General features: G+C 44.1%; 41 protein-coding genes and 3 pseudogenes (2 of these 44 cut by a window edge). 20 read left to right on the top strand and 24 right to left on the bottom strand.

The features are described from left to right. A protein-coding gene (gene gap / locus KT99_RS02695) for a type I glyceraldehyde-3-phosphate dehydrogenase (RefSeq protein WP_005496741.1) crosses the window boundary here: on the top strand, positions 1-983 show its 3' portion. The gene continues 28 nt to the left of window position 1, outside the view; the window shows 983 of its 1011 coding nt (coding positions 29-1011); its start codon lies off the left edge, out of view; it ends in the stop codon at positions 981-983. Positions 984-1441: 458 nt separating this feature from the next. Here the strand turns inward: gap and KT99_RS20010 are convergent, their stop codons facing one another. Together KT99_RS20010 and KT99_RS20005 are read right to left on the bottom strand one after the other, a co-directional pair. Next, the gene (locus KT99_RS20010; protein ID WP_005496738.1) at positions 1442-2110 is read right to left on the bottom strand and encodes a GGDEF domain-containing protein; all 669 of its coding nucleotides are present in this window, start codon (positions 2108-2110) and stop codon (positions 1442-1444) included. A gap of 82 nt (positions 2111-2192) precedes the next feature. Beyond that, positions 2193-2798 (bottom strand): transporter substrate-binding domain-containing protein, encoded by a 606-nt coding sequence (locus KT99_RS20005; protein ID WP_005496737.1) that lies wholly within the window; start codon positions 2796-2798, stop codon positions 2193-2195. A gap of 423 nt (positions 2799-3221) precedes the next feature. Between KT99_RS20005 and KT99_RS02680 the strand changes: the two genes are divergently transcribed. From KT99_RS02680 to bfr (KT99_RS02670), 3 genes are all read left to right on the top strand, one after another. After that, positions 3222-3911 (top strand): tRNA/rRNA methyltransferase, encoded by a 690-nt coding sequence (locus tag KT99_RS02680; protein ID WP_005496735.1) that lies wholly within the window; start codon positions 3222-3224, stop codon positions 3909-3911. Positions 3912-4276: 365 nt separating this feature from the next. Further along, positions 4277-4747, top strand: a complete 471-nt coding sequence (gene bfr, locus KT99_RS02675; RefSeq protein WP_040571521.1) for a bacterioferritin — start codon at positions 4277-4279, stop codon at positions 4745-4747. A 1-nt stretch (position 4748) separates the two neighbouring features. After that, positions 4749-5231 (top strand): bacterioferritin, encoded by a 483-nt coding sequence (gene bfr, locus KT99_RS02670; RefSeq protein WP_005496731.1) that lies wholly within the window; start codon positions 4749-4751, stop codon positions 5229-5231. A 340-nt stretch (positions 5232-5571) separates the two neighbouring features. On the opposite strand, the gene KT99_RS02665 is transcribed toward bfr (KT99_RS02670), so the two are convergent. Together KT99_RS02665 and KT99_RS02660 are read right to left on the bottom strand one after the other, a co-directional pair. Further along, positions 5572-5862 (bottom strand): hypothetical protein, encoded by a 291-nt coding sequence (locus KT99_RS02665; RefSeq protein WP_005496727.1) that lies wholly within the window; start codon positions 5860-5862, stop codon positions 5572-5574. A gap of 239 nt (positions 5863-6101) precedes the next feature. Continuing rightward, entirely contained in the window at positions 6102-6377 is a 276-nt protein-coding gene (locus KT99_RS02660) for a hypothetical protein (RefSeq protein WP_040571520.1), read from the bottom strand. Between the two features lie 346 nt (positions 6378-6723). Here KT99_RS02660 and KT99_RS02655 point away from each other — a divergent pair, with 346 nt between their 5' ends. Further along, positions 6724-6915 carry a hypothetical protein gene (locus tag KT99_RS02655; protein ID WP_005496723.1) on the top strand — a complete coding sequence of 64 codons (192 nt, stop codon included), beginning with the start codon at positions 6724-6726 and terminating at the stop codon, positions 6913-6915. 88 nt (positions 6916-7003) lie between these two features. Here KT99_RS02655 and KT99_RS02650 read toward each other — a convergent pair whose 3' ends face one another. After that, positions 7004-7939 carry an NAD(P)/FAD-dependent oxidoreductase gene (locus KT99_RS02650; RefSeq protein ID WP_005496721.1) on the bottom strand — a complete coding sequence of 312 codons (936 nt, stop codon included), beginning with the start codon at positions 7937-7939 and terminating at the stop codon, positions 7004-7006. Positions 7940-8027: 88 nt separating this feature from the next. Further along, a pseudogene (locus KT99_RS02645) lies at positions 8028-8545 on the bottom strand (GNAT family N-acetyltransferase). Between the two features lie 241 nt (positions 8546-8786). On the opposite strand from KT99_RS02645, the gene KT99_RS02640 reads away from it, so the two are divergent. Beyond that, positions 8787-10490 (top strand): dipeptidyl-peptidase 3 family protein, encoded by a 1704-nt coding sequence (locus KT99_RS02640; protein ID WP_005496718.1) that lies wholly within the window; start codon positions 8787-8789, stop codon positions 10488-10490. A gap of 279 nt (positions 10491-10769) precedes the next feature. Continuing rightward, positions 10770-11831, top strand: coding sequence for a hypothetical protein (locus tag KT99_RS02635; protein ID WP_005496717.1), 1062 nt, complete (start codon positions 10770-10772; stop codon positions 11829-11831). A 102-nt stretch (positions 11832-11933) separates the two neighbouring features. On the opposite strand, the gene KT99_RS02630 is transcribed toward KT99_RS02635, so the two are convergent. The 3 genes from KT99_RS02630 to KT99_RS02615 form a co-directional block, all read right to left on the bottom strand. After that, positions 11934-12629, bottom strand: coding sequence for an SDR family oxidoreductase (locus KT99_RS02630; protein WP_005496715.1), 696 nt, complete (start codon positions 12627-12629; stop codon positions 11934-11936). A 277-nt stretch (positions 12630-12906) separates the two neighbouring features. Beyond that, positions 12907-13254 carry a hypothetical protein gene (locus KT99_RS02625; protein ID WP_005496713.1) on the bottom strand — a complete coding sequence of 116 codons (348 nt, stop codon included), beginning with the start codon at positions 13252-13254 and terminating at the stop codon, positions 12907-12909. 1106 nt (positions 13255-14360) lie between these two features. After that, a complete protein-coding gene (locus KT99_RS02615; protein WP_005496712.1) occupies positions 14361-14873 on the bottom strand; it encodes a hypothetical protein in 513 nt (170 codons plus the stop codon). Between the two features lie 658 nt (positions 14874-15531). On the opposite strand from KT99_RS02615, the gene KT99_RS02610 reads away from it, so the two are divergent. Next, complete coding sequence (locus KT99_RS02610; RefSeq protein ID WP_005496711.1) at positions 15532-16599, top strand: tyrosine-type recombinase/integrase; 1068 nt, start codon at positions 15532-15534, stop codon at positions 16597-16599. A gap of 340 nt (positions 16600-16939) precedes the next feature. Here the strand turns inward: KT99_RS02610 and KT99_RS02605 are convergent, their stop codons facing one another. Both KT99_RS02605 and KT99_RS02600 read right to left on the bottom strand, forming a co-directional pair. Continuing rightward, positions 16940-19519 (bottom strand): M1 family metallopeptidase, encoded by a 2580-nt coding sequence (locus tag KT99_RS02605; RefSeq protein ID WP_050774300.1) that lies wholly within the window; start codon positions 19517-19519, stop codon positions 16940-16942. Between the two features lie 290 nt (positions 19520-19809). Next, a complete protein-coding gene (locus tag KT99_RS02600) occupies positions 19810-20526 on the bottom strand; it encodes an RluA family pseudouridine synthase (RefSeq protein WP_005496707.1) in 717 nt (238 codons plus the stop codon). A gap of 162 nt (positions 20527-20688) precedes the next feature. On the opposite strand from KT99_RS02600, the gene KT99_RS02595 reads away from it, so the two are divergent. After that, positions 20689-21006, top strand: coding sequence for a hypothetical protein (locus tag KT99_RS02595; RefSeq protein ID WP_005496706.1), 318 nt, complete (start codon positions 20689-20691; stop codon positions 21004-21006). Between the two features lie 390 nt (positions 21007-21396). Here KT99_RS02595 and KT99_RS02590 read toward each other — a convergent pair whose 3' ends face one another. After that, the gene (locus KT99_RS02590; RefSeq protein WP_005496705.1) at positions 21397-21948 is read right to left on the bottom strand and encodes a GNAT family N-acetyltransferase; all 552 of its coding nucleotides are present in this window, start codon (positions 21946-21948) and stop codon (positions 21397-21399) included. Positions 21949-22348: 400 nt separating this feature from the next. Between KT99_RS02590 and KT99_RS02585 the strand changes: the two genes are divergently transcribed. Then, positions 22349-23263, top strand: coding sequence for a sensor domain-containing diguanylate cyclase (locus KT99_RS02585; protein WP_232504231.1), 915 nt, complete (start codon positions 22349-22351; stop codon positions 23261-23263). A 119-nt stretch (positions 23264-23382) separates the two neighbouring features. Here KT99_RS02585 and KT99_RS02580 read toward each other — a convergent pair. After that, a pseudogene (locus tag KT99_RS02580) lies at positions 23383-23841 on the bottom strand (AMP-binding protein); the annotation flags it as partial. 620 nt (positions 23842-24461) lie between these two features. Between KT99_RS02580 and KT99_RS02575 the strand changes: the two are divergent. Further along, positions 24462-26072, top strand: a complete 1611-nt coding sequence (locus tag KT99_RS02575; RefSeq protein WP_040571517.1) for an ABC-F family ATPase — start codon at positions 24462-24464, stop codon at positions 26070-26072. Positions 26073-26454: 382 nt separating this feature from the next. Here KT99_RS02575 and KT99_RS02570 read toward each other — a convergent pair whose 3' ends face one another. Continuing rightward, on the bottom strand, positions 26455-27348 hold the full coding sequence (locus KT99_RS02570; RefSeq protein ID WP_005496701.1) for a LysR family transcriptional regulator: 894 nt from the start codon (positions 27346-27348) through the stop codon (positions 26455-26457). 135 nt (positions 27349-27483) lie between these two features. On the opposite strand from KT99_RS02570, the gene KT99_RS02565 reads away from it, so the two are divergent. The 3 genes from KT99_RS02565 to KT99_RS02560 all read left to right on the top strand — a co-directional run bounded on the left by KT99_RS02565 (position 27484) and on the right by KT99_RS02560 (position 30269). Further along, the gene (locus tag KT99_RS02565) at positions 27484-28740 is read left to right on the top strand and encodes an adenylosuccinate synthetase (RefSeq protein ID WP_005496700.1); all 1257 of its coding nucleotides are present in this window, start codon (positions 27484-27486) and stop codon (positions 28738-28740) included. A 430-nt stretch (positions 28741-29170) separates the two neighbouring features. Further along, positions 29171-29455, top strand: a complete 285-nt coding sequence (locus tag KT99_RS23180) for a PQQ-dependent sugar dehydrogenase (RefSeq protein WP_005496699.1) — start codon at positions 29171-29173, stop codon at positions 29453-29455. Then, complete coding sequence (locus KT99_RS02560; protein ID WP_005496698.1) at positions 29442-30269, top strand: PQQ-dependent sugar dehydrogenase; 828 nt, start codon at positions 29442-29444, stop codon at positions 30267-30269. The genes KT99_RS23180 and KT99_RS02560 overlap by 14 nt, the downstream gene beginning before the upstream one ends. A 365-nt stretch (positions 30270-30634) precedes the next feature. Here KT99_RS02560 and KT99_RS22530 read toward each other — a convergent pair whose 3' ends face one another. The 3 genes from KT99_RS22530 to KT99_RS02550 all read right to left on the bottom strand — a co-directional run bounded on the left by KT99_RS22530 (position 30635) and on the right by KT99_RS02550 (position 34994). Next, positions 30635-32119, bottom strand: coding sequence for a UvrD-helicase domain-containing protein (locus tag KT99_RS22530; RefSeq protein ID WP_005496697.1), 1485 nt, complete (start codon positions 32117-32119; stop codon positions 30635-30637). Positions 32120-32154: 35 nt separating this feature from the next. Next, positions 32155-33651, bottom strand: a complete 1497-nt coding sequence (locus tag KT99_RS22525) for a UvrD-helicase domain-containing protein (RefSeq protein WP_005496696.1) — start codon at positions 33649-33651, stop codon at positions 32155-32157. Positions 33652-34049: 398 nt separating this feature from the next. After that, positions 34050-34994: a DNA replication terminus site-binding protein gene (locus tag KT99_RS02550; RefSeq protein ID WP_005496694.1), complete on the bottom strand. Its 945-nt coding sequence runs from the start codon at positions 34992-34994 to the stop codon at positions 34050-34052. A gap of 608 nt (positions 34995-35602) precedes the next feature. Between KT99_RS02550 and KT99_RS02540 the strand changes: the two genes are divergently transcribed. From KT99_RS02540 to KT99_RS02520, 5 genes are all read left to right on the top strand, one after another. Then, a complete protein-coding gene (locus KT99_RS02540; protein WP_005496690.1) occupies positions 35603-37213 on the top strand; it encodes an NAD(P)/FAD-dependent oxidoreductase in 1611 nt (536 codons plus the stop codon). 546 nt (positions 37214-37759) lie between these two features. Continuing rightward, a complete protein-coding gene (locus KT99_RS02535; protein ID WP_040571516.1) occupies positions 37760-38851 on the top strand; it encodes a PfkB family carbohydrate kinase in 1092 nt (363 codons plus the stop codon). Beyond that, on the top strand, positions 38845-39759 hold the full coding sequence (locus tag KT99_RS02530; protein ID WP_005496686.1) for a pseudouridine-5'-phosphate glycosidase: 915 nt from the start codon (positions 38845-38847) through the stop codon (positions 39757-39759). The genes KT99_RS02535 and KT99_RS02530 overlap by 7 nt, the downstream gene beginning before the upstream one ends. 624 nt (positions 39760-40383) lie before the next feature. Beyond that, positions 40384-41019 carry a hypothetical protein gene (locus KT99_RS02525; protein WP_005496685.1) on the top strand — a complete coding sequence of 212 codons (636 nt, stop codon included), beginning with the start codon at positions 40384-40386 and terminating at the stop codon, positions 41017-41019. Positions 41020-41674: 655 nt separating this feature from the next. Beyond that, a complete protein-coding gene (locus KT99_RS02520) occupies positions 41675-42496 on the top strand; it encodes an FRG domain-containing protein (protein WP_005496683.1) in 822 nt (273 codons plus the stop codon). A gap of 342 nt (positions 42497-42838) precedes the next feature. Here the strand turns inward: KT99_RS02520 and KT99_RS02515 are convergent. Further along, positions 42839-43249 (bottom strand): annotated as a pseudogene (locus KT99_RS02515) (transposase); the annotation flags it as partial. An 86-nt stretch (positions 43250-43335) separates the two neighbouring features. Here KT99_RS02515 and KT99_RS02505 point away from each other — a divergent pair. Further along, positions 43336-44771 (top strand): IS66-like element ISSbe3 family transposase gene (locus KT99_RS02505; protein WP_086017577.1). Its coding sequence is split into 2 segments (ribosomal slippage): positions 43336-43528 and positions 43528-44771, totalling 1437 coding nucleotides; the frame shifts between segments, so codons are not numbered across the junction. A 188-nt stretch (positions 44772-44959) separates the two neighbouring features. Here the strand turns inward: KT99_RS02505 and KT99_RS02500 are convergent. The 6 genes from KT99_RS02500 to KT99_RS02475 all read right to left on the bottom strand — a co-directional run. After that, the gene (locus tag KT99_RS02500; RefSeq protein ID WP_005496676.1) at positions 44960-48637 is read right to left on the bottom strand and encodes an RNA-directed DNA polymerase; all 3678 of its coding nucleotides are present in this window, start codon (positions 48635-48637) and stop codon (positions 44960-44962) included. A gap of 52 nt (positions 48638-48689) precedes the next feature. Continuing rightward, entirely contained in the window at positions 48690-50495 is a 1806-nt protein-coding gene (locus KT99_RS02495; RefSeq protein WP_005496674.1) for a restriction endonuclease subunit S, read from the bottom strand. Positions 50496-50497: 2 nt separating this feature from the next. Then, positions 50498-51985 carry an N-6 DNA methylase gene (locus tag KT99_RS02490; protein WP_005496673.1) on the bottom strand — a complete coding sequence of 496 codons (1488 nt, stop codon included), beginning with the start codon at positions 51983-51985 and terminating at the stop codon, positions 50498-50500. A gap of 84 nt (positions 51986-52069) precedes the next feature. Next, positions 52070-54523 (bottom strand): EcoAI/FtnUII family type I restriction enzme subunit R, encoded by a 2454-nt coding sequence (hsdR, locus tag KT99_RS02485; protein WP_005496671.1) that lies wholly within the window; start codon positions 54521-54523, stop codon positions 52070-52072. Between the two features lie 257 nt (positions 54524-54780). Then, the gene (locus tag KT99_RS20000) at positions 54781-55923 is read right to left on the bottom strand and encodes a nuclease-related domain-containing protein (RefSeq protein WP_050774299.1); all 1143 of its coding nucleotides are present in this window, start codon (positions 55921-55923) and stop codon (positions 54781-54783) included. Between the two features lie 7 nt (positions 55924-55930). Beyond that, positions 55931-57671, bottom strand: the 3' portion of a protein-coding gene (locus KT99_RS02475) for a class I SAM-dependent methyltransferase (protein WP_005496667.1). 98 nt of this gene lie beyond the right edge of the window; the window shows 1741 of its 1839 coding nt (coding positions 99-1839); its start codon lies off the right edge, out of view; its stop codon occupies positions 55931-55933.

Here is a 57671-nt window from a genome sequence, read left to right as displayed (position 1 = left end):
ATGGCCGTATCGGACGAAATATTTTACGTGCACTTTATGAAAGCGACAAGGATTTTGACATCCAGATCGTTGCACTCAACGATCTTGGCGATTCATCTATCAATGCTCACCTGACCAAGTATGACTCTGTTCATGGGCGTTTTAACGCTAAAGTCGATCATGACGATGAAGCTATCTATGTTAACCAAGATAAAATACTGACTTTTTCGGAAAGAGATCCGTCTAAACTGCCTTGGGCCGAATTAAACATCGATGTGGTATTTGAATGTACCGGCATCTTCACTTCTAAAGAAGCAGTACAAGCGCATCTTGATGCAGGAGCTAAGAAAGTTCTTATCTCTGCACCGGGTAAAAACGTGGACGCAACGGTTGTTTACGGTGTAAACGACCATGTCATTACCTCTGACATGACAGTGATCTCTAACGCTTCTTGTACCACAAACTGTTTAGCACCTATGGTTAAGCCGTTAAATGATGAGATTGGTATCGAGTCTGGCCTGATGACAACGATTCACGCCTACACCAACGACCAACGTCTGTCTGATGTTTACCACACAGATCTACGTCGTGCTCGTGCTGCTGCAATGTCAATGATCCCGACTCAGACAGGTGCTGCTGCAGCCGTTGGACTCGTGCTTCCTGAGCTTGCCGGCAAGTTCGATGGATTAGCAGTACGTGTTCCGGTTGTTAACGTGTCTTTGGTCGACTTAACATTCATCTCGACTCGTGATACTACGGTAGAAGAGATCAATGCCATTATCGAAAGTGCCGCATCGCTATCTCCTATGAGTGAAGTGTTAGCCGTCAACAAGGAGCCTTTGGTTTCTATTGACTTCAACCACAACCCATTCTCATGTAACTTCGATGCTACTCAAACTCGCGTCAACGGCCGTCTGGTGAAAGTCATGGCCTGGTATGACAACGAGTGGGGCTTCAGTAACCGTATGCTAGATAATGCCGTCGCCTTGATGACTGCCAAATAATCTAAGCAGGTTTTAGAAAAAGCCAACCTTCAAGGTTGGCTTTTTTATGAGTAAAATAAACAGCTTACTGCCCTCTTCTTCTCCAGCCCATAAACTGTCCAAGCATCAGGAACAGACCGCCGGATAAACCTAAGACTGGCCAGACTGAGATTTCCCTCACCATTCATTCCTCTGGAAGGGATCACCCGGCCGACTCCCCTATTGAGATTGACATCATCTATCGCGGCTTGTTCTCCATAGGCAGCGTGAAGCCTGGACATGGCGAACAAAGATAGACAAATAAGGCCAAGAACGATAAGACAACGCTCTATTACTATCAGTTTCGCACTCATTCCTGTTATTACTCACTTCATCCTTGGTTAGTCGAAATTAACACTTTATTACAAATGTGCAACAGAGGTTGCTGGGATATGTGATTTAACCGTCCAGTATCACTCGTTTACCTTAGGCTTTTACGTCTAGAGCTTATTGAACTGGTAGCAATCCCGCCCCATAGATTTTGCTGTGTACATGAGGTGATCGGCTCGATTAATCAGAAACTGGTGATCGATGTAAACATCTTCACTGTAAACGACGCCCAGGCTGATACTGATGGCATGATTGATATTATCATGACAGTAGTGGCTGTTAGTCACCGATGATTGAACTCGTTTGGCTAATTTTTGAGACTGTTCAGCTGTGATTCCCTGAATTAAGACACAAAACTCCTCGCCCCCTATCCTAGCGAATACGGCTTCTGGAGGGAGTTGCCGTTTAATCGTCTTGACCATCTCACAGATAATGAAATCACCGACGCTGTGACCAAAGTTATCATTGATCAACTTAAACCTGTCTATATCAAACAGCAATAGAGAAAGCCCAGTCTGGTTGTCATCACAAGCCTGTTGTAATAGCTCGATAAAATAACGCCGATTATAGATGTCAGTCATTGCATCTATGGAGGCTAATCTTTGTAATTCTATGTTTAATTGATTCAGATCATGGGTTCTCTGTGCAACGGCTCTGCGTAGGTGAAATATATAAGCCGCCGTCAACAGTAGGATTAATGCGATAAACATGGGTAACAAGTATTTGGGATAAACCGTTTCTACATGGATCCATTTACGCTGTATGCGCTCAAGATCCACGGCTGAGATCCGTTTAAAACCATTTTGGAGTTCCAGCCTTAATCGGTTGTGACCTTCAGGAAGCGCAGGCCTAATTAATCCGCTATAAAGGTGTTTCACCTGAAAAGGCACTCTTGAGCATGAGTTCATTATTACCGAAAGCGATGAGCTTAACCTTAGGGTAGTGTTGCATCATATATGTCTCTTCATACCCAGCGGAGACGACACCTACCCTACCTGACTCTAGATAGCTGTCTACATCTGTGCCCCATAGCTTAGATGAAAAGAATAGTTGGGTATCGATTTCGACTATACCTGGGAGGAAATCCAGGTAAGTTTCTCTGTGTTCGGACCAAAGTAGGCCGGCATGTATATCGGCCTCTTTGGACTTAACTGCTTGCAATGATTCATTCCAATCTGTTAAGACGAATGACACTTCCACATTATTGACTCTGGCATATTCCTTCCAGATATCGATGAGTAAACCTTGAGGCTCACCATTAGCATCTATATAGGAAAATGGTTTCCATGCCTTAGAGTTCGCTATGGTTAGTTGCTTTTTATGCTTGGTACTTTTAATGTCCTGACCATTTTCACTGGCGCTGGCGCTTGTTGCAAGCAGGTAGGAAAATAGGGCAAAGAAAAAAAGTGATTTTTTAACTAAGCAGATGTGTCGTAATCGACGATACCCAGGCAGGTTAAGGTTCATTGGTTACATCCAGTTGTAAGCGCAAAAATAAAAGTCAGATCGCAAGGCAACTCCTGCCAAATATCACAAACAATAACATTAATGAGGGACTTAGGTCACCCTTATGTTTGGCATATTCAAGTAGATAAACTTATCGAAACTCTGAGTCTGTTTGCTTGTATTTTTAAAAGAGCCAAGGTCGTGATTGCCTCTAGATGTAGGCATATTAGAGGGAGGCCGATCACAATGAGATGGTGCAAGCTGGTATATTGTGCACCACTGTCCTCGCGCTTCTGCTCCAGATCAACATCAGCATCCAACCTCATGTGTAATCGTCCAAAGAATGATCCACTCCGGACAGTAAAATAACTCGCGGATCCATTTACTTTGGTCTAAGTTCAGGTAAAAATATGTCACCGTTTACCCTCTTCAGTCTGCCTTTATATGTCTCTTGTTTTCGTGCTCGTAGAACCTAGTCGTCCAGCCAATGTCGGCGCCGCCGCCAGGGCAATAAAAACCATGGGCTTTGAACAGCTTATTTTAGTCAATTCAAATCTACATCTCGACAAAGAGGCTCATTGGCTGGCCCATGGTGCCACAGATATATTGGCACAAACCTTAGTCGTTGACTCAGTTGCAGACATTCGAGCGCAATATGATCACTTGATCGCAACCACAGCGAGAGAGAGAGGAACTCCCAGGCAGTACTTGACGCCTGACGAGCTTAAAGACACAGTATTACAGCAATTAGGCTCAGTAAAAAAGATAGCCCTGCTCTTCGGTCGAGAGTCCAGTGGCTTGTCCAACAGTGAGCTGGAGTTATGTGATCTTTTCTCCTATGTGCCCTTGATAAACGACTACCCTTCCCTCAATCTGGCTCAGGCAGTCATGGTATACAGCTACGCCCTTAGCGAGGTCAATAACCGTCTTAAACATAAGCGAGTCGATGCACAAGAGGGGCAACTACAGGCCCTGAAGAAGAGAACCAAGACATTGTTACAGCAGCTAGACACCCAAGATGATGTAAAACTGTCCCGTTGGTTACTCGATGGCATGAGTTTACTCGGTGACAGGGACTGTAAGATGGCGCACCAACTGCTCAATGATATTAGCAGGAAGCTAAATATCGACTAGGAACAAGGCTGACTCAACTCATATCCATCTCCCTGTTTTTATAGGTGAAACAAAATAATATTCAGTCCCTTGCTAGTAATCTATACCTCATTAATCGATGAGGTATTTTCTTGTCTTTTATAGACTCGCGATGATCTGAATGATAATCACTCTCCTTACTCTTACAAATTGCTTATCTTTCACCTACCTATAATATTTCCAAGCATAATAATTTGGTCTAGCACACGGGCTTACATTACCTATTATTTAAGTGGTAGGGACCAGATTTCACTATGGCGGTGGCTGCTTGTTTAAATGACATCGAGCCCATTGCTAACCGTTGGCCGACAGGGCCAACAAGATTAACTCGCTTTTGGAGAGTGCTGATGAAAGGCAAGAGTAAAGTCACCCAAGTACTGAATCAGATGTTGCTGTTAGAACTCACTTCAATCAACCAATACTTCTTACATGCCCGCATTTATAAAAACTGGGGATTAGAAGAATTGAACGAGAAAGAATATCAAAAATCAATTCTAGACATGAAACAAGCCGATGATCTGATTGAACGTATTTTGTTTCTAGAGGCCCTGCCTAACCTGCAGCAACTGAATAAACTGCGGATAGGTGAGCATACAGAAGAGATGATTCAGTGCGATAAAGATCTGCAAGAAGAACAAATTGCGGCATTGCGTGCTGCCATCGCCTTGTGTGAAACCGAAGAGGATTACGTCAGTCGAGAGTTACTCGAAGAGATCTTAGAGGGTGAAGAAGACCATCTGGATTGGATCGAGTCGCAACAGTTCCTCATCGTTGCCACAGGCATTGAAAATTACCAGCAAACCATGATGGAGGATTAACATGAAAGGTGTTCAGAGCGTCATCAACCACTTAAACAAACAACTTACCCTTGAGTTAACCTCAATGGATCAGTATCTGGCTCATTCTAAGATGTATGAAGATTGGGGGATCAATAAACTCCATGAGAAGCTGGCTCACGAATATGAAGATGAGTTGGAGCATGCAAAGCGCCTGACTCAACGCATATTGTTCCTGGAAGGCAACCCTGATACAGCTTCCAGGCAACCGATTAATGTTGGCGATAACGTCAAACAGATGTTGGAAAACGATCTAACAGCAGAAAGAATCGTGGCGGAGAGCCTCAGAGAAATCATAGGACTCTGTGAAAAAGAGCAAGATTATATCAGCCGTGAAATACTCGAAGATCTGCTTGATGATACCGAAATGGATCATATCTATTGGCTAGAACAACACCTGGGCCTGATAGATAAGATGGGGATTCACAACTATGTGCAATCCCAGATGGGCAGCCAAGACAGCTAATTAGCTTCGAGTAAGTAGCGGTATAACAAGGATAATTCTGAGGCTATCATGTAAAAAGCGAGCTGAACCTTTGCTTTACAGTACGCTGCATCAGACTTTAGAATGAGGTCCTCACTCACTAACTCGCTTAGCCCATAAGAAATCTATGGCATAAAAAAGCTCGCAACAAAGCGGGCTTTTTTATGCCGTTGGAGTATTTTTTTATTGAGTACCTTGATTGAGTACCTAGTCTGAATTTATATCTTGCCTGAATCAGTTGAGTACCGTGTAACCTCGGTTAATCATGCAGTTTTTAACCATCATCTGTTTCTCGGCTTCATGGCTGGCTTCATTTTGTCTCTTAGCGCGGTTTCTTCCCAGAGCACCACACCACACCGATGGCCATCCCGGTTTTAGCACCATCAGTACCTGAGCCTCCGGAAGTCGCGCCAGCCGCCGCCCCTAGAGCCGCCCCCGATACCAAACCACCTGCTGTTTGTTTCTTCTGCGCCTGCTGTGATAATTCTGTACACTCATGCATATCGAAAATGTAATCTTTTTCATCGACACCCATTTTATCGATGATAATATTCGCAGCAGAGGCAGTGGTGTGAAACAGAAACAAACCCGCCATTAGTAGTACTTTATTCATCAGGACACCTTAATTGTAATCACAATGTTAATAGGCTGCTACGTTCTGTATTAGCCGTAAACAGGAAGATAGTAAGGTGAAATTACTGAATGTAGACTTAATGAAGTATGAGTTTCTTAAGTTACAGCACCTGAATTGTCGACACTGGATCACTGAGTTTTCAGCGAAAGTGAGTCATATTACTTTTGCAGGATTTCAACTGAGTTCAGTTTTTAGTTAACCAAAATGAGATATAAGTGTTAAAATCGTTTAATTCGGACTACCTTCATCACCTCAATTTCGAATCCCGCCACTTTTTCAGTTTCTGGATAATAGGTCATATTGACGCGGTTTCCCTTAAGACATTTGAACTTCTTAGGCCGTCTAAACTTAAATGGCGCATCACAGCCCTCTATCATCACAGTGTGTTGTACCCACTCTTCAACATCTCTTTGAGTATGAGAAATAATCTTTACTCCTTCAGAGTGTACTAGCTTGTCGTGTGTAGTGAGCATCTTATCTAATTGTGATTTCATTTTGTTCCCCTGTTGAGCCGTCATTAATAATAGCAAGTACGGCGCCAATTCGCACTAAAGAGATCCAATATCAAACAGATAAATGCTCAACTAAACTTAATGGGTAAACCTGACCCTTGATCTAAAATCAGCTAATCTATGACATCTATCAAAATTATGACCTTTCCCGGCATTATCATTCTCGTGTTAACCCTGATTTCTACACTTTTTTTGCCAAAGATACTCAAGCAGATCATTGGCTAAGAGTACTAACCTGGGAAGGATATGTGACTCAAGTGGATATAGATAAGGTCAATACACTGCCAAAGGAGCCGATTGGCAGTTAATCGACTTCAAAGAAGGGCACATGGCCTGGCTAGATACGATCAATTTCGTTAAGGGATTAGAAGGCAGAAAACTCGAAGCGGCGCAGATCTTCGCTAATTATTTTATCGGCAAACAAGTTCAAACTCGTGTATCACAAGAACTCTCTATGGTGCCTGTATCCAAAGACGCCAATCAGGATGCCAGTCAAGTGTCATCCTTTCCCTTTCATTAATAGCCATTGGTTTATAAGCAGGCTTAGCCATATCTGTCTCTTAGCCAACCGTAATGGTCGTAATTGCCCCATTGGTTTATAAGCAGGCTTAGCCATATCTGTCCCTTAGCCAGCCGTAATGGTAATAAGCCCATTGTCCTAAGCGCCTCAGACCCGTCAGAGGCTCGGTGACGATAATATTACTCAATATGGGTAAGAATTTCCCATCGACTCGTGGACTAAATCGTTTAGGCGTATAGGCATTGTCCGCGCTCACTACGCGTTTGGCCAGCAGCTCACCTTGCTCTGTGATCAATCTATGCTTACCCTGCTCCTCGATCCAATGCTCGACACAAGAGTTTTCATAGATCTTAATCCCTCGCGCTTCTACTCGCTGTTTGTATCCCAATACTAACTTGAGTGGATTTACCCCAAAACCATCTTCCAACCTAAGTGCCCCATAAGCCTGATTGTGGGCCATGTACTCATTGGTGAGTTGCTTTAAGGGGATCAACTCAGCCTGACCACCTAGCTCTCGGGTAATAAATTTTGCGGCTTGTTCGAGCTGCTTGAAGGCCTTGGCATTATGGGCGATTTTGAGATAGCCAGGCTGTTGGGGTTCGCACAATATCTTATTATCCTTGATAAGATCACTGACGCGCTCGACGGCCTGACTAAATTCGCTATAAATACCTTTCGCCGTATCCAGTCCCCAGCGGTTGGCCATCTGCCCATAACCGAGTCGCCCGGATCCCTTGAGTACGAATCCCGCATTACGGCCACTGGCACCGAATCCTATCTGATTCGCTTCTAATACAGTGGCATGAATATTAAATTCAGTCGCCAAATAATAGGCCGTCAGTAGTCCTGTGTAGCCTCCACCTATGATGCCGACATCGGTTTGACTGGTGCCTGTGAGTGCAGGATTTATTTGAGGCGGCGACGCTATGGTACTTGCCCAGTAGGAGTCCGGGCAGCTAAGGCCTCCGGGACCCGAGGCTAGAAGTGGGTCGAAATGCACGGAGTTAATTGGGTTCTGGGCCATATTTTTCTTATTTTAGGTCTGTTACTGAGGATAGAAGAAGTGATAGAGGCCGTTAATCTGAGACAGATCTGACTCAGGCCTGAAGCTGTTATTTGAAAATGAGCAACATTTCACAGGCGGTGCAGTGGCAATCGGCGCCACATATTACACAAATATAATCAGGGTGTTCCTTTATTAGCATTGCGCCAGCCTTGGTAAAGTATTTCACCGCCGAGTTATTCGGGCTCTGCTTCCATAGATGGCTTATTCCGGCTGTTGCCGTTTGGTGGCTGCGATAGAGGCGCTCAGCAGCTTACCCCCTATACCCACGCCGCGATATGGCTCGGCAACGGTATTACACTTGAAGTAACAGACTCTTTGCGGTTCGATTCCCCACGCATGGGGTGTACACCATTTATCGGTTTGCCAATTTCCCGGTGCGTAAGTGAGACGAAATCCAATCAGTTTTCCATCTTGGTGAGCGATAAAATTTGCGTTTATCTCATCCTTGATCCCTTTTTGATATAGAGCAGTTAACGATGCCTCATCCAGATAGCCGTCACCATGAACCTGATTACCCAGTGAGATAACATCGGTAAAATGTTTCTGGCTTAACGTTTGAATCATAGTGTTCTCCTGCGAACCCGTCGGTTTCGGTGAATATGTGAGGATAAGCTAAACAAAAATGTGTGATAAGTACATAGTGAGTCAGATTTCGCTGTGTTTTTTTCTTTTTACTCATCGAATCCCCTAAGACTATATGATGTGTAAAAATTTTAATACGCTGATTCCTTGTTCAGGGTTTATCAAACCGGGATTTACCTGTAACGTTAGCGCCAATAAAAGCAAAAGATGGGGAACTCTTTAAATGAAAAAATCTTTATTATCGTTAGCCTTGCTAACCGCGTTGTCGGCTTGCTCGGGGGATGTTGAGATGAGCCACAATAAACCACAAGCCAGTCAAGAGACTAAGACACTTGCAGTAACTGAAGTCGTCGCGGCTACAGATCACTATCAAGCCATGCTCGACAAATTTATTACTGTGGATATGCAAGCCGATCTGTCCAGCTTAAGTGATATCGATAAACGGGTCCTGCGTAAACTCATCTCAGTTGCCGATGTGCTGGATAAGGTGTATCTGGAGCAGACCTATGAGAATAATGCCGAGATAAGAAAGCAGATCCAAGACTCGAACTTAGCAAATACTGCACAACTACTCTCTCTCTATGATCTTCACTACGGTCCCTGGGATACACTGGAAGGTGATAAAATCTTCTTCGGTGACATCCCCCGCCCAAAGGGCGCCGGGGTATACCCCACCGACATGACTAAGGCTGAGTTTAATCAATGGATCCAAGACCATCCTCAAGATGAAGTCGCATTCAAGAGTGGTTATACCGTGATTAAGCGCCAAGGCGATAAACTGGTCGCTATCCCCTACAGTCAGGCTTATGCCACGCAGATGCAGCAGGCGGCGACATTGATGCGCGAGGCCGCCGCCTTAACACAAGATGCTAGCCTAAAGACCTTCTTGACTAAGCGAGCCGATGCCTTCCTCAATGATGAATACCGTGATTCTGAGATGGCCTGGATGGATCTCGATGGCACACTGGAAGTGGCCATTGGCCCCTATGAGACATATACCGACAAGCTGTTTGGCTATAAGACCTTTTTTGAAGCCTTTATTACCGTGCGTAACCCAGAAGACAGTGCCAAGCTCGACGTATACAAGCAGTACCTCAAGGGGATGGAGCTAAACTTGCCTATTCCCGATGAACATAAGAATTTTCAGCGTGGTTCTGAGTCACCGATTTCTGTGGTGGATCAAGTCGCTGGCGGCGGAGATAACAAGCCAGCGGTGCAAACCACGGCCTTTAACTTACCCAACGATGAATATGTGCGTGAGGTGAAAGGCAGTAAAAAAGTCATGCTCAAGAACGTACTGAATGCTAAATACAAGGCGGTGATGCAACCGATATCGGCCTTGATCATCGCCAAGCCACAGCAGTCACTGCTTATGGAGCGTTACTTCTTCAACGAGACCCTGTTTCATGAATTATCCCATGGCTTAGGTCCGGGAACTATCATCAAGGATGGTAAAACCACCACGGTTTCCGAGCAGCTACAGGAGACTTACTCTAAGATTGAAGAGGGTAAAGCCGATGTGATGGGTGCATACAACATGTTGTTCTTGATGGATAAAGATGTACTGCCTAAATCTGAGAAAAACAATATGTTAGTCACCTATTTCGCCGGTTTGTTCCGTTCCATGCGTTTCGGGGTGCATGAAGCCCACGGCGCCGGTGCGGCGTTTCAATACAACTATTTCAAAGAGAAGCAGGCATTCAGTTTCGATTCCAGTACACAAAGGTATACCGTTAACTTTGATAAGATGACCCAAGCCATCACAGATCTTGTCCGCGATATTTGTATGATCCAAGCCTTAGGCGATTATCAACAATCTAAGGACTTCTTAGCTAAATATGCCGTTATGGCCGACGAAGTTGCCGCTTTGAACCAGAAGATGGCGCAGATCCCGACCGATATCAGGCCTAACTACCCTAAGATTTAATTTGTAGGCTTCATGCTATCCAGTACCAACGCCCCATGGTTTTTGATGACCATGGGGCGTTTTGTTGTGTGAAAACAAGTGGAGCATTTGTTAATCAAAGGTTATCATCTGCTCCATATGCAAGGAGGAAATATCTTATTTTGTATGGAACAAAATAGACCATGCAGTCGTATATCGAGAACATTCAACGTAACATAAAGGGCTTTGCCCTTTGCTTTAAACATCAGCCGCACTTCGTGAGCCTCTGAACTGACCACATACTTATATGGAATGGTATTAATGGAAAAGTTACCCCAAGAAAAGACGGGTGTACGTTTTAAGCAGGCCATCGACAAGCCCAAGAAACTCATCATTATCATCTATCAGTTTATTGCGAAAATACTAGGTACAATGAGTGGCCTGCTTGGCAGGCTAACGTTAGCCCAAAAGTTATACCTGTTAGCCCTCTTCTTACTTATTTTTTCTGATAACTTGGGCATGGTCGCCATAGTGACTGTGGTCGCCTTAACTCTGGAATTTTGGCCCCTGTTTGAACGAGTCTGGCACAGCTTATCGGGTAAGGCGGTGTTACTGCTCTTCTATGCAGTGATAGCCAACTTCGCCATCGCCGGGGCGGCTTCTGTGGTCAATGAAGTCGTCGGCGTATCCACCGAGCATTTCTCATACACACATAACTTTGCCATCTTGCTGTATCTACCCGCCTGGATCATCGTCATGACGGCATTGGCAATATTGATGTTACAGGTGGCTGTGCCCTTCTATCTGCTCGGTCTCTTGTTACTAAAACCTTTCGGTGTAACGGGCCTTACACTCATCAATCACAATCATTTCAGATTCACTACTATATTCATCCGCCTGATATTATCCTCGGTGGTACTTTATCACCTGGTGTTGATTACTAGTCTGGACAATGAGTTAAGCCAGGACCTTAGCGATCCGGATGGTCTGGTGATGAATGAACTGTCCTCTAAAGATAAAGAAGAGTTATCTAATGAGTTAGCCAACTTGCGAGAAAAAGATGCAACCGACGATGAATCAGTCACCTTTGGGTTATCTTTCAATGATGATACGGCTCAAAAAGATAACTATGAACATGTCCGTGAGGATTATGAGAAAATGGTCAGAAGCATGATCGCCAGATTTGCTTATCAACTCGAGTCAGACAGTCGTTCACGTTGTGCCATCGCGCCTGGTAGTAATATCGTCGAGCTCAACGATTATGAAATTGTAGAAATACGCCGTGATAAATCTGCCGATTATGGCTATAGCTTCGAGGTGAAAAAGTGCATTTCACCCGCGTTTGGACTCGATAAATCGAGTCCAAGAGCAAGCTCATCTTAAAACAAGTAAACTGCGACTTGGACGTAAACATCAGGTATTCACTTCACATTACTTGTTATTTACCTATGATTTGACCAGCAGACATCATGGGTAACGTCAGTATTACCAAGGGATTTTTTGTCCACGGAAGTCTAAAAACTCTCCTGTTTGACTCATGTCTAACCCATCTAATACCCGCTTTAGTCCAGTCACGGACTCTTGAGCATCAATAAGAGCATTGGGGCCGCCCATTTCAGTTTTCACCCAGCCAGGATGCAGGGCAACGACTGCTATGTTATCGTCTCTTAAGTCAACCGACAAACTCCTAACCACCGAGTTAATCGCGGCTTTCGATGAGCGATATATGTAGGTACCGCCGCTGGTGTTATCACCCATACTGCCCATTTTAGATGACAAAATCGCAAAGATACTCGAAGATGCCAGTTTGAGGTTTTCTCGGAAGGCTTCTAATACTTTTAAAGGGGCGATTGAGTTTATCTCAAAAACCCTGCGCCACTCTTCCACGTCGATATCTCCAAGAGTACTGCCCTTAGGTCCATAATAGCCCGCATTATTGATCAATAGATCTATGGGCTCACCCTGTAAGTTATCCCCAAGCTGCTGTAACGCCGGATAATCGGTGACATCCAGCTGAAAAACAGACAGGGACTCATGTTCTTCGAGCAGCAGGATTAACTCGCCAGCTTGTTCAGGCTCGCGGCAACATGCCGTCACGTTCCAGCCAGCTTGCAGATACTGTTTGACCATAGTCAGGCCCAGGCCTCGATTGGCACCGGTTATGAAGAGATGTTTAGCCATTAATTTATTCCTTGAATAGGAGTAATGAGGGAATCAAACGTAATTTTAGTTATAACCAGACTAATACCATTCCATATAAGTATCTGGTCAGTTCAGAGGCTCTCAGTTTTTTCAATTCAAGGCGCATTGATGAGGAAATTATTCCCTTTTAAGTCAATGCAACACCGAAGTGGAAACACTGAGAGTCTCCCGCTGAATGATCCGATACTTACTCGGAATGGTATAATATACACACAAATCGTAAAATACCAAGTAACTCATAGATCTGGCTTGAGAATTAGGCCTTAATCTTTGCCAGAAACTCGTCTATTAGTAGCGATAATTTATCATGCAAATATTCTTCAAAATCATCTAAGTTGTTTTTGAAATGATCCAGATATTGGGCGGCCTTATCATGACTCAATAGTTTCTGATCCACTGAATACTGCATCTCGGGCAGGGATTTATCATAGCGTGGAAGTGGCAGCCAGATAACGAAATTGGCATCAACTCGTTTGAGTTGCTGATTAGCGAAGCGACAGAAATCGGCAATATGATCTAAGCCATCCGGGCCCAGGCAGCCAGGTTCAATTCTGCATATTACTGTGAGTTTCTTCTCTTTAGGCAAGGGGAGCGTTTTAGGCATTGATGTAAACCAAATGTAATCGGTCTGATTATTATAACGCTAATTTACTTAAGTGTAATTCAAAGCTTGTGACTTAATTATCTGTGATTAACACTAGGCTTATCTTTTTCCTTGCTTATCATCACGTTAATCAATGGTGCCCTCAACATAGAGTCGCAGCAGAGATGGCACAGACTTCTGAACACCTTGCCAACAGGTTAGCGAAAATATCATAGACATCAGTGACAAGGCTGAGGAAAGTGTACAACATGTAAATCGCTCAATCAATAATACCGAGCGACAGACGGAGACGTTAACTAGTCCGTTATCGACTCGAAGGCCACACCTGTCCGGGCAGTATTTATTTTAGGCTGGGCACCCGAGTACCACAAAAATAATGATTTCAGCAGGTACATGACCCGTCAGGTCATTAAACAAGTTTAACTTAATAAGCTGATTATTCAATTTGTCTAAAATCATGATGAATAAAGGTGTACAGCTCAGTTATGACTAGACTAATTGGGCTCATAAATTACCACTTTGTGTCATGATCGACTAAACTTGGATACAAGAGAGCTAACGGATAAACGTAAATAGGCAAAGCGCCAAATGTGTCAAAGGACACTTTTCTTACAGTATCAGGGCTCTCTGCTTAGAGGATAAACTCGCCCTATAATCATACCCGCTCATCACTTCGTGACGATTTAGGTGTTGATGGACAGTAATCCTACCTCTTACGCCATTTTAGAAACCTCTTTCGATGATAAATTTCATCAATACATTTCTGGGGTGAAAGTGGATATTTCACTGGAAAAGACCTTTAACGATTGGAAAAGGAAAAGCCATAGGGGGGCTGATCATTAGCGGGGTTCAACAAGGAGTCAAAGCTGCTAAAATAGTAAATCAGTATTTTGTCACTGGCAAACTCCCCTCCATTACCACACCAGTGAGGGGAAGCTTGATGTTCAGTGAGCATGAATTGAGACGTTGGAATATCAAACTCAAGAGTAAAATAATCAGTAACAGTCTGCTCATAGAGTGACAAATTCATCTAAAGTGACAATTTTATACAGAGCAGGTATCCTGCGGTGTTTGTTACAACTCGCCTGCTACTCAGATTAAAATAATTATGAGTACTGCTGGAAATCACTCGCTTTAAAGGATTCAACTTCGCTGAGTAAGTTATCTATGGTTTGATCGAAACTGTCTAAACGTTCCTGTTCCATATAAGCTTTCAATTTTACGATCAGATCTTTACTCAGTTCAATATGGGATTTTTTCTGTCGCTTCTTAATCTGAGACAATTCTTTGCGCACCATTCGCCAACCATAGTCGCTAAAATATTGATTCATGCTTTGGTTTAATCGCATTAAGGGAGCGATTAAATTCGTCAGCTTCTTGCGCTCTTGTGTGACTCCTTGTAATAACTCCACCAGCGAAATATATTCTCTGTTTTGTTTCTCATCTGCAGTCACAACACGGCTACTAAACCAATCTGATTTCTGAGCTATCTCTGCCGGGTGAATAAGACGATAAATTAGGGGTAAGGCGAATGTGAGCTCATCGACTTGGAGTAACAATAATTTCCTTCCCGCTTTAGGCGACTCACCGTGATAAACCCATGGATGTTTGTAGCTCATCTTATTCCCTCCTCGTCTTTTCTTGTTTTAGTCTTGTTGTCGTTTACACTTATTTTTAAGAGTATACAGTTCTGACACTGTATGGGTCATAATGTCAAAAACAATAGTATGGTGCAACCATTATTATATCACTAGAGTCACATAACTTAAGTGATTAATCTGTTTGATTATTACTCTACATACATCCAATAGAATGGTTGAACCACTCTTTTAAATTGTGGTTTTTGCCAGCCTTGTATCTCATCTACAAAAATGGAGTGGCTCATTTTTACGGCTAATATCGCTATTTAAGCCTTCATTAGCCGATATGTCATTATCAATTCCTGTTATAAACCGTAGCCATCTATTCCCTCCGCCAATGTAGCCATAGCATTTTACATTCATAACAAGAGTGATGACCGGTCATGTTTAACCCCTATGCAGGCTAATCCAGCTAAACTCTACATCTTCATGGCCATGATCCTCAGTCTTCGCATGACAATAACCATCAGACAAATCAGTATGTTTTTCATCCACTTATTCTATCTCCTCCTGAGTTTGTAGTAAATTAATACTAATACAACCTCTACCAGTGATAATGACGATTATCACTGGTAAAGATGGACAGCAAAAGCTATAATTTCGGCTCTGTTTTCAGGGAAAGCATGCGTGTTTTATCATGAATAAGCTCAGTATCAATCAGTATCATCCACGCCAAGTCACTAGCGATAAGAGTTTCTTCGAGGAGATGGAACTGCCGATCTCAATCTTGGATGATTTCAAGAGTGCGGCTAGCGAGACAGAATATGAACTGGCGCCTAACACTCGTCGTGTCTATCGTTCTAGCTTTAACATTTTTACTCAATATTGCCAGCATCATGGTTTAAGTCATCTGCCTGCGGACCCACGTGCGGTGATCTCATTTATTGGTCATCAGAAAGAACAAGTGCAGCAAAAAACAGGAATGCAATTCTCTAAGCAGACTATCACCACCCGGCTAGCGGCGATCCGTTTCTATCATATTCAGGCTGGCTTTCATTCGCCAACCGAACACCCCTTGGTGATCCGAGTCATGCGTGGCTTAAGTCGAAATAAACATAGGGTGACCACAGATTATGATCAGCAGCCCATCATGTATGAAGAGCTTGAATTATTGTTACAGACCATAGATAAACAGGGGCAAGAATTAACTCGGGCTCGAGATAAGGCCATCATTCAATTGGGTTTTCAAGGTGGATTCCGTCGTTCTGAACTTGCCGATATCCAGGTTAACCACATCAATTTTATGCGTAAAAAATTGAAAGTGAGACTGGCCTACTCGAAGAGTAATCAGCAGGGACACAAGGAGTGGAAAGACTTGCCCGAGTCGGAATTGTTCTCGGCGTTCTCAGCCGTTAAACATTGGCTCCAAGTGTCACAATTAACTCAAGGTCATCTTTTTCGTTCCCTGTCTCGAGATGGTCAGCGGCTCAGACCTTACTCGCTGGCAAATAAATCCAGTGTCGATATCGATGATAACCCCCCTCAAGTAAATCGAGGTTTTTTACGTGGCGATGATATCTACCAGATGATAAAGAAGTATTGTGCTAAAGCGGGGTTAAGTCCGGAATTTTATGGAGCCCACAGTTTACGCAGTGGCTGCGTGACTCAGCTACATGAAAACGATAAAGACCATCTGTATATTATGGCGCGCACCGGCCATACGGATCCTCGCTCCCTGAGACATTATCTCAAACCTAAAGATTAGTCGTACTAGTGCAACATATTGCATGCTGCCTAGAACCGGTCAATAAAATGGTTACACCATCAAATACTTCTGTGACTTAACTGGCTGACTAATATGGTAGATTTAACTAGAAATTGTGCTATATCAACGCTATGAAATTTGATCAGCCTCAAATTAATATAATCAGCTATTCACTATTCAATACTGCAAGCTCTCTGCTTCAAATCTTAAAAGTAGTAAAGTTAAAATACAGACATAAAAAAGCGGAGCCCTAGGCCCCGCTTAGTTTTCTGTTCAACTGTTTGTTTACTTATAACTTAGAATGAGTACTTAAAACTACGACTTAACACTGTCGCTGCCATTAAAGATTCTGCAGATAATTGTTTACGCTAGCCTGCTCGCGAGTCTTTAGCTTGACACAGTTTTTCACTTTCTCGTTAAGCTTAGCCAGAGTCCGCTTAAACTCAGGTGACGCTTCAAGCTTAGGCTCGAAGAAACTGTTGGTCTGTTCCAGTGCTTTGAGATCACACCCCGTACCTGTGTAGTTAGGCAGCTTGGCCACAGAAAATGGTGGCAACTTTGCCTTAACGGCTTGGTAATGGCTGTACACCCAGTCGCGAAATAGGGCTTTTCGAACAGGAGTATAACTCTGACCAGCCATGATATATTTAAGATCTGGAGAGTTTAGCTTGTCGGTTAAGCTATAATCCAATATGGCTTTTTGCTGTTTTGGCTCGGCAACATAGCCTAAGGCATACATCAGCTTAGTGCGTTTCTGTGGGTTTTTAGTCGTCTCAAAAGTCTTCTTAAACTCTTGAATCAAATCGTTATTACCAAAATATATTGCGATCTGAAGTTGAGTGCCTATCAGGTAAGCATCGACAGATTTATCACCGGCTATGTAGGCCCGACTCGCCAATTTGGCATCACGGATAACCGCTTTATCTTTTCCTTCAAATGCCAGAATAGCGATAAGGCTAGGACGCAGTTTACTTATCTCTATGCTCTCACCCGGCGTCGCCACCAGGCCATATTTATCGATAGCCACTTTCGCCTTGGCACTGATAAATTTAGCCCACTTGGCCTCATTACTGGCATCGATAAAGGTCATCTTCTGGATCTGCAGATAACTCAGCGCCGACGAGACGATTTGAGGATGGTCATCATCGATAAACTCTGCCAATATTGCCAATAGATCACCGGCAGAAATAAAGCCGCAATCGAGCAGCGCATCGGCAGATGAAATAAGCGCCTTACGCTCCCTCGCCGTCAGCTTAGTTTTCGCATTGACGAGTAAATTAGCCAACTGCTTATCATCCAATAACCAACGATAATAACCCATGGCATCGGCATCCGGATAGATCCAATCTGGGGTAAATTCAAGATCTAAGGTTTTCGTTTCACTGTCGAGCAATATGCTTGTCGATATTATCTTATCGCCCTTGCCATACTTGATAGACACAGGCACAACCCAAGCTTGAACCGGAGCCTTACTGCCGGCAAATACAAATCTTTGCTGAGAAAGCGTCAAGGTTTGACCCTTTACATCTACAGTGATTAAGGGGTAAGAGGATTGCTCGATAAATGTGCTCAATACTTTAGCCACATCTTTACCAGATGCCTTAGATAAGGCATTCCAAAGATCATCGGCCTGGGTATTCTTAAAGGCATTATCCTTGATGTATTGACGAATGCCTTGCTTAAAGCTCTCCTCACCAATCCAGTTTTCTACCATAGATAAGACGGCTGATCCCTTACTGTAAGCCAGTCCTAAGCCATCCATGATATCGGCTTCTGTCTTAATTGGCTTGCGAATAGGCTTAGTCGATAGTCGTGCATCCATACTCATGACGCGGTTCTTCGATAAACGCAGATCCGATTCAAATTCAGGATGCAGTTGATGAGTAATCTTAGCGGCCATCCAGCTGGCAAAAGCTTCGTTTAGCCATAAATCGTTCCACCACTCCATGGTCACTAAATTACCGTACCACTGATGAGCCAGTTCATGGGCGACGACTGAGACTGATGATTGTTTAGTATTTTGATTCGCGCTCTGTTCATCCAGAAGTAAGATATCTTCTCTATAAGTCACCAGGCCGGCATTCTCCATGGCGCCGAAGGGAAACTCAGGCACGGCAATCGAGTCGAGTTTCTTATAGGGATAATCGACACCAAAATACGATTCTAACGCCCCGAGAATGGCCGGCATCTCTTTAACGGCATATTGAGCCAGTTCTATCTTACCCTTGGTGGTGATCACTCGACCCGGGATTTTCATCCCCTCTATGGTCACCTCTTCAAATTGACCCACAGCAAAAGCCACCAAATAGGAAGGTAATGGCTTGGTCTGAGCAAACACGTGAGTGGTTAACTCACCTTCCACCTTAGTGCTTTGAACTGGCGTATTGCTGTAGACTTTCTCATTCGACGGCGCGGTAATGGTGATCTGGAATGGGATCTTATATTCAGGCTCATCGAATACCGGGAAGCTGCGACGAGCATCACTCATCTCAAATTGAGTGAACAGATAAGGGACGCCGGCATCGACCGTCTTATATAGGCCCACTGATTGACGATTAAAAGGTGCGGAAAAATCCAGGTGCAAATTATAATTGCCAGGCTTAATCTCTGTATCACAAACAAGATTAACGATACCCGTATCTAACATCTTGGCGGTCATTTCACAGGCTTGATGGCCTGTGAGTTGAATGTTGGTTGCGCTATAATCGACGCCGTTAAGCTGAATGATCTTTGTTTTTTCAAGTACTTGAATCTTGATATCGGTACTACCGGAAAAATCATCTTTAGTAGGATCTAACGCCAAGCTCACGGCTTGAGATATAGGCTTTGTCTGTTTACTCAAGACAAATTCATCTGCCTGAATGACTCCACTGCCAAATAGAGACACTGTCACCAATCCGGTGGCCATAACTCGATACATATCCATTCCCTTTTATCATTTTACTGTGCTGAAATCGTCGATGTGGTTAAAAAATGGTGACAAATTAACGAGCAAGATCTACGGCTAAACCCCACACCACTTAACATAAGTGGCGTGATTTTAACAAAAAATATGCAGGTAAAGCTATAGCAGAAACTTAGAGTTACACGATTGGCATTACAACCTTGTGAGATTAAGCTGAAACCTAGACTTATACAGATCGGTATTACAACTCGACGGGATTAAGCTGAAAACTAGACTTATACAAATTGGTATTACACTAGGTGAGATTAGAATGGACTCTTAGATTCCATTGTCATTGGCACAGCGGAAACTGGGTGTTCAAAACACAAGCGAGATGCATGTAGCATCAAGCGGCTAGACATAAAGTATGCTTCATCCGTCGCATACAGATCGCAGCCCAAGATTGGATGGCCCAGATGTTGACTGTGTAATCTCAGTTGATGAGTGCGGCCCGTTACCGGCTCAAATTCAACTCGGGTCACTTGTCTATGCCCCGCCCTGGTATCATCGAGAAAGAAGTTATCGTTATCAGTCTGAATAAATCGTGATATCACCCGAAATTGTGATTGCGCCGGCTTACCCGTATCTTGGCATAGCTTCATCAGGGGGAAATTATCAACATCCTTGGCTATGCCACAGTCTACCAAGCCTGAATCAGGCTCAAGGTTGCCATGCAGTAAGGCTGTATAACGTTTACTGACTCGTCGCTCACTGAACTGCTTACATAACAAGGCATTAATCTGTTTGTTCATGGCGAGTAGCATGATACCGGAAGTGCCAAAGTCGAGGCGATGGATCAAGGTACACGTCGGATAGTCCTGAACTAATCGATAATGAACCGAGTCGATATTCAGTGGATGCTTACCCGACAGGCTCAGTAAGCCGCTGGGTTTATCGATCACTAAGATATGTTCATCCCGGAAGAGAATATTAATGTCATCGAGACATTTTGGCACGATAAAAGGGTCTGCTTGTGGCTGCATAATGGCTATTGGTTACTGGTAATAGGTAAATAATATACTGGGTGCCAATATTACCTAAAATCGCCCCAAGACTAAAGCTTACAGCCAACAAGGTATTGTCTAACACTCTTGTTTAACTTAACCCATAGATATTGCTACAACACCAAGCTCTATGGAATCTGGATGTTAAAACCTGCGCTCATTATATTAAGTTTGTTATCACTGTTATTCATCTTCATGTTGTCAGGCTTCACATCCAAAGGTTACATGCTAAAAACACAGTTAACCTTGAACGGCGTACAAGCGGGACCCACTGAAATTCACCTCGATAACGGTGAGACTAGCGAGTTTCCAGTGACACTGAAGGAATTCAATTATATACGTTATACCTTATCGGAGAGTCAACAACAGGTCGATGTCACCGCTCAACTTATTTTCCGCCAAGGTGATTTTCACAATGCCAGCACCTTGCCAAGTTTTTCTTTACGTTTATCATCATAATGAAATTAATAGGGATTTTTTATAAGATAACTAAATAATATGTCTGATAAGTATTTGCTTTATTGCAGCGGTCATAACTTCATCATTTTAACATCACAATTATGCTAACAAATTTACAGAATTAAGATATTATTTCGTTTTTACTAGACAGGTTAAACCCAGTAAGTGAAAAGTATTAATCACGATTTTTATGATATTTTATTTAATTAAACCCCTTGAGTCTAGATTTTGGCAGGTGCTCTTAAACATACAGAAAAGTAAACTCGATACAATAAACTGAACATAAGCATACTGTATTCAGTTTATTGTTTTATGACAGTGTTCCAATGAGAGCTTATAAATTACCTTATGACGACTTTTTTATAAACGTCGTCATTACCAGCTGGTATTTTATAATCGTTTCTCGTAATAGACTAATTCCAGATCGCCCAATGGGTCTTTGTGAATGCCTTTCTTCAGAAAGTTCATGCCTAGCTTCTCCATGATTTTAATCGAACCTAGATTCTCTTCGAAGGCGATGGCCGAAGCCTTGTTGATCTTATCCGGCGCGGTCACCACATCCATTACCGCCTTTGCCGCCTCAGAGGCATACCCTTTACCCCATGCAACTTGTTTGAAGCGCCAGCCAAGTTCAAGGTTGTCCCATTCGGGCTCATCATTGAAAAAATCCATGGGTCTCACCAATATCCAGCCCAAATAGAGGTGAGCCTCTAGGGTATCAGAAGGCTTGGCTGTCACCTTCCAGATCCCCCAACCTTCATCCTCATTGGCATAGCTTTCGAGCCTGGGGATCGAGATCTGGCGGATATCTTCCATGGTAGTCATGTGTCCGCCATTGATATAGAGCATCACGTCTTCATCTTGATCGAGCTCGAACAAGGCTTCGGCATCCTTACGGGTCATAAAGTGAAACTCGAGTCTGTCTGTATCCGGAATTCTCATCTGTTACTCCTCTCTAGTCTTTTCTACTCTCTGGACTAAGCATAAAGCATTTAAGGTGACATTGGATTTGACTAGTAGAAAACCTAAGGTATTTAATCAGAGTGGCCGTTTGAGGTTCATTGCTACCAAATTGCCTGCTCACAATAAATATTAACCTGAATACCTCTCACATGCCCCTAAAAACTCATATGCACTACTTATGCGCTCACTATGCAAAATGCAACATGTAACCCCGATATATTTCTAACTCGCATGCATAACTGCGCATATAAATTCATGGTGGCTGGCGTAAATCCATCCAAATCAGCAAAATATCCATGCTAAGTACTAAATTAGCTTGAGCAAACATTTGAACTAAGCTCTAAGTCACCCCCAAAGGATCATGATAATTGGTATTCATATGAGTGATAAACATAAGCTCCAGCAAGAGATGAGTAATGCCAATAGCAGATATAGCTCATTAATAGATGCCGCCTTCGATGCCATTATCACGATGGACGGAAAACAAAATATCCAATTCTTTAATCATGCTGCAGAAAATACATTTGGCTACAGTGCCGATGAAGTAATAGGTAAAAGTATTACTAAACTCATGCAAAAAAAGTTTAGACCAAACCACTCAGATTATATTAAGCAGTTTACAGATTCTGACATTCAATCTAGAGACATGTCATCTAGAGTTATGATAATGGCTGTAAAAAAAGACAACACTGAATTTCCAGTTGAGATAACCATATCCAAAATATCAGTCAATGGTAAAATAGAGTTCACCACAATCATACGAGATCTATCTAACCGTATAGCCTTTATAGAGAAGCTACAACATCAGGTGAACACAGATAATTTAACCGGACTTTATAATCGGAATTATTTTAATTCTAAGCTCAAAGATATTTATCATCAATATAAGCGCTTCGGTCATAGTTTCTGTGTATTGATGCTAGATCTTGATAGATTCAAAATGGTGAACGATTCCTACGGTCATCTTATTGGCGACAAGGTATTACAAGAATTTTCTAAAAAAGTACAGCAAGTGTTGAGAGAGGTCGATCTATTAGCCAGATTTGGCGGCGAGGAATTTATTGTACTGCTGCCAAACACTAAGCTTGAAGCAGCTAAAGACGTTGCCGACCGTATTCGAAAGCGCGTATCCAAGCAAAGGGTATTAAGTCAAAACCATGAACCTGTCACTTTTACCGTTAGCATAGGTGTAGCCGAGATTGGTACAGATGATGAAAAAGAATCGATAATCAAACTAGCCGACGAAGCCCTCTATCGCGCTAAGAATAATGGCAGGAATCGAGTTTCCGATTAACGTTAAGAGATGAGCACTGCGTTTTGAATAGCTAAGAAGACGGCCATGGTCTGTTGAAGTTAAGACGATGGCTTTCAGCCTGTAAGTGCAAAGACGGAAAAGCTGACGGCTACGCCTTAGCAGTGATACTTAGGCACAGGGATGCACAGCTTATCGTCACAGGTGAGCTTCATGGCTTCGGCAACCAAGAGGCCATTATTAAGGATATTGTGATATTGTAGCTCTTCGGGGCGATAAGCGGGGTTAATGCACACCATAACGGCGCCTATCTTGGCGGTAGCAAACTGAGTCAGACACCACTCGATATTATTGGGAGACCAGATGCCAACTCTATCACCGGGCTTAATGCCGAGTTCAAGTAGGCCAATGGCAAGTTCATCGATATGCTGTTGATACTGCTTATAAGTCCAACGTACCTTTTGATGCTGCACCACCGCCAGATTATCCGGATATCGATTAGCGATATCATCAAAATAGCTCCCTATGGTTTGCGACGCCAAAGGAGTCTCTATCGGACCTGCAAACTCACTCATGGATAAAGGAAATGAAACGCTCGGTGATGTGGGAACGTTCGGCATTGAATCGATAACATCTAACATTAGGCCTCCTTGCACAGTTTATGATTTTTAATCGTTTGTTAATGAACAAGTTACTTTAATTAGATTAAATCTCAAACTAAAATTAATCCGTTAATGTTGGAAAAGCAAAATAGCTAAGAAGACGGCTACGCCTAGTAAGGCTGAGACCATGACTTTCAGTCTATAAAAGCTAAGACGATTCCGTCATAGCTTGTTCTATGTACCACCCGTTACCAAATACCGAAGATAGGTAAATGAAGGTCAAGTCACCAATACGTCATCCCGGGCTTGTTCCGGGATCTAGCTGTTGTTTTGCTCTAAAAACTCACGCAGTGAGCATCGTCTTTGACCTACCAGCCTAGCGTCGTCTTAGCTTTACCAACAAAGTATCATCTCAGCCCCAAGCACCGACTTTGCTCTTAAAACGCAGTATCGTCTTAGCTTTTTAACCAATTTTCGTTCTTTCTTCCCAACAGAATGCGAACTTAACTAGCCCAATCCACACAAACTCTGTATAATCCGCGACCTAATTTACTCATACTATTGCACGTTGTTATTTTGGCCTGAGTTTTAAAAAGCGAGTCAATTCAAAACCTGCCTGTACACCTAGGAACATTTCTTTGATATCCACCGCGAACATCACTATGCAGTTTGGCGCTGAGCCTTTGTTTGAAAACATTTCAGCGAAATTTGGAAACGGCAACCGTTATGGCCTTATTGGCGCTAACGGTTGTGGCAAATCCACATTCATGAAAATCCTCAGTGGCACTTTGGCACCAAGCTCAGGCAATGTCTCTATCTCACCGGGCCTTAAAGTCGGTACCTTGAGCCAAGATCAGTTTGCTTTCGAGCAATACAGTGTTGTCGATACCGTGATCATGGGTGATGCAAAACTTTGGCAAGTGAAGCAAGAACGTGACCGCATCTACTCGCTACCAGAAATGAGCGAAGATGACGGCATGAAGGTCGCCGAACTTGAGAGTGAGTTTGCCGAGATGGACGGTTATAGCGCCGAGTCTCGCGCCGGAGAGATCTTGCTAGAAGCGGGCATCGAAGAATCGTTTCACTTTGGTTTAATGCAGCAAGTTGCCCCAGGTTGGAAGTTACGCGTACTTCTGGCCCAGGCCTTATTTGCTAACCCAGACATCCTGCTACTCGATGAGCCAACCAACAACTTGGATATTCATACCATTTCTTGGTTAGCAGGCGAGCTCAATAAACGTAAATGCACCATGATCATCATCTCTCACGACAGACACTTCCTTAACTCTGTCTGTACCCATATGGCTGATATCGATTACGGTGAACTACGTATCTACCCAGGTAACTACGAGTACTTCCTCGAAGCATCTGGCCTTATCCAAGAGCAGCTATTAGCCGGTAACGCTAAGAAGAGCGCCGAGATGGTTGAGCTACAGGACTTCGTTAACCGCTTCGGTGCCAACGCATCTAAAGCCAAACAAGCCAGCTCTCGTGCTAAGAAACTTGATAAAATCAGCTTAGACGAAGTCAAATCTTCGAGCCGTATGACACCGTCATTGCGTTTCGATGAGTGCAAGAAGATGCACCGTCAGGCGCTAATTATCGAAGATCTCGGCCATGGCTTCGACGACGAAACCTTATTCGAAGGCGGCGAGCTTATCCTCGAAGCGGGCGCGAAATTGGCCGTTATCGGCGAGAATGGTGTGGGTAAGACCACCCTACTTCGCTGCTTAGTCAACGAAATTGAAAACAATCATGGTGTGATCAAGTGGTCAGAAAATGCCGCTATCGGTTACTGCCCACAAGACAGCACGGCTGATTTCGAAAATGAACTGTCGTTATTTGACTGGATGTCACAGTGGCGCACGCCTAAGCACAACGACCTTTCGGTCCGTGGCATGTTAGGTCGTCTATTGTTTACCGAAGACGATGCCAACAAGAAAGCTAAGAACTGCTCAGGTGGAGAGAAGAACCGCCTCTTGTTCGGCAAGCTAATGATGCAAGACATCAATGTGCTAATCATGGATGAGCCAACCAACCACATGGACATGGAAGCTATCGAAGCATTAAACAATGCGCTTAAAGTATTCGAAGGCACGCTAATCTTCGTCAGCCATGACCGTGAGTTTGTGTCATCACTGGCCACACACATCATAGACGTGAAAGACAAGAAGCTAGTCAACTTCCACGGTACCTTCGATGAGTATCTGGCCAGCCAGGCTGAGGCCGCTGCCAGAAAAGTCGCTTAACGCGGCTCAATAGCTGCAATAAAAAACGCCGCCAGACTCGAGTCTGGCGGCGTTTTTGTTTCTGCGTATGCAACTTATTTTAGTTTCTTAAGACACGTAGGGAATGATTCTTACTCTGTATCTGTCACGCCAAATTTGTTACGGGATTTACTCTACGCATATGTCTTCTGACCGCCACGGAGGGCGGAAATGTCGATCATGCGCGACTATAGGGATATAGGAGGTAGAGTGAAGCAGGATGCCAGAACCGAGAGCAATTATCGACCCGGGCTTTCTTGTTCCGGGATCCAACTTGTGCTCTTGGGTCAAAGAATAGATTCCGGCCAACAAGCATGCCGGAATGACGAGGTAGTTGTAGACCCTCTTTTTATACTCGGAGCCTTTACCTATTCTGCAATCGAACGATCTCTTCATCGACCCATCTTAATAACTGTTTGATGGCTTTCGAGAGTATCTGATTTTGTCGCACAATATAACCCAGGCTGGTGGTGGGAAACTCGGGTAACCGCGTCACCTTGGTCTTTAGATTTCGCTTAGTATAAATTGAAAACTCGGGCACTATCGCCACACCAAAGCCCGCCTCCGCCCAGTCTATTTGGGCATCGACACTGCCGACTTCCATGATTCGATACTGAGGTAAGTTTAACGATGGCAGCGCTGAATCGAGTAAATCTCGGGTACGGGTATCGTGACCCAATAAGATCAAGGTGGGCTCACTCTCTAAAGCCAATTCAGGCTGTAGTTTCGCCTGTTGCCATAGCGCTAGGTTATCCCCTAGAGCACACCAATGTATCTGTTGTAACTCGGTGAAATGCAGAGGCTGACTCTCTTTTTGAGCGATCACAAAGCCTAAATCCGCTTGGGCATTTTTAACCAGTGCTGATGCTTGTGAAGAGGTGGTATTTAACAGCGAAAAATCGATACCCGGGAATTTGGCTTTGAACAACTGAAATGGCGAGATCAAGAGTAAGCGAGAAATGATGTCACTGGCCGCAATGGTGAGCGTCCCTTGGCTAAGATCGTTGATCGCGTTGAGATCCGCCTGACAGACCTGCAGTTCCATCAAGGTTTTTTGGCTAGTATGCAGTAATCTAACCCCGGCTTGGGTTAAATGAAAGGGGTTGCGCTCGATGAGCTTAACTCGGGTGGCACTTTCTAACTGTTTGATATGTAAGCTTACATTAGGCTGAGTCATGTGCAGCACCGCCGCCGCCTTACCAAAGTGTTGCTGCTGCGCTAAGGTGACAAACGTTCTAAGCCAATTGAGATCAAGCATACTTTTACCTGGTTATTTAAGTCGTTTCACTCTATATGATATATGAGTTACTTATCAAATTGATAATAATTATTAATTTTCCATATGCTACTCATTGGATTAGCCTAGGCTCTTAATTATTCAGGAGTGTGAGTTATGCCGTCTATTGTTGTTGTGGGTGCCAATTGGGGCGATGAAGGCAAAGGCCGTATCGTTGATTTTCTTGCCGTTGATGCAGCTGCAAGCATTCGTTTTCAAGGTGGTAATAATGCGGGTCATACTGTCGTCAATGACTTCGGTACCTTTAAATTACATCAGCTCCCGAGTGGCATATTCAATCCAGACTGTATTGCGGTACTCGGCCCAGGCATGGTCATCAGCCCTGCGGCATTAAGCGAAGAGATTGCCGAGGTGAAAGCCGCTGGCGTGAGTGTTAAGTTACACATCTCAGATCGCGCCACTTTATGTCTGCCTCTACACGCACTCGAAGATACTCTGGAAGAGGAGCGTTTGGGCGATGCAGCCTACGGCTCAACTCGTCAAGGTATAGCCCCCGCCTATGGCGACCGAGTCATGAAGAAAGGCATTCTTGTCGGCTGGTTAATGCAGCCTGAAGTGCTGCTTGAGCGTATTCAATTTATGCTCGATTGGAAAATGCCACAATTAAAAGCCCTCTACCCAAGCTGTAACTTCAGTCAAAGCGCCGAAGAGATGACCGCATGGTTATTAGAAGTCACGGCGCCTTGGCGTGAATTTATCTGCAATGTGACTGAGCCGCTAAAAGTCATGCAAAGCAACCAGGCTAACTTGTTGTTTGAAGCACAACTCGGTGCCGGGCGCGACTTAATTTATGGCGAATACCCATGGACAACCTCTTCAAACGTAACGGCGGCCTATGCTGGCATTGGCAGTGGTTTACCGGCGCTACGCCCGGAGCGGATCATAGCCGTGGCAAAAGCATTCAGCTCATCAGTGGGTACAGGTACATTAGTGACCGCAATGGAAGAGCAAGATAACTTCCGTGAAGCATCCAATGAATATGGCGCAGTAACCGGGCGTCCTCGTGACATGGGTTACTTCGATGCCGTCGCGACCCGTAATGGTGTCGAGCTGCAAGCCGCCACCGAAATCGCACTGACTAAGATTGACTGCTTAACTGGCATGAAAGATCTGAAAATCTGTGTATCCTACGCCGGTGAACATACACAAAACCCAATCTGGCCTCAAACCGCAGCCCTAACGCCTATTTATGAGGAGATGCAAGGTTGGAGCGAAGACATCACAGCTTGCCGCACATTTGCCAGCCTACCCCAAGCCGCACAAGCCTATGTGCTTCGCATCGAAGCCTTGATGGGTGTACCAATAAAAATGGTCTCAGTAGGCCCTGAACGTGGGCAGATGATCCTTAGATAATGACCAGTAATTATCAATCTGACCGTCATGGACATATGTCTCTGACCGCCAAGGATGGCGGAAATGTCGATCATGCGCGACTATAGGGATATAGGAGGTAGAGTGAAGCAGGATGCCAGAACCGAGAGCAATTATCGACCCGGGCTTGCTCGTTCCGGGATCCATTCTTAGCTTTTGATGTCGATTCTAGAAAATAGATTCCGGTCAACAAGCATGCCGGAATGACGAGATAGGTGTAAACGTCATCGAACTTATCTTATACCGCCAAACAAGCATCACTCTGGTATAACCACTGCCTCAGCGGTCCAACTACCCAAAAGAAAGAACTTACTAGCAAAGAGTTTTGGCCCTAGTCGATTTGTTTTTCGCTCAAACTTGCGTTATAGATAGCAATAAGCAAGCTCTCTAAAACCCGGCGTGAGGCTAGACGATGAAACATTTATCCATGATTTTAATCTTTATTGCTGCGCTAATTGGCATCGAGTGCCAAGCGAGTTCCAGCCCAGACTATGTACTGGATCCGGTCGCAGAAGGTCTAGGCATCCCCTGGGGCATGGTCTTAATCGGGCCGAATACACTCTTGGTCACCGAGCGCGGCGGTCAATTAATACAGTTGGACCTTACCACTGGGCAGCGCCACAATATTAAGGGCGTGCCACAGGTTTACGCCAAGGGTCAAGGCGGCTTGTTCGATATCCAGCTTGGCCCCCACTGACTCTAATACTAACAGCAAGCAGCAATGGCTATATTTTACCTATGCAAAACCTGTCGCCGGTCAGGGCCGAACCACGCTGGCACGTGCTCAGCTCCGGGGTCAGAGCTTAATTCAATGGCAAGATCTGCTCGTGACCCAATCGGCAACGACCACCAACCGCCACTTTGGCTCACGCATTGCCTTCGATGACAAAGGCCATGTATTTTTCTCGGTCGGTGACCGTGGTCATCGTCCCAACGGCCAGGATTTGGCCACCCACGCCGGCAGCATCTTGCGGCTAAATCTCGATGGCACAGTGCCGCAAGATAATCCCTTCGTAACTGATGATAATGCGTTGGACGCAATCTACAGTTATGGCCATCGTAATCCCCAAGGACTGGCTTTTGATGCTAAAAACCAGCGCTTGTGGGCGATAGAACATGGACCCAGGGGGGGCGATGAAATTAACCTGATAAAGGCTGGTGGAAATTATGGCTGGCCTGTGGTGTCATTTGGCAAGGAATATTGGGGGCCATTTAATGTCGGTGAAGCCACATTCAAGGCCGGGATGGAACCGCCAATAAAAGTCTTTACCCCCTCGAGTTTACTGCTTTACTCCGGACGCGCCTTCGGCGCCTGGCGTGGTGATTTACTCAGTGGCGCATTGAAACTGACTCACTTAAATCGTGTGGTGCTCGATGGCGAGCGCGCCAGCTCAGAGCAAAGACTGCTGACCGAGCTTAAGCAACGTATACGTCAGATTATCGAAGATGAGCAGGGCAATTTACTCATTGCCACCGACAGTGGCGCTATTTATCGCCTCAAACCACGATAAGGCTAATCAGCAACTTTGGGTTTATTGAATTTGGTTTTTGCGCCTAAAGCTAATATGTTCTCGACTTGCCCCGCGGCTCACATCACTTGATAGATGTGCTGCGGGGAATCGGCTGCGGTGTCACAATGCTGGCAGACTTTGCCTTGGATAAACTGACAGAGAATGAGAGCCACTCGATAATAAAATTACTACCCGAGTGGACAAGCACAGGTTACTCCCCTCTATATCCTCTACCCTTACCAGTTCCAGACTCCTTGTCATCCCGGACTCGTTCCGGGATCCAGTTTTAGATTTAGCTCTAACAGCACACATAGTATGTGTCGGCATTGCCCTTCCAGCGAAGCGTCATCTTTGCTTTAACTCATTTAACCCGCCAATCTACTGGTATATTGACAGCTATTTGCATCTTTCATGCGGTGCAGGCTACAAGCTAAAAACTCTTTACCGCTTTTACTGTTGATGCGCTTGATAAGCTTGCCTGAAATACACTCAGGGCAAACTGGTAGCTGGTGGTCACACTTTTCGGACGCACAAACATGGTGGGTATCATTACGCAGCATAGGGGCGCTTTTACAGGATGTGCACGCGTCTAGCTTAGTATCGCAATAATGTTTGCCTAATGAGCAAGTGTAATAGAGGCCGTAGCGCCCTTCTATGGGAATGAGTTTACCTTCCTTACATTCTGGGCAAAACAAAGACTCGATATACAGAGGCGCGAGATCGCTGAGATAACAGCGAACATCGGCTGCAAACTTAAGCAGCTCTTTAACAAAAACAGACTCTTTACCCAGCTCCGCTTGAACAAATACCGTCTGCTTAGCTCGGGACAAGGCGACATAGAACAAGCGGCGCTCTTCGGTATAGGCATAATCATCAAGTTTTGGCAGCAGAGCTTCTAAAATCGGATCGCTAGCTATCTTGCTCGGAAAGCCATACTTGTCATCATTCACATCGAGCACGATAACAAAGTCGGCCTGCTTACCTTTCGAACCATGGGCCGAAAAACCTGAGATCTGCAGCTGTGAATAACGTTTCTGCCAGACGCTTAAATCCTTCAATGAAGATTTAAAACGACCGATCAGCATCACGCTTGTAGATCCAACAGCTTTCCCTTTTCCTGGACCAGAGTCAGAGTCTAAGCCTGCAGTTGACTTAGAGCTAGCTTCTGCATTAGAGCTAATGGCTTCGACAATGCTATTGAAAGCTTGCGCTAACCCGGTCTCTTTTGAATTAATCAATAAACAGACTTCCGGGTTATCACTCACAGTGTGGGTGGTCAGGGTTTTCTTAAGCTGTGCCGGGTTAGCCTGAATAAAGCTTGATGCGACCTTCTCAATCCTATCGTTAAATCTAAAGGTCTTGTCTAAGGTCACAACTCGAGTCTCGCCAAATACCCGCTTAAATTCGGTGGTTAACCTAAGGTCGCTGCCGGTAAAGCGATAAATTGCCTGCCAATCATCGCCGACACAAAATAGCGCACAGCCTGGGCTTGAATCCCGTAACTGAGTCACCAGCTTAGCGCGCTCTGCCGAAATATCCTGGAACTCATCGACCATGATGTATTTAAAACGAAATCTACCTTGCGTCTGCTGATGAAAGTCACTCGCTTGTGTCATCTCAATGCCTTGACTGATCATATCTGAAAAATCTAAGGTCTTAAGCGAGCTAAGGTGCGCCTCATACTGGGTTATCACCCATCTAAACAGGTGCAGAAAGGCCTTCCACCTGACTTGATTGTAAAGGGCGCTTGTTTTATCACCCTTATTATCACTAGCTGGTGTCACCTTAATCAGCTCAAGATCGGCTAAAGACAAGTTCGAGGCTTTAAAAAGAGACAGAAAACTCGACATAAGCCGACTGACATTGCGGTAAACGCCCAAGGCCTTTACTGAGCAAACACCTCTTCAGGTGATATAGGCTTAAACAGCTGGTTTTGTGCCAGCCCTATCTGCTCACATCGCTCACATAACAGAGCTTCTAAACGCAGCTCCAGCTCGCCCAAGTCGGCTTGCCAACTAAAAGTCTGCAATAAACAGGTGTTGTGGTGTTTATGAGTCTGAATTTTCCATTCACGGCTAAGGTTATAGGCTATTTTATCGATATCAGGCCGGGTATTACCGTGTTTATCGATGCCAAAATGCTCCAGATAAGCATCGAGTACCGGAATATAAAAGTCAGGCTGATAGACACTTTTTCCCGGTTCACTCACTGAAACCCCACTTTCAGGACGATACTTAGGTTCATACTGAAATTGTATGCCGTGAGTAAATAGGTAATTACAGATAGTGAGCTCTTGAAAGCTCTTCACCAAGTCACCCGAAAGCGCTCTTATCTCATTATTTTTAAGGTATGAGCGATATTGGCCCTGAGTTTGAAAGTCCAATTCATTGACTTGGGGATACAGATAACGACCAAAATAATCGGCAACAGGATCGGCCATTTTAGAGTCGGCGACAATGGCCTCGATCTGCTGATCGACAAATTGAGTAAACTTTTTAGTATCACTGGCAAGCACAGACACTTGGCTAGACTCGTCCAAGTAAGATTGAATAATCTCTTTACCTAGGCCATGAAAGGTACTCACTTTTACCGAGTTTAGGCCCGGAATAGCGACAACCCGCTGTTTAAGTTCGACCATGGCATCTTTGCCATAAGCCAACATCAAAATTTCATTAGGTTTGGCTAAACCTTGTTTGACCAGATACGCGGCTTTGGCCGCCAGGGTGCTGGTTTTACCTGTACCCGCACCGGCAATGACTAGGGTGTTGTTTTCATCGATAACACACGCCTGGCGCTGCAGTGGTGTTAAAGGATTATCCTCTAACGAATCAAACAGAGTCTGATAAGACTCTAACTGCTTATCTTGCCACCATTGATTGTATTTAGCCGTAAACTGCTGCGGTTGCTTAATAAACTTAGCCAGTCGACAATTGAGCTTGGTGACATCGAAACCTAATTTTTTGAAATGCGTAGTTTGCTTAAATGATGCCAAGGTTCCACTATAGTCTTGGTGTAAACGGGCTCTATCTGAATGACGTAAATAGCGTTGGTGCAGCCTAAACTCTTTATCGAACTTGGCAATGTCGACGAGCAAGTCATCATAAGCTGCCAGTAAACTTGGCTTACAAAACGCAAGTCTGTTGTGCTTGGCAAATTTGAACAAAGGTTTACTGGGGGTAAACCTGAAAAAGGTAAACTTATTGCCCCCCCATACCAAAGTTTGCGTAAACCAGCCCGCCCTCACCTCAACCGCTTGTTCAATACTCGGATAGGTGAATAATTTCCCGTCAATGGTTAAGCCTAGCTCACACAAGCTGGCCGTTTTACCAAAAAACAGCCCTTGAAGAAAACCAAATGTAACCTCATGTCGCCTAAGCTCCATCTACAACCTCAGATATACAAAATACCGGAGCATATTAGCAACTAAACGCATGTGGCAATAGTACTGACAGTGGAGACCTCTCTAGAAACAGTCCTAGAAAGAGCTCTCGTAATAAATAGCAGAGATAAAGCCAGCAAAGCAATGAAATCAAAGGAGGTTAAATAACAACCACTTCTCTTGCAGACTTCTGAGCACCACTTCTAGCTCCCAAAATAAAGGCTGGATTCCGGCCTAAAAGAGTGCCGAAAAGACAGTAAACAAGCATGCCGGAATGACGAGGGAAAAACAGTATGCCTGCCTGAAACTGGTGAATGAGTACTATGTATAAAGAGCTAGAGTTTCACAACGAGCTTATTAAAGTGCTACTAGACTCTGTTCAGGCGGAGTTAGCATCATTGTCATTTATGGCCGAGTAGTACACCCGATTTCTTTTTCGGTTGCATGGTCACGAACCAGGATTTGCGGGTCAATAATTCACTTTCGATAATTGACTCCTGTGGCCCCAGCTTTTTCTCTACTGGCCGGCAATAATCACTCAGTCCATTGTAGCGCCCTACCTTGCCAAAAATGATAACGGGCAGGCTCGCATTTTTGCTACCTAATTTTGTCGCTGTTTTACTGCCAGAAGCCTTAATCCATATGTCATAACAGGGTTGGACTCTGGCTATTCTGCGTTCGATAATCCTGGCATCTGCAGGTATTCGCGAGATAAGACTCTTTTCATGCTGGGTTCGCTGTTCAATTTCAGTTTTGTTTAGCATCGTCAGATCATAGCGTTTTGATTCGAGGGCGCGGTCAATGTCTGCTAATGCTTGCTCCTTAGTGATCTCTTTAACCATAGGGCGATGTGCCCAATAGAAGTTCACGCTGGATACCGTCTGTACCAGATGATGAATCTTTCTCGTGGCCTGCTGTAACAAAATTCCAGGAATTATTTTATGCAGATTTTCGTGGGCAGATTGCCGATTTTTGAAGCCAAGCCTAACAGCTTTGGCAAACTCATCTTTCAAGCGGTTGATTTCAGATATTAGAGGGATAATCTGTTGTTCGCCAGATGAGAGTATAACCACACCAGGATAGCGTTTAACCAAGCGGGTGTTGGCGCCGACCGGGGCAAGCCACTGAGAAAAAGCAGTATGGGTGAAAGAAAAATCTGCCACAGGTTGAACCTGAATTTGCTCGGGTTGCTCATCTTCCTCGCGCTTTTCAAAGGAAGGGATTGAAAAGCCAATAACCTCAGGTGAATGTTTGCCGAGAACAATGAGCATCTTGGTGACGGCTTGCTCCAGTTGTCGGTGTAGTTGTAAAACATTGGCGTTGTTTGCTGTGCCCTGTAATGACATCTAGGCGTCCTTTGTAATAGCGCTTATTCTTAAGGTTATTCTACTACAGAACATCATCTTTTATACTGCCACTTACCTTGATAACCTCTATGATTTTATGGTGTTTTTTTGGTTTACCCCTTACAGGTCCATCGAAATGTTATCGGCAACAAGTGTATGGAGTAGCAATAGCCTATCTCGCCTGAATGGTGAGTGCTCAGCCCACTGATCGACGCAGTAAAATTGCCAATTTGCCCGCCGGTAAATTACTGTCGATCTCAATATTGACTGTATGTAGTAACCATTGATGGTTTGTTCTACCAGCCAGTTGTTCGGTCATTTGAATAGCTCTATCTATGTAGGCTCTGATACTTGCTATCTTTCGTGGAACAATACCAGCATGACTGAGCATCGTCTTAGCCCTAACAAGCGAAGCGTCGTCACTGTTTTACTCAACGTCTCAAGCTAGCTGTGATGGGATTAATTACCACCCTAGCCCATGCTGACTCACCGCTGCAGAGAGTGCATCTGACTGATAGTCGCTGCCTTTTTAATTTCATTTTTGGCCTAAATCACGTAAACTGCGCGCCATAGATTATGAACCATATCCCCTGTTAGGTAACCACCCGATGATACGTCTAAACGAAGTCAAATTACCGTTAGATCATGACGATGATGCATTGCGCAATTTTGTGCTTAATAAACTGTCGATCACGACAGAGCAGCTTGTCGACATCCATATTTTTAAACGGGGTTATGATGCGCGTAAACGTAATAAGATCACCTTGATTTACACCCTTGATTTGACCTTAGACAATATCGATGAAGACCAAGTGTTAACGCGCTTTGAAGATGATCAACTCGTGAGACAATCACCAGACACGACCTATAAGTATGTCGCCCAAGCGCCTGCGGATTTACAAGAACGCCCCATCATTATTGGCATCGGACCCTGTGGTCTTTTTGCCGGGTTAATTCTGGCTCAAATGGGCTTCAACCCCATCATTTTAGAGCGCGGTAAATCCGTCCATGAACGCGCCAAAGATACCTTTCGTTTCTGGCGTAAAGGTGAATTAAATACCGAATCCAACGTGCAGTTTGGTGAAGGCGGTGCCGGGACATTTTCTGACGGTAAATTATACAGCCAAGTGAAAGACCCCAATTTCCTCGGCTTAAAAGTGAAACAAGAATTCGTTATTGCGGGTGCACCTGCTGAAATAATTTACGTCAGCAAGCCTCATATTGGCACGTTCAAGCTGGTCACTATGGTTGAACGTATGCGCAGAAAAATCATCGAACTTGGCGGTGATATTCGTTTTGAAACCCGGGTTGAAGAGATCAATATCGTCGACAACCAGGTGACTGGTGTCACGCTCAGGGGCGGCGAAATCATCGATTCGAAGCATGTCACCTTGGCGATTGGACACAGTGCACGTGACACCATACAGATGTTGCATGATAAAGGCGTTTACCTTGAAGCACAGTCTTTCTCGGTAGGTTTTCGTATTGAACACAAACAACAACTGATTGACCAGGCACGCTTTGGTAGTAATGCGGGTCATCCGCTTTTAGGTGCTGCGGATTACAAATTGGTGCACCACTGTAAGAGTGGTCGTTCGGTATATAGCTTCTGTATGTGCCCTGGCGGCGTTGTTGTGGCGGCCACATCAGAGGCCGAAGCCGTAGTCACTAATGGCATGAGCCAATATTCACGCAGTGAGCGTAATGCCAATAGTGCCATTGTGGTGGGTGTTTCACCGAGCGATTTCGATAACGATCCGCTGCAAGGCATCGCACTACAGCGCAAGCTAGAACGTAATGCCTATATCTTGGGGGGCAGCACTTACCAAGCCCCAGCACAACGAGTGGGTGATTTCTTGAAAGGGACTGAATCCAAGCCGTATGGAGAGGTTGTGCCATCATATAAGCCAGGCGTCACCATGGCAGATCTCAGCACTAGCCTGCCTGATTTTGCCATAGAGGCGATCCGTGAAGCCTTACCCGCGTTTAATAAGAAGATCCCCGGATTTGCTCATGATGATGCCATGCTCACCGGCGTAGAAACACGCACTTCATCACCGGTTCAAATCAAACGTAACGCGGATTATCAGAGCATCAATACCAAAGGATTATACCCAGCCGGTGAAGGCGCGGGCTATGCTGGAGGGATTTTATCTGCCGGTATCGACGGGATTAAAATTGCTGAAGCCGTGGCACTCGATATGCTAAAATCGCAGTAAATCGGCTCAATTTAGCTGCTATTCCAAATGAAGCTGCTGTCCTGCTACTCCTCTTGCCGTATTCCAATTTAAGCAGTCATCCCGGACTCGTTCCGGGATCCAGCTCTCGGCTTTAAGCTCTAAGAAGTGGATTCCGGCCAACAAGCGTGCCGGAATGACAGTAAGTAAGCGTATCGAAAAGACGAGACACGAGACATCACTGTTCTACCACTTCTTAGCTCACATCACTCACATCGTGAGCATCGTTTTAGCCCTAACTGCGAAGCGTCGTCACAGCTTTACTGACCGTCTTTGCTTCTCTAGGCAAAGCCGTCATCATTCTCTTTCTCCAACTAGCCACTCACCTATTGTGCCGAACTCCGCTCTCCCACTGTGATTGCATGCCAGTTTAGCTGTAACTGAACTAACGCGAGATCACACTTCTCACATAGAAATGACAACTTTTACTTGAACTCTATCTTTATTGAGTCTATTTTACATCCAAGCTTAAACTTAAGTTTGGTATCCAAACAAATGTTTGTTTGGCGTGTAACCTGGATAATAAAGATGACAGAACGCGAACTAGAGATACTGGCACTACTTAAACAAGATCCACTTATCGCGCAACAAAGCTTGGCCGATCAGCTAGGCATAAGCCGTTCCTCCGTTGCCGGGCATATCATGAACCTCACCAATAAAGGGGTCATTCGAGGCAAGGGTTATATTTTAGCCGAATCCCGTTATGCGGTGGTTATCGGCGGGGCCAATATGGATATTCTTGGTCGTCCGTTAAATTCATTGCAAGTGGGTGATTCAAACCCAGGCAGTGTCAGCTGCTCTCCCGGCGGTGTCGGGCGTAATATCGCCGAGAACTTAGCCAGGTTAGGTTCACAGACGCGGTTAATCAGCGCCATAGGAAAAGATACTTATGGGCAGATGATCATGAATCAATGCCAGCAAGCCGGTATCGATATGAAAGGCTGCTTACAGCTCAATGATGCCAATACCTCCACCTACCTTTCGGTGCTCGATGGCGACGGCGATATGCATGTTGCTATCAATGACATGGCTATCCTTGAGCGTTTAAGTGTCGAGGTGCTTAAGGAGAAAGAGGAGCTGTTAAGGCGTGCAGATCTTATTATTCTGGATGCAAACCTATCGGCAGAGTCATTGGAATACCTGCTGAATAACTTCTCCGACAGGCCCATCTTTGTCGATACCGTTTCTTGTGTTAAAGCCAAGAAAATCAAGCCGTTTTTAAGCTCAGTACACACGTTAAAACCCAATCTTAAAGAGGCTGAGCAGCTCTCTGGCATCATCATCGAAGACTACAGTGAACTACCCGCTTTAGCTAACTGGTTCCATAACCAGGGGGTTAAGCGCATCTTCCTCAGTCTTGGCAGTGATGGTGTCTTTTACAGTGATGAAGGCGCCCAAGCCCATATTCCTGCCATCCCGATAGCCATGGTTAATGCTAACGGGGCTGGAGACGCGTTTCTTGCCGGTCTTGCTCATGGCTGGATCCAGGAATGGGGTATAGAGCAATCCACCAAATTTGCTATGGCCGCAGCAGTCGTGGCGCTGTCACACCTTGCGACCATTAATCCAAATATGTCCGAAATATCAGTAAATCGAATTATCAAGGAGTCAACATGTTAGAGCAGTACCTAGATATTAATCCAGAAGTCGCCGCGGCAATTGCAGCCGGAAAGCCAGTTGTTGCACTGGAGTCTACGATTATTTCACACGGAATGCCGTATCCGCAAAATGTGGAAACAGCCTTCAAGGTTGAGCAGATTATTCGTAATAATGGCGCAATCCCAGCCACAATAGCCATTTTGAAGGGACGATTGAAAGTGGGCATGACTCATGATGAGATCGAATATTTAGGCAAGGCAGGTTTCGATGTCATTAAAACCAGTCGCCGTGATATTCCCTTTATTGTCGCTAAGCAGATAGATGGTGCAACTACCGTGGCCTCTACCATGATTTTGGCTCAAATGGCGGGCATCAAAATATTTGCCACCGGCGGTATCGGTGGTGTTCATCGTGGTGCACAACAGACATTTGATATCTCGGCCGATCTTCAAGAGTTAGCCAATACCGATGTGGCAGTGATTTGTGCAGGCGCTAAATCAATTTTGGATATCGCGCTGACTCTAGAGTATCTAGAGACTCAGGGCGTACCGGTTATCGGCTATCAAACCGATACATTACCCGCTTTCTACACCCGTGAAAGTGAGTTTGGTGTCGATTATAGACTGGATACCCCCAAGCAGATCGCCATGGCAATGAAAGCCAAGTGGGAGATGGGCTTAAAAGGTGGCGTTGTCATTGCCAACCCTATCCCTGAAGAGTTTCAGCTCGATCGCGGCATGATAGATAAAGTGATCCTTGAGGCCGTGGCCGAGATGGACAGCAAAGGCATATCGGGTAAAGAGTCGACTCCTTTCTTACTGGCCAAGGTTGCAGAGAAAACAAAGGGTAGCAGCCTGAAAACAAACATCGAACTTGTGTATAACAATGCTAAGTTAGCAGCCCAGATAGCCGTCGAGTATGCGAGCTAGCACCAATTGGTACATCAGATGACAAGCACGTCTGCCTGATTTTTAAATTAGTATTAAATAGAAAGGCGCCCTTGGCGCCTTTCTTATTGTCTTCGACCGCAACGGAGGGCGGAAATGTCGATCATGCATGGAGCAATTATCGACCCGGACTCGTTCCGGGATCCAGCTCTTGGCTTTAGGTTCACAAAAGTAGATTCCGGCCAACAAGAATGCCGGAAAGACATGGGGCTATGTCATCGGCGCGACTCCTTTTGTTGTCTTCCCGGACTTGTTCCGGGATCCAGCTCTTGTCTTTAGGGTCTAAAAAGTGGATTCCGGCTAACAAGCATGCCGGAAAGACGAGCTAGGTGTAGATTTCATGGCCCTTTTCTTAATGTCTCTGACCTCCACGGGTCAGTGATATGCCCTATATCATTCAGACATTCTCCATATCCCTATGGGTCATTTTTGCACGACTATGGGGATATAAGAGGTACGAGTCCATGGATAGACAAAGGTAGAATAATGCAGGAGAAATTATCGACCCGCTTAACTACTTTTGTCTTTAAGTGCTAAAAATACATTTTGTATCTCTAGTTAAAACGCATTAACATTACCCTCATATCAGCATTAAAGGATAAAATAGTGGACGCTTTTACCGCCAAGCAAACAGAGCACACCGAGGGAAGATCTCATCCTTGGACGACGATGACAACCGACGAAAGCAGTATTTATATGGATTTCAAGAAAAATCCAAAACTGATACGTAGCTCCCTGGAAGATTTTACGCCTTTTAATCACTGGCCCTTTACTGATACTTTTTATTCACTGGTAGAATGGCTCAATAGCTCGTCTTCACTATTGGAAAGCAATGACTGCACCTTTAATGTAGCTGAAGACAATCCCGATAAACAATATCCCTATGCCAAAAAGTGTAGTGCGCGATTAATGATACTGTTCCGCGATATTGAAGAAAACTGTCAACAGAGAAGCATCGACTGGCTAATGCAAAATATACTGCAACATGTTGCCAGTACCAAAGTAGGCTTTCGTGCGGGTGCCATTTGTTTATCACAATCCGCCACCTGTTACCTAACGCTCGGTGATAAAGCAGACACCGGCGGCATGGGTCAACAAGTCGTTCTGACCTTTTTTGCCTACGGTAAAAACGAGCGTCGTTGTTATGAAAACATGCAACAGGTGATTAGCCATGCGCAGCAATGTTTAAAGGCGGTCAATAAAAAGCTTAATAACGGCGAGCTGGATAATATATACAGCTAAAAACAGCGAACGATAATCTGCTTCTTGTTATGCTGTCTTCCCGGACTCGCTATTACCTACTATTTATACTTGTTCCAGGCTTTTATATTACTCTTGTCTTCCCGGACTTGTTCCGGGATCCAGCTCTTGTCTTTAGGTTCTAAAAAGTAGATTCCGGCCAACAAGCATGGCGGAAAGACGAGCTAGGTTTAGATGTCTTCGACCGCCACGGGTCAGTGATATTCCCGATATCATTCAGACATTCCCCATATCCCTATGGGTCAAGGCGGAGATGTCAATTATGCGCGACTATAGGGATATAGGAGGTAGAGTGAAGCAGGGCGAGAATCATGAAATGATAGTTTTGAGCGAGAGACATGGAAGTCGAACTGGCCTTTTAACAAGGAGGTTATTGCCAGAACCGAGAGCCATTATCGACCTAGCTTCTCGTCATCCCGTCTTCCCGGACTTGTTCCGGGTTCCATTCTTAGCTTCAAGTCAATCTCGCTACCCATTCCAATTCTCTAAGTGACAATTTAAGCTAATTTACAGTTCTAAAATTCATCAATAATTATGGATGGCTAGGTAGTTCCTTGCTCATATATCAAGTCTTTATCTTCCAATTCAGCCAGTTACCTGAGTATAATATTTAAAAAGCACAAAAGGCATTGAGATAATGATAAAAACTGTTTCAGAGTATCTAACAAAGGTTATTGAGGCTCTACCTAGATTTACAGGTGATAAGTTGCCTAATAGATGCGGAGTCGTTTGGTACAGAGGTTCGGGCTCACAAAGCTATAAGTTGCAACCTAAAATCATTTGGGATAACCAACTGCAAAGCGAAAGCTCTCACTGCCATAACTTTCTTGTTAGCTATAAACAAGTGCTGAATCAGCGTATAGAAAATAGCTGGGAGTTATATGGTTTGATGCAACATCATGGCTTACCAACTCGATTGTTGGACTGGACCAAATCACCATTAGTTGCACTTTACTTTGCTATTGTTCAATGGGAAGGTCGAACTGATAGAGCCACCGACGACCCATTAGTGTGGATCATTGACCCTTACGCCTTGAATGGAAGCGTGATTGGCCAAAAAATAGTTATATGCCCAGATGAAATGCGATTACGTAAAGCCAACTGTAATGATTTAGATAATAACCCCACGGCAAAAATTAAGGATCTAGATGATTACTTACCCGCTCCTTTAAACCCTAACAGCCTCGGAGGTAACCGCAATAAACCACCTATAGCGCTAGAAGCATCCTTCTCACACAACAGAATCACCAATCAACAAGGCTGCTTTACGCTTCATGGAACTGATGAAACACCAATAGACGAATATATGCATAGGATAGATGCGCGAGTAGAAAATATTGCTATTGACCCTGATAGCTGTGCCTGTCTCAAGCAAGAGCTGAGGCTCTACGGATTTGACGAGTTCTTTATCTTTCAAGACTTAGATAGTCTTTCAAATCACTTAAAGAAACATTTTTAAATGCCCACTCTGGCAATCATTCAAAGGGAGGGGTTCTCCTCTTTCTACTGCCTCTTAATAATGTTTTCTGAACTCTAAGCATCTGACATTTTGGATTCTAGCTTCCTAGCCAAACATGCTTTAGGAAAAATAAGAGCTAAAATTTGGATAATGGCTCCAGTTAGTTAAAATATCTGTTCCAAAGCCCATAAGCAAGCAGCAAGAAGACCGAACGTGAGTTCGGTTAACCATTCATTCTAAATATAAATTTTTAAGTAAAAAAAGGGGTCTGACTAGGCACTGTCTAGCCATCGATGACAGTTAGCCGCCCCTTGCCTGCGCTTTCTGCCCAAGTGTTCGCAATATGAACCAAGATATATCACTTAATCGGCTTCTATATTGTGCTATCGAATGTTTTAAACTGCTAACTTCGAAGTTTTCAATTGCTTCATTCTTAGCAAACTTTTGAGTGATATCCGTCCCTTTAAATAATTGATGCCAATGCGCTACAACCTCCCTATCCGTCCAAGCATTTGCTTCATAGATATCTACCCTTAAGACCAGGTGCAGATGATTAGACATCACCACATAAGCACTCACATCTATTGCAAAAACATCAGCTAATTCAAGTATTCTAGACTCGACCCAGTCGCGACGATGTTCATAAGATTTACCAGTATATTGGTCTATCCCCGGGAGATAAGCGCGCCGTATACATCTCGATACGCAATGATAAAAAGGGCTTCTCGTTAAATAAAGGTAACCGTTCACCAGCCCCTTATTGACACGATCAATTGATGATCAATAAGGTTTGGTCATATCGCTATTGAACGATCTCTTTGCCGTGTCAAAATAGCTTCATGAAAAAGAAAAAACAATTCGCAACAGAGCCGCCTACGGTTGCTGAACTCGGTGAAAACAAAGCAAACTTACTCATTCAAGAACTGTGGGAAAAGTTACGTGAATATGAAGACCGCCTAGCATTGAGCTCTAGAAACTCATCCAAATCACCATCCTCTGACTCCCCTGCGGATAAGGCTGAGCGAAAAAAGCTCAAACGCCTCGTAGTGGAAATAAGGTTGGCGCTCAACCTGGACATACGGGGCATAAAAGACCATTAGCGGAACTCAGCGCAACCGATGAGCAAGTCGCTTGCTTACCCGATTCATGTTGTTCTGATTGTGGTGGCGAGGTCATTGCCAACCCGACTCCAAGCTATCGTCATCAGGTATTTGAATTACCTAAACCTGCACTTGATATAACTGAATACCAGTTATTTCACGGGCGTTGTCAGCAGTGCAACACAGTGAGTAAAGGAGCCTTGCCTGAAGAGGCTCCCGATGGTCAGATGGGGCCACGATTGCTCAGTTACGTGGCTGTGCTCAGTGGCTTGTATCACCTGAGCGTACGTAAAATTCAACGTTTACTGCAAGACCAATACGGGACTCATTTCTCTACCGGTCTGATTTCTGAAGCGCAAGGGCGAGTCAGTAGTATGCTGACGCCGACACACCAAGCTCTGCATCAACACATAAAAAAAGCGTCATTAGTGCATGTTGACGAGACGACGCACAATCGTAATGGTGAAGAGCATACCCGCTGGGTCTGGTTGTTATCGAGTGAGGATGCCGTATTCCAACAGGTGAAATATTTTCGTAATAAGGATGCAGCCAAATCGATATTAGGCGAGCATACCCAAGCGATTGTCGTGAGTGACCAATGTCCCAGCTACAACTGGATTGAGCCCGAACGGCATCAATTTTGCCTTGACCATGTGCAGCGTAATTTACAACAAATGGCCGATTATTCAGGTAAGGGGCTTACCGCGAGTATCGGCAATCGACTGGTATTGCTATTCAAGTCCGTATTTCGCACTCAACATAGATATGAAGCCGGTGACGTTGACGAAATAATGTGGCGTCGGCGAATGCAACGACTAAGGCGCAATATTAAGCGCTGGCTTGAGTGCGGGGAAAATGTGCCCGCTTCACGCTACTCAGGCCGATGCCGGCATATTCTCAAATATGAGCAAGGTTTATGGGTTTTTCTCAATCACCCAGGGACACCTTTGACCAATAACGAAGCCGAGCGTTGTTTGCGTGGCAGCGTGATCATGCGCAAGATCTGCTATGGCACCAGTTCAGATAGGGGTGAGAAGTTTCGATCTCGGATCCTCTCAGTCGTTGAAACGTGCAAGAAGCGCAAGTTATCCCCGATAACAGTGATCAGCACTATCATTGCGGGCGTGGTGGGTAAATGCGACTACCCAGACGTATTTGGACTAACCTCAGCTTAGTCAATCCCCCTCTGGTGAATGCTTACATATTATCAATCGAAGGCGGCTCGTGCTCGAATTGTTTTTTCTTTTTCATGAAGCCATTTTCACATGGAAAAGAGATCGTTCAATAGCTATATGACCAAACCTTATCGATCATCAATTGATCGTGTCAATAAGGGGCTGGTGAACGGTTACATTCACAACACCTAAACTCCCGCCGGCTTAGTTTTAACTTCTTTGTACTTCTTGGAACTGCGTTTAAACGCTGCCAAATCAATATCAGCGGTACTTATAGCAATTTGTCCTACACCATGAACGTGCGAAATTAAGCGATCATAGGGCTCTTTAAACGGCGCTTGTATCGTTGAACCGCCAAATTCACCTATGTTGGTAATCACTACATGTTGATACATGTGGTATTGCAATGCTGAAGCCATGTTATCGAATGTATTAACGTCTTTATTATGCGCTGTGATAACAAACAAATCTGTTTTGTCTTTTAAGTCTGCAGCTAATCTAATATCAGTAGCATCGTAACAAATAGCACCTGTTAATCTAAATGGCCCATCAGGGTGACCATGAACGTTAATAATATGCTGACAAGGTCTAAAACCAGTTATCCCCATTTGTTTCTCTGGGATAGTCATGTTTTCTTTACCTTGATCTCTAATTATCCACTGCCTGCCACTTTCTCGATAGTCAGGAATGAACCAACGAGCTATATTGACTAACTTCCCTTTATGATCTGTAAAAACTAAACCAGCAAACACAATTGATTGTGTTTTATCTGCTAATCGCTTTATTACGTCTTGATCATCGATATGCACAGAAACTTCTGGAAAAACAATCAAATCTGCTGAAGGTTTTTTTTCATCACCATCGCTTTTTAATTTGGCTTCTAACGTTTTTACGGTAAGTTGGCATACCGCTAATAAATGATCTCTATGTTTAGCTCTGAATGATTCATTGTTTAATTGAACGTCTGCCGCACTAAAATCAGTAGTTCTTGGTAATAACTGTTGTACCGTTACAATTCTAAATTTTTCTTTGTTATTTGGTCTATATACCTCTGTAGGTAATACTGGCAACGATGATGACTTGCAAATCAAGTCATTTAAGTAACCTAAGCGCTCCTTAAGACATAAAATAAATGACTCTAAATCAAGAACGGCCCGAACATCTTTGTGTTGAACAAAAGATGATTCAAAACCAGGCCATTGCAGGCATCTCATTAATAAATCAGAAAACCAGCCACTAACGGTAGCAAACTCGCCAATAATTGACTCTGGCGAATGCATCATCCCCATACGCCGTTTGTACCAACTAGTCCTTAGGCCTTTATAGGTAACTGTTTCCCCTACTTTCCAATGGCTACCAGTAAAGTCTGCGCCCCCTAACACTGAAGCTCTTAGTATTGTACCTACCCAATAAATAATACCGTTATCTTGGCTTGACTGCGTGTCGATCCATGTAGGTATAACAAACCTAGGGTCTGCACCAGTTTTACTCGGAGCTAGCTCGCATTCAATTTCTTTAACTTCTGCTAACCATACTTTATCCCAGCTATACGACGGAGATAATTTCACTGTTATTTCATTAGGGGACTTAGCAACAATGCTAGGATCTCGATCTGCCCCATCAACAAGGCCAAGTGCTAACTTAATCAACGCATGTTCAAACTCAAAACCGTTAATGTCAGAACAAATTACTTTAGACAGCAGTTGTTTTCTAGGTTTTGGTTGTAGTGATACTTGTGGAGCGGCCCACTTTATCTGCCTTGCAATAGCTTTAAAGCTAACCTTTTTATTCAGCTGCTTCCAAAGCGCTAACCAAAAAGGACCACCCCGCTTAGCGAATGGCTCTAGAGCTGCGTAACGCTGTTCTGTTAAATCTTCAATATGTTCCAAAAATAACGAGGCATAAGTATCAAAGTTATCAGTAATTTGTGCTGCCACTTCGAATAAGGCACTACGTTGTGATTGATAAGCTGGGGGGTTATTTACTAAAATCGAATGTAGATCTTTTTGGATATTGTCACCCGTATTTAACAATACCGGTTTATTAGTGACGGCTAACAACATCATAGCTTGTCTCACCGTAAATGAAAATAAACCGTCAGTAGCAATAACTTTTTGCGCATAACGCGCTAACAACTCAATAACCGCGAATGGTTTTATATTTTCAGGATAAGTGATGACTTGAAAGTAACCGTTAAAATCACTCGCGCACCTAAATAAATCAGAAAGTAAATAATCCATCATAGTCTGTGTAGTTTTATCTTTTTCTTGATTACCCTTAGCAAAACTACTTCGCTCAAATATAGCTTTAAAAACTGGTTCAAATAGATCTGCATCAGGATATATTTCAATAGCTTTTCGTAAAACTAACGCAAGTGACGGATCTTTCATCCATGCCAGAATAAGCTTTTTGGCAAGTAATTCATTACTGCCTTCATGTTCTGTCTCTTTGTCATCAAGAGAAACAATACGCCTTTTACTTCTAACTATGCTTTCTAATCGGTTAGCAGCAAACCGTTTTAAGGTATCAGGCCTGATGTCATGATCAAAGCTCGATATTTGTAGTAAAGCTAAATCGGCGTGGTTGTCGCCAAGTACGGGGGTGGCTTCATCTTCTATGGTAAGTAAGTTTTCTAAAATACCCGCTGTAGAATCCAAAATATCACGGTCTGCGGGGCCACTTAAATCACTTTGGATCATTTCAATACGATTTGCCATGCTGCCGCTATTATCAAGGTCAGATAAATGAGTAACTTTCGTTTTTTCTGTATTAAGTGCTAACTTATCACCACCAAACTTTATTAAAAGCTTACCAATTACCTTGTTAATTTCATCTGCTATTTTTTGAGGTGTTATATCATCAGTACTAATCACAAGACGTAAATCATCAACATAACGACAATAATCATGTAAAACAATATTGCCTGTTTTAGAGAGCACGCCGCCTATTTTATCACCGATTTTTTGATCAAAATCAGCTAAGTAAGCATTGGCATAAAAACCAGCAGATACTAGCCCTTGTGGTAACCCTGTTTCTATATCTCCTAACTTAAGCTCTTTAGCTAAATCGATATCTTCTTGCGACCATTGCCAGTTTGTTATGCGTTTAAAAGCAACCCAAAAGTCATCGCATATTTCGTGGCCAAAACCCGATGAAATATCTTGCAGGCGCTCAATGAGCACATCAACATCAATGGTGTTATAAAATTTAGATAGATCGAGGTTTACTATAAAAACATTTTCTGAGCCTAACGCTTGATTAGAAACTAAACGGCCTAGCTCAAGAGGACGCTTTAAAAAATTTTGATAATCCGTAAAGAATTTACGGTATGTCTCACTGTTACCCCAACGAAACCAAGCTTTGTCTTTATTCTTCCAATCACAAACTAAGCGATTGCCATAACTATAAACTTTACTCGCTCGCGTCATTTCGAAGCTTTGATTTTTATTACTACAATTACCTTGTACTGTTTCTACGGCATCGGCTAAACAAAGCATGGCAGCACTAGCCCATGTTTGGTCACGAATAGTTAAATGAGCAAGTGGCCTTAAAGGTGACTTTTTATTTCGCTTGCTAAAGTCTTTAGGGTGCCAGCCAGTATCATCAAACATCCAAGCTTCACTTTTTGCCGCTGGCACTAACTCAAGTTTTTTAAGATTTCTGCCTCGACTGATCTGCCCTGCCCATTTTTTAGCATTACCTTCAATGGTTAACGCTGAAACATCCAGCGCTAAAGTGTCAGCGTACCAGTTAAACGAACGGATATAACCATGCGTTTTTTTCCAAGCTTGCGCGATAACTATTTCATCACTTAAGTAATCGATTGTAGGTTTTAACGCACGATATTTTTCTACTATTTGTTTCATATCCTCATCCCTGATTGACGGTTAATTTAACGCGTATTCGCTTAATGTTTGTTTACTTAAGGCTATTACTAACCACTGCATCGGCAAGGTGTAGTTGGGTGGTTTGGGCGTCGCTTAAGCGGGCTTTGAGTTGCTCACACAAGGCCATCAATTCATCGACTTTCGCAACTATGCGCTGTTGTTCTGCTAGAGGAGGTACTGGAAATTCAAATTGCTCTAGAACTTTTTTACTTAAACCTTCAATTGCCATTCCCACTTGACGACCCCAAACAAGTTTTTGAACTAAAGGTGACATAATTCCCAAGTGTAAAAATTTACACATACTTACTTCTAACAATCTTATTATCGTTACATGCTGACTAACATTTGCAGTAACTAGCTTTTCAGGGAAAATAATTGAACGACCTAAAGAAGCACCGGTAATATTCAGCAAAACATCGTTAGGAAATACATGAGTATTTACCATTTTATCGTGCGTTTCATCTGTTATGTAAGCCGTATCATCTAACTTTAAGCCGTCATTCCAAACATTTTGCGAACGCAAAAATATAATACCTTTATCAACATACGCACTTTGTCCACCGCGAGGTGTACTACCAGAACCAAGCCTTGAAGTTAAGTTTCCTAATCTTTCAAATTCCCAACCACTAGGTAGTTCAAACGGTTTTTCTTCATCAGTAATCGCAGGTAATGCTTTTTGCTTTTTGATTTTCTTATCGGAAATTAGCTGCGCTTTTTCTTCGGCTATTTTTTCAAGTAATACGCTTGCGGGTTCGTCACTTGGGTTTTGTGGCACAAGTTTGCCCATGACCGCTAACTGTAGGATGGTTTGTTTTAGTTTCTCTATGCTGAGTTCAGTGGTGAACAGTAGGTCAAAGTACTCGGCGATACGTTGCCAACTTGTTTGAAAATCTTCTGCGCTCTTACTTTCTGTGAGCGTCGACAGTAGGACTTCAACCAAGGTTTGGTGTGCGCTAAGGCTTTCTTCGGTTTGTTGCTCTAACTGGTCACACAAGGTCATCAGTTCATCAGCTTTAGCAACAATGCGGTGTTGTTCTGCTAGTGGTGGGACGCAAATTAAAAAATGTTTAATACTTGCCTGAGTAATGCTGGCCTGATTAGCAGTTCCTTGTGCTTCTTTTACTAAATAATTTTTGAATATTGGAGAGTTAACACATATATATAGATACATTGGATCAAACTCTTTCACTGAGCTTATCCTGACTGCATTTTGATTTAATAAAGAATTATCAAATAGTTTACTAATTAAAAATGATCTGCCCACCGCGGAAATTGGAGCTGTGAACCAACTTCCAACGGTCGTCATAACAATATCGCCATCAGAAAGAAGATATTGTTTAGACTCCATCGCTTTTGCAGGTGCTATATATACAGAGTTTTGAGTATGATTATCTGTGAGGTTTTGAATTTTTGTAATCATGAAGCCACTATCTAAATAGTCTTTAGATTTGAAAGCATAGCCTTTCTGATATTGTGCTAAATCTCCCATTCTAGACCAAGCCCAACTACTAGGCAGTTCAAACATTTTTTCTTCATCAGTTATTGCAGGCAAAGGCTTCTGCTTTTTACTAGTAACGTTCTTATCAGCAATCAACTGCGCTTTTTCTGCTGCGATTTTTTCAAGCAATACCGACGCTGGTTCATCATTATCATCTTGTGGCACTAACTTACCACGCACCGCTAACTCCAGAATGAGTTCGCGTAACTTTTTAATGCCCACCAGCTCAATTTTCTTACTAGAGCCGCGCCCAACTGCTTTGCGCTTTTTAATGGCATTAGTCCACAGATCTATATTGTCGGTAACTAGGTCTTTCACTAGGTTAGTTATATCTGCCATGATTACTTACCATCACTAGCAAGTGCCGCAGATAAAATATCTTTGAGCTGATCACGTAAGGCTTGAATATCAGCTTGTTGCTTGGAGTAATCGGCTAATAGCTCTTGTGGATCGTGACTGATCACTTCACCCACATGAGGGTTTTTAATATCAAGATTGAAGTTACGGGCAATAATATCGTCAATGCTAACCTGCCATGCTTGCTCGGTAGTTTTGCGGCTGGCAAAACCATCGGCCTCGGTGCCCCACCAGTCAATTTCAGTTTGGAACTCTGCAAACTTCATCGGTTTAGTTTTGTTGTAACTTTTAACGCCCGCTGGGTATGGATGCTCGTAGAACCATACTTTTGTCGTTGGCTTGCCTTTAGTGAAGAACAGTATGTTAGTTTTAATACTGGTATACGGCGCAAACACCCCGTTAGGTAAACGCACTATGGTGTGCAGGTTACACTCTTCTGTGAGCAATTTTTTAATTTTGGTTTTAACCCCTTCACCAAACAAGGTGCCATCAGGTAAGACTACCGCAGCACGGCCACCCTCTTTGCCCGCTGAAGGCTCTTTAAGCACTTCAATGATTAATTGCAAGAACAAATCGGCGGTTTCACGGGTGCGATATTCAGTGGGGAAATTCTTTTCAATGCCGTCTTCTTCGGTGCCACCAAATGGTGGATTGGTAACAATGATATCGTACTCGTCATCCCAGCTAGAAAGTGGTTTGCTTAGGGTATTGCCGTGCTTAATTTGGGTGGGTACTTCAATGCCGTGTAACAGCATATTGGTGGTACAGAGTAAATGCGGTAATTGCTTTTTTTCAACGCCGTGAATTTGTCGTTGTAAGATAGGTAAATCGGTAGTGTTGTTTTTAATATAATTATTTTTTACATGATCAAAACTACAGGCTAAAAAGCCACCGGTGCCACAAGCGGGGTCGAGAATACTTTCACCCAACTTAGGATCAATACGGTCAACGATAAAGCGGGTTATCGCCCGCGGGGTGTAAAATTCACCGGCATTACCGGCGCTTTGTAAGTCTTTTAATATTTGCTCGTACAAGTCACCAAACAAGTGACGTTCTTCCGAATTGGTAAAATCGATATCGTTAAGTTTGTTGATCACCTGGCGCAGCAAGGTACCGTTTTTCATGTAATTAAAGGCATCGCTTAACGCTTCTTTCACCACAAATCCACGCGGATTGATATCTAGAGGTGCATACAGGTTTTTTAGCTCAACAAAGAGTTTATTGTTAACAAAATATAACAGCTCTTCACCGGTGATCCCTTGGTTGTCGGCCGCCCAATTGCGCCATAGAAATTGCTCAGGTAACGGGCTTTGATAATCACTTTGTTCAAATTCTAGCTCTTCTTCTTGGGCATCAAATATTTTCAAAAACAGTAACCAAGACATTTGCCCTAATCGTTGCGCGTCACCGTCTATACCGGCATCTTTACGCATAATATCTTGAATGGATTTAATGACTGAACTGATTGACATTGTTTTCTCTTTAATTGGTATTTAACGGGTATTTAATTGCTTTTAATGACTAAAGGGTCGGACTAGCGCCCAACCGGCAGCTGTTTAGGCTAATTTCTTGCTTGCTTCGTTGCTTGATTGATATAACAAGTGTTCTAACTCACTAATGGCGGCATTATATTGCTTCGCCCCGCCAAAGGCCTTCTTGGCGATTTCAAGCGGTCGACCAAAGGCAACGATGGTATTCGCTTTTAAGGCATCTTTGCCTTCAATAGCCTGCACACCTTCATCGGCATAGGCGTCAAGCAGAGCATTGAGTACCTTTTGCGCGACGGCTGAGTATTTAGTGAAATAATTGCGCTTTTTGACATTTTCGGCGCGCTCTTTACGGGTTAGTGCGGGTTGGTCGTAAACCACATGGCAAATTAAATCAAAAGGGTCGAGATCTTTACTAACATCTTCTGCTAACGCTTGCCAAATAACGCCTTGATTGGCTAATTCATCTATGATGGCTTGTTTGCGATCGGCATTTTGCCACTTACGGGTAAAATCATCCAGTGAGGTAAACTGCTTTTGTATGGTTTTACGGGTGTAGTCTTTAAACGACTCGGTAACTAACTTGCCGTCACTGTCGTAATACTGCACACGTTCAGCTATTTTTTTAACGGTTACGCCGGAAACTTGGAATTTGATAAAACGTTTTTCATCTTGGTCGTCTCCCCAGTCACTGTCCATTTCACCGAGATCTGATCCGCTACCTGAGTCGTAATCTTGTTCAGGTTCATTTATGCCGTCAGTGCTACCATCCTCTGTGTCGGGCTCGACTCCCGTTAACTCGTCAATAAATGAGCCGTCTTCATCTTCGATAATATCTTCTGGTTTTGTCACCATTATTTTTTCAGGTACACCGTCAAAGCGATCATCCGCAAACAATTCAGTGGCTTTTTTGAAATCAAGAATGGTAAACCATAGTTTGCCAAACTTTTCATCAATGCGAGTACCACGGCCGATGATTTGTTTAAACTTGGTTATCGACTGGATGTTTTGATCAAGCACGATTAATTTACAGGTTTTAGCATCTACCCCGGTAGTCATTAACTCTGAGGTGGTGACAATAACCGGATAGGCTTTTTTAGGGTTACAAAAGTTTTCTAACTGAGCTTTGCCTATTTCATCATCGCCGGTAATTTTCATGACGTATTTTTCGTTTTTTGCCACTTGCTCAGGGTTTAAGTTAACTAATGCACGGCGCATACGATCAGCATGGTCAATGTCGTTACAAAAGATAATGGTTTTCGCCATAGGGTCGGTACGTTGTAAATAACTGGTAATGGTTTGTGCTACTAGCTCGGTACGGTTTTTAATGACTATGGTGCGGTCGAAGTCTTTTATATTGTAGATACGGTCTTCAATGAGTTCGCCGTTATCATCTACTTGACCTTTTTCTGGTCGCCAGCCTTGGGCATCAATATCAAGATCTACCCGAACCACTTTATAAGGTGCTAAGAAACCGTCTTCAATGCCTTCTTTTAATGTATAGGTATAAGTAGGTTCGCCGAAGTAATCTATGTTTGATACTTCTTCCGTTTCTTTAGGCGTAGCCGTTAAGCCTATTTGCGTAGCAGAGGTAAAGTATTCAAGTATTTCACGCCATGCACTATCGTCAGCGGCACTGCCACGGTGGCATTCGTCAATGATGATGAGATCAAAGAAATCTTGTGAAACCTGTTTATACGCTTTTTGATGTTCTTCTGGGCCGGTTAATGCTTGATAAAGTGCTAAGTGTATTTCAAATGCAGGGTCTATTGTTCTGTTCTTAGCCCAGGTCATTGCAGTGCCAAAAGGTTGAAAGTCATTTTTCTTAGTTTGATCAATTAATGCTGTTCGATCCGCTAAAAATAAAATGCGTTTCTTCTGCCGCGACTTCCATAGACGCCAAATAATTTGAAAAGCGGTATAGGTTTTACCCGTACCTGTGGCCATAACCAACAAGATACGATTTTGCTGACGAGAAATGGCTTCTATGGTCTTGTTTATTGCTTGTATTTGATAATAACGTGGCGCTTTGCCACTGCCATCGTCATGATAGTCTTGCGTGATTAACGGTAACTGTGCTTCGGTATAACCACGATAAGCGCAATACTTTTGCCAAAGCTGTTGAGGCGTTGGAAAATCAGATAACTCTATGCGCGTTTCAAGTTGTGCCGGATTAGTTTTGTCATGAAAAATAAAACCATCGCCGTTGGAAGCAAAGATAAATGGCACTTCGAGCAAGCGGGCATAATCAAGCCCTTGTTGCATACCTTTGCCTATTTCGTGTTTATTGGCCTTAGCTTCAATCACAGCCAATGGCATATGAGGTTTATGGTAAAGCACAATGTCAGCCGACTTAACCGTGGTACGCATAGCGATAGCGCCGCGAACGATAACTTTACCATCGCGTAGCTTAACTTCTTGGCGTATTTGTTTCATCAAATCCCAACCGGCATCTTGTACCGCTGGCATGATAAATTTAGTGATGATGTCTGTTTCAGTTAACTTAGCTTTATTGATGCTCATAGCCTAACAAGGTCCTTCTCAGTAGATAACAAACAGTTACAGTGATTGATTCTGGCATAATTAACCCTAGAACGCAGTAGTATTGATCGGGTATAGCCCACTGAAATAGCATTAGTTTGATCTAGATAATCAACGAGCTAAAAAGTATCAGCATGTATCTAGCTTTGACGCTAGAAATACTTGTAAAACCTTATATTACAAACCCAGATTAAAGACTGGGCTGCTCTGGCTCTAGATCATGATCAATTTATCTTTTCTCAATCTATTGCCGACATTTTTGGCTCTTTTCTACGCATATTCAGCTCATCGAGATGACGGCGTTTTGCCGCTTTATCAGACAACAACTGCACATCTGCAAGCCGCTCCCCATGCCGATTAAATTCTGCTGCGGTAAACACTTCATGCTTAAAAGAGCGGATATAACTGACTAGCCCAACCTCCTGAACTACATTTGCGGGCATCTGAGTTTTAAATGTGACTTGGTCGCTGAACACCACCAGCGACTCAATTCCCGTTGCCAGCCCCAGACAATGAGCAATGGCGAGGCAGTGCTTATAGTTCTGGTGGAGGGGATTTTGAAATTGGCTGCGACGTTTATGCAGTACCTGAGTCCATGTGGCGCGCTTGGGATCACCGAAAATCCAGCCGCGATAGTTCTTGCTCTCGATAACAAATACCCCACTGCGACACAGGAGCACCAGATCCACTTCAGTTAAGCTGCCTGAGTCTGTGCTTAGCACAAGGTTGGTAAAAATTCTGCACTCCCCCTTGGCAAAGCATGACTTGAGTCGTTTTTCGATTCGTTTCTCACCGGCCTGGCCCCGCCGTCTCGCCGCATGTTTTTTAAAATATCGCCCCATGACCCCCAGCAGCAAAGAAAACACTAGCAGTAAGATAAACCAGGGCAATATGGTTACTAACAAAGGATAAAGAATATTAGTTCTGGCCTCAGGCATACGTTTTGTAGCTGACACAGTGGGTCTTGCCGATTCATATTGTGCGCGGGCTTGTGGCTCATCTTGGCTGTTATCCTCGATAAAATCGAATATATTAATAGACTTAGGTGTATTGGCATTGCCAAGTACGCGTGCGGCATGTTTGGCAGTGAGTGGGGCTTGGCAATGGCGCGTATGTTGCCGTTTCAACTCGAGATATCGTGCTGAATTTGGTGTCTTATCCTGCATCTCGCTGTCGATAAGAATGCAGGTGGCGGCAGTATATTGTTGATAGCTCTCGCTTGAGGAGGTCACCACTTGCGTGGTCTCAAAAGCAGCAACAGGAAGTACCGCCAGTAATGTCAGCAGTAAGACACAGGCTTTTATAAGCAACATAGACTTGTTAACCGCAAAAATGGCCAATAAATGGGTTAATCTTGCTGTTTGCCGCCAAATACACATCATTGTCTACTTACCATTCCCGTAACTGCTGCATTTCCCTGAGTCTGTCTCTTTGCATCATCAGCGCGCCGAAGACGTCACTAAGCCGGTCATTGTCGGGCTTCAAACCAGGAAGTGCCAGATTGGCCTCGGCGAAAAATCTTTGCTCGGCGCTTATGCCGCCCTTAAGGCTGGGATTATCGAGCCAGGCCTGTTGCCACCAATGGGTGATCAGGTTTTCGGCGTTCGCTAGACGGGCATTGGCCGGTAGTTTGTCACGCTTGTCATTGTTGGCCTTGCTGCTACTTGGCAACAAGTTCCACAGATCGTTATTGGGCCAGCGCGAAAAGGGCATGCAGTGGTCGATATCGTATTTTGACGGTAATTTCTTGTCCGTCCACACGCAGTGAAGTGGCTGCTTATCCGCTTTTAGTTGCTCGACCCGACTGCGCACTTCGCTGGTTGTTCTGATCGGCTCCAGCCAGTTTAGGCCGTTGAGTAAATATTGGCGTTCGAAGGACTCATTGCCTCGGTAAGCCTGCATCACATTGACCCACTCGTTGACCAGTACCGGCTCTATCCAACAGGCGTATCGCGAAAAAGCCAACCAGATGGTTTCCGGTAAGATAAAGTCACCCCATTGGCTAAGGCTGTTGATGTCGAGAAACAAGCTGTCTTTGGCAGTCACTTTTTTATAGTCGACATGAAACAGCTGCTTGTCGGTGTTGGCTAGTTTGATATATTTACACGGCATATCTCGTATGGTTTGTGCGGCGACTGACAGAGTGCGATGTAGCGCCTTAGCATCATCACCGATAAACAGGTTTCCCACGACGTAATCATCTGCCACTCTAGCCTTGAGTAAGTTCCAGCCGTTTGCCTTAACGAACCCCATGCCCTTTGTAGGATCGGAATTTTGCCTGATATTGAGGTTATCCAGCAGAGGTTTAAACTGATGGCACCAATACAGCGCCACTAAGCCCATAGGGATAATGACATTATTTTCTTCTGTGCGGGTTACCGCGCCGGGATGACCATCGGCGATACGCAGCAGCACACGCAACAAGGCTAATTTGTAGGTCGACGACTTATCGTCGTTGATTATGATGTGTCTTAGGGTTGGAAAAGCCCCCATGCCATCGTCCGGCAATTGCAACACCACCGTCTGCCAATGCACGGCGGGCCGTCCCAGCTTATCTGTATCCATGGCGGTCTTGTCGATAACCGCTAAGCCGACATCACGTCCCAGAGTTTCCAGCTCCTCGATACTGACGTCGTGCATCTTGCGAGCATCGCCACTTGGGCCATGGCGTAAGCTGATAACCAGCTTGCCGTTTGGCTTGAGTAGATTGGCCAGCTTACGAATTGAGCGAGCACGCTGGGACACAGGTATATGCATCCACACGGCGCTGAGCAGGATAAGATCGAAGCCGACCTCTTGACGACTGACGGTATCTAAGGCGGGCAATGAATCCTGAAACCACCTGACATTAAGACCAGAAGTCAGCTGCTTGCCCAGGTTAGCCAAAGTTTGCGCGGGCTCGACGGCATAGACTTGCACCGCTTGACTCGCTGTGCCCTGCTCGGCCAGATATTTAGCATCGCGCCCCGCTCCGGCGCCGATATCCAGGATGCGGATAGGACTGTTATTAGCACTGTGTATCGAAGGAGAATGTATTAAAGAAGAGCTGGTTAAAGGGGCATGAGTCGTGATGCCGTCACTGGACGAAACGTTAAGTATGCTGGGCAGATGTGCGAGCCAGGACGCGTGA

The sequence above is a fragment of the Shewanella benthica KT99 genome, assembly GCF_000172075.1.
Taxonomy (GTDB): domain Bacteria; phylum Pseudomonadota; class Gammaproteobacteria; order Enterobacterales; family Shewanellaceae; genus Shewanella; species Shewanella benthica_A.
Note: the sequence above shows the minus strand (reverse complement) of the source record. Positions and strands in the feature narration are given on the sequence as shown.

What these genes read in the sequence shown, in the direction of transcription:
- KT99_RS20005 (WP_005496737.1), bottom strand. Translation starts at nt 2,798, where the DNA reads ATGAACCTTAACCTGCCTGGGTATCGTCGATTACGACACATCTGCTTA.
- KT99_RS02680 (WP_005496735.1), top strand. Translation starts at nt 3,222, where the DNA reads ATGTCTCTTGTTTTCGTGCTCGTAGAACCTAGTCGTCCAGCCAATGTC.
- bfr (WP_040571521.1), top strand. Translation starts at nt 4,277, where the DNA reads ATGAAAGGCAAGAGTAAAGTCACCCAAGTACTGAATCAGATGTTGCTG.
- bfr (WP_005496731.1), top strand. Translation starts at nt 4,749, where the DNA reads ATGAAAGGTGTTCAGAGCGTCATCAACCACTTAAACAAACAACTTACC.
- KT99_RS02665 (WP_005496727.1), bottom strand. Translation starts at nt 5,862, where the DNA reads ATGAATAAAGTACTACTAATGGCGGGTTTGTTTCTGTTTCACACCACT.
- KT99_RS02660 (WP_040571520.1), bottom strand. Translation starts at nt 6,377, where the DNA reads ATGAAATCACAATTAGATAAGATGCTCACTACACACGACAAGCTAGTA.
- KT99_RS02655 (WP_005496723.1), top strand. Translation starts at nt 6,724, where the DNA reads ATGGCCTGGCTAGATACGATCAATTTCGTTAAGGGATTAGAAGGCAGA.
- KT99_RS02650 (WP_005496721.1), bottom strand. Translation starts at nt 7,939, where the DNA reads ATGGCCCAGAACCCAATTAACTCCGTGCATTTCGACCCACTTCTAGCC.
- KT99_RS02640 (WP_005496718.1), top strand. Translation starts at nt 8,787, where the DNA reads ATGAAAAAATCTTTATTATCGTTAGCCTTGCTAACCGCGTTGTCGGCT.
- KT99_RS02635 (WP_005496717.1), top strand. Translation starts at nt 10,770, where the DNA reads ATGGAAAAGTTACCCCAAGAAAAGACGGGTGTACGTTTTAAGCAGGCC.
- KT99_RS02630 (WP_005496715.1), bottom strand. Translation starts at nt 12,629, where the DNA reads ATGGCTAAACATCTCTTCATAACCGGTGCCAATCGAGGCCTGGGCCTG.
- KT99_RS02625 (WP_005496713.1), bottom strand. Translation starts at nt 13,254, where the DNA reads ATGCCTAAAACGCTCCCCTTGCCTAAAGAGAAGAAACTCACAGTAATA.
- KT99_RS02615 (WP_005496712.1), bottom strand. Translation starts at nt 14,873, where the DNA reads ATGAGCTACAAACATCCATGGGTTTATCACGGTGAGTCGCCTAAAGCG.
- KT99_RS02610 (WP_005496711.1), top strand. Translation starts at nt 15,532, where the DNA reads ATGAATAAGCTCAGTATCAATCAGTATCATCCACGCCAAGTCACTAGC.
- KT99_RS02605 (WP_050774300.1), bottom strand. Translation starts at nt 19,519, where the DNA reads ATGTATCGAGTTATGGCCACCGGATTGGTGACAGTGTCTCTATTTGGC.
- KT99_RS02600 (WP_005496707.1), bottom strand. Translation starts at nt 20,526, where the DNA reads ATGCAGCCACAAGCAGACCCTTTTATCGTGCCAAAATGTCTCGATGAC.
- KT99_RS02595 (WP_005496706.1), top strand. Translation starts at nt 20,689, where the DNA reads ATGTTAAAACCTGCGCTCATTATATTAAGTTTGTTATCACTGTTATTC.
- KT99_RS02590 (WP_005496705.1), bottom strand. Translation starts at nt 21,948, where the DNA reads ATGAGAATTCCGGATACAGACAGACTCGAGTTTCACTTTATGACCCGT.
- KT99_RS02585 (WP_232504231.1), top strand. Translation starts at nt 22,349, where the DNA reads ATGAGTGATAAACATAAGCTCCAGCAAGAGATGAGTAATGCCAATAGC.
- KT99_RS02570 (WP_005496701.1), bottom strand. Translation starts at nt 27,348, where the DNA reads ATGCTTGATCTCAATTGGCTTAGAACGTTTGTCACCTTAGCGCAGCAG.
- KT99_RS02565 (WP_005496700.1), top strand. Translation starts at nt 27,484, where the DNA reads ATGCCGTCTATTGTTGTTGTGGGTGCCAATTGGGGCGATGAAGGCAAA.
- KT99_RS23180 (WP_005496699.1), top strand. Translation starts at nt 29,171, where the DNA reads ATGAAACATTTATCCATGATTTTAATCTTTATTGCTGCGCTAATTGGC.
- KT99_RS22530 (WP_005496697.1), bottom strand. Translation starts at nt 32,119, where the DNA reads ATGTCGAGTTTTCTGTCTCTTTTTAAAGCCTCGAACTTGTCTTTAGCC.
- KT99_RS22525 (WP_005496696.1), bottom strand. Translation starts at nt 33,651, where the DNA reads ATGGAGCTTAGGCGACATGAGGTTACATTTGGTTTTCTTCAAGGGCTG.
- KT99_RS02550 (WP_005496694.1), bottom strand. Translation starts at nt 34,994, where the DNA reads ATGTCATTACAGGGCACAGCAAACAACGCCAATGTTTTACAACTACAC.
- KT99_RS02540 (WP_005496690.1), top strand. Translation starts at nt 35,603, where the DNA reads ATGATACGTCTAAACGAAGTCAAATTACCGTTAGATCATGACGATGAT.
- KT99_RS02535 (WP_040571516.1), top strand. Translation starts at nt 37,760, where the DNA reads ATGACAGAACGCGAACTAGAGATACTGGCACTACTTAAACAAGATCCA.
- KT99_RS02530 (WP_005496686.1), top strand. Translation starts at nt 38,845, where the DNA reads ATGTTAGAGCAGTACCTAGATATTAATCCAGAAGTCGCCGCGGCAATT.
- KT99_RS02520 (WP_005496683.1), top strand. Translation starts at nt 41,675, where the DNA reads ATGATAAAAACTGTTTCAGAGTATCTAACAAAGGTTATTGAGGCTCTA.
- KT99_RS02500 (WP_005496676.1), bottom strand. Translation starts at nt 48,637, where the DNA reads ATGAAACAAATAGTAGAAAAATATCGTGCGTTAAAACCTACAATCGAT.
- KT99_RS02495 (WP_005496674.1), bottom strand. Translation starts at nt 50,495, where the DNA reads ATGGCAGATATAACTAACCTAGTGAAAGACCTAGTTACCGACAATATA.
- KT99_RS02490 (WP_005496673.1), bottom strand. Translation starts at nt 51,985, where the DNA reads ATGTCAATCAGTTCAGTCATTAAATCCATTCAAGATATTATGCGTAAA.
- hsdR (WP_005496671.1), bottom strand. Translation starts at nt 54,523, where the DNA reads ATGAGCATCAATAAAGCTAAGTTAACTGAAACAGACATCATCACTAAA.
- KT99_RS20000 (WP_050774299.1), bottom strand. Translation starts at nt 55,923, where the DNA reads ATGATGTGTATTTGGCGGCAAACAGCAAGATTAACCCATTTATTGGCC.